Raw genomic sequence first — 56,818 nt, 5'->3', positions numbered from 1 at the left:
CCTCCAGTGGTGTCGCTTCGCGAGCTCCGAGGTTCCGGGGCGAGGAGCCCCAGGAACTTCAGCTGGAAGGCTCGACCGCATGCCCGGCATTCCCAGGCGCCGTGACCCCGCTCGTTCGGACGCAGGTCCTCGTCGCCGCAGTACGGGCAGTGGAACGGCGCGGCACGCTCGCTCATGACAACGCTTCTTCCGAGGCGCGCGCCGCCCAGGTGGCGAAGCGCTCGCCGTCCTCGCGCTGCTCCTGGAAGCGCTTGAGGACCCGCTCGACGTAGTCCGGCAGACCGGCCGCGGTGACCTTCAGGCCGCGGACCTTGCGGCCGAAGCCGGCCTCCAGGCCGAGCGCGCCGCCGAGGTGCACCTGGTAGCCCTCCACCCGGTTTCCCTCGTCGTCGATGACCAGCTGGCCCTTGAGACCGATGTCCGCCACCTGGATACGGGCGCAGGCGTTGGGGCAGCCGTTGATGTTGATGGTGATCGGCTCGTCGAACTCCGGGATGCGGCGCTCGAGTTCGTCGATGAGCGAGGCGCCGCGCGCCTTGGTCTCGACGATGGCCAGCTTGCAGAACTCGATGCCCGTGCAGGCCATCGTGCCGCGGCGGAAGGGCGAGGGCGTGACCCGCAGGTCCAGCGACTCCAGCGCGGAGACCAGCGGCTCGACCTGGGCCTCCTCGACGTCGAGGACGATCATCTTCTGCTCGGCGGTGGTGCGGAGCCGGCCCGAGCCGTGCGACTCGGCGATCTCGGCGATCTTGGTGAGCGTGGCGCCGTCGACCCGGCCGACGCGCGGCGCGAACCCGACGTAGAACCGGCCGTCCTTCTGCTTGTGGACGCCGACGTGGTCACGCCACTGGCCGGCGGGCTGGGCCGGAGCCGGGCCGTCGGTCAGCTTGCGCTTCAGGTACTCGTCCTCCAGGACCTGGCGGAACTTCTCCGGGCCCCAGTCCGCGACGAGGAACTTCAGGCGGGCGCGGTTGCGCAGCCGGCGGTAGCCATAGTCGCGGAAGATCGAGATGACGCCCTCGTAGACGTCCGGGACCTCGTCGAGCGAGACCCAGGTGCCCAGGCGGACGCCCAGCTTGGGGTTGGTGGACAGGCCGCCGCCGACCCAGACGTCGAAGCCGGGGCCGTGCTCCGGGTGGTGCACGCCGACGAAGGCGATGTCGTTGATCTCGTGCGCCACGTCGAGCAGCGGCGAGCCGGAGACTGCCGACTTGAACTTGCGGGGCAGGTTGGAGAAGTCCTTGTTGCCGACGATCCGGCGCTGGATCTCGTCGATGGCGGGGGTGCCGTCGATGATCTCGTCCTCGGCGATGCCGGCGACCGGCGAGCCGAGGATGACGCGCGGGGTGTCGCCGCAGGCCTCGGTCGTGGAGAGACCGACCGCCTCCAGGCGGTTCCAGATCTCGGGCACGTCCTCGATCCGGATCCAGTGGTACTGCACGTTCTGGCGGTCGGTGATGTCGGCGGTGCCCCGCGCGAACTCCTGCGAGATCTCGCCGATGACGCGCAGCTGCTCGGTGGTCAGCCGGCCGCCGTCGATGCGGACCCGGAGCATGAAGTACTCGTCGTCCAGCTCCTCCGGCTCGAGGACCCCGGTCTTGGTGCCGTCCAGACCCTGCTTGCGCTGGGTGTAGAGGCCCCACCAGCGCATGCGTCCGCGCAGGTCGTTGGGGTCGATGGAGTCGAATCCGCGCTTGGAGTAGATCGTCTCAATACGTGTCCGTACGTTGAGACCGTCGTCGTCCTTCTTGAACTGCTCATTGCCGTTCAGCGGGGTGAAGTGCCCCACGGCCCACTGACCCTCGCCACGGTGACGCCCGGCCTTGCGGCGGGCGGCGACGGGAGTGGGGTTTTCCGGGGTGGCGGCCATGGCGTTTTGTCCTTCGGGACTGCGGGAGGGCGGCTCTGACCTGCACACTCGCGCTCAGGTCAGAGGGTGGCGCGTCGGTGCGCAGCAGGGTCGTGCAGAAAGTCGATCGCGGCGTCGCTGGTTCTCTCAGCGCGCCGGACAGATGGCGCTGGACATGCGGCCGAGGTCGACGTGCCGCCGACTCACCAAGGCAATTCCAGTTCCAGACATGACGGAAGCGTGTCACGGGCCTTTGGACTCAGTCCAGCTTCGTCCGTTATGTGGACACCACCGTCCCGCATCGCGAGACGGTGTGCCGTGGGTCACTCCGAGAGGGTGCTGCTCAGGGTGGGAAGGGTGCGCCCTTCCGGTCAGCCGTGGGCGCCGGGCCAGGGGCCGGGGGTCGTCGCCTCCTCGGCCTCCTCCACCGTGGTGTCGAAGAGCCGGAAGCCGCGCCGCCGGTAGTTGTCCATCGCGTGCGGCCCGTCCAGCGAGCAGGTGTGCAGCCACACCCGCCGGGTCGGCTCCCGGTCCGGCCAGCGCTCGGCCAGGTCCCAGGCGCGCAGCACGCCCTCGGTCAGCAGATGGCCTCCGATGCGGCGCCCGCGGAAGGCCGGGATCAGCCCGAAGTAGATGATCTCCACGACCCCGTCGTCCTGCGGGTCCAGCTCCACGTACCCGGCCGGCGTCCCCTTCTCGTACGCCACCCAGATCTCGGCCCCCGGACGCTCGACGATCTCCTGCCACTCCTTGTACGACAGGTGCAGCCGGTCGTTCCAGCTGATGTCGCCGCCGACCGCCGTATAGAGGAAGCGGGCGAACTCGGGGGAGGGCACCTCGGCCCGCACGATCCTGACGTCGTCACCCACGGGCGGGGCGGCGGGGCGCAGGTCCGAGGCCGAGGTCTGTTCGAGGGACCAGGTGGTGAGAGTGATGCTCATACGCCCATCGCATCATGCGGAGCGCGAGATTCCCATGGGGGTCCGGCGTCGTGTGCGTTACTCCCGCGCAGGTCCGGGCTCCCCCGAGGGGCCGGGTACGCGGACCGCGCGGATCGCCGGGGCCGTGGAGTGCGGCAGCAGATCCTCCGACCGTGGCGGGCGGACGACCTCCACGTCGACCTCCTCGCCGAAGCGGTACGGACGGTGGGCGAGCACACCGGCCAGGGTGCGGCGGACCCGGGACATCTCCGCCCGTACCGTCACCGTCCGCGTCCGGTCCCCGAACACGTCCTGCGCCAGCTCCGCCGCCGTCCGCCCGCCGGGGTGCAGCGCGAGGACGAACAGCAGCTCCGCGTGGCGCGGGCTCAGCTCCCTCGACCAGCTGCCCGCCGCGCCCGACACCGTCACCGACCACCGGCGCGGCCGGCTCAGATCGAGCACCACCCGGCTCGGGGCCGCCGCCGCGTCGTCCGCCGCCGTCCGCTCCGCCTCCACCCGCAGCAGCCAGCCGCCTGGCAGCGGCTCCACCGCGCACATGCCGAGCGCCGGCAGCCACACCCGCCCGGCCCGGAACGACGTGGGCAGCGCGATCCGGTCCACCGGCACCATCCCGGTCACCGCCGCCGTCCAGCCGTGCGTGTCCACGGCGACGGCCCGGCCGCCCACCCGGCACAGGATCGGCGCCGCCACCGAGCGCAACCGCTCGATCGAGCGCAGATGGCGCTGGCGCATCTCCGCCTCGGCGAGCTGGGCCACCGAGCCGACCAGGGCCAGCGTCGCCGGATGGAAGCTCGACGCCGGCCCGCTCACGTCCACGATCCCCAGCAGCCGCTGGTCACGTGGGTCGTGCACCGGCGCGGCGGCGCAGGTCCAGGTGTGGAGGGTGTGGACGTAGTGCTCGGCCGAGTGCACCTGGACCGCCCGGCGCATGGCGAGCGCCGTCCCCACCGCGTTCGTCCCGGTGGTGTGCTCCGACCAGGCCGCGCCCTCCTCCAGGCAGATGCCGTTGGCCTGCCGCAGCACCGCCAGATTGCCCTCGCGCCACAGCACCCGTCCCTGCTCGTCGGTGACCACCATGATCTGCATCGAGGCGTCGGCGATCCCGGCCAGGCCGGTGCTCAGCGTCCGCATGACCTCGCCCAGGACCGTGGAGCGCCGCCGTTCCTCCAGCTCCTCGCGTTTCAGCAGCACACTGCTGGTGCCCTGGTCCGGGTCGAGGCCGAGCCGGAACATCCGCCGCCAGGAGGCGTCGATGACCGGGCGCGGCGCGATCGGCGGGGTCCGGCCCGCCAGGGTCTCCTCGCGGACCAGGTGCAGCAGCCGGGTGGCCTGGGCGGCGTCCATGGCGGCGAGCCGGTTCATGTCGAGCTGGGTGTTCTTCATCGGTCCCTTCCCGCCACCCGGCGCTGTATCGGTTCTGCAGAGGCGCGGATCAGCGGAGCGGCGGATCCGCGGAGAAGCGGAGACAGTGCCCATCGTGCCGCTCGCGCCCCCCGGCGGAGCGTGCTTCCCGAAAAGCTGCAACCCTTTGCAACTCTGGCAGTCGGCGGGCGCGTCCAGGAGATTGGTGTCAGCCGAGGGTGGTGCCGTGTCGGCGCAGCACCACCCTCGGCTTTCGGCTCCCCGCGGCCGGCCCCTGGGGGCCCCACGCCCCGCCCCGCTCCCTCGGCCGGAATCAGGCCTCCACCTCCACCCGGGCCCGCTCCACCACCGCACCCAGGTCCAGGGTCGGCGGCAGCGTCCCGAACGCCGACCCCCAGTCCCCGCCGAGCCGCGAGGCGCAGAACGCGTCCGCCACCTCCGCCGGTGCGCACCGCACCAGCAGCGACCCCTGGAGCACCAGCGCCATCCGCTCCACCACCCGTCGCGCCCGCCCCTCGATCCCGTCGAGGTCGGCCAGTTCGGTGAGCATGTCCCTGATCGCCCCGTCCAGCCGGTGGTCCGCGCCCCGTGCCCTGCCGACCTCCGTCAGGAAGGCGTTCAGCGCCTGCGGCTCCCTCCGCAACGCCCGCAGCACATCCAGCGCCTGGACGTTGCCCGAACCCTCCCAGATCGAGTTGAGCGGCGACTCGCGCAGCAGCCTCGGCATCCCCGACTCCTCCACGTAGCCGTTGCCGCCCAGGCACTCCAGCGCCTCCGCCACGGCCGGCGTGCACCGCTTCGTCACCCAGTACTTCGCCACCGGTACCGCGATCCGCGCGAACGCCCGCTCCGCCTCCGTGTCGGCGTCGTACGCGGCCGCGAGCCGCATCCCGAGGACCGTCGCCGCCTCCGACTCCAGCGCCAGATCCGCCAGCACGTTGCGCATCAGCGGCTTGTCGGCCAGCAGTCCGCCGAACGCCCGCCGGTGCCCGGCGTGGTGCACGGCCTGCGCCACCGCCTGGCGCATCAGACCGGCCGACCCCAGGACGCAGTCCAGCCGGGTCGCCGCCACCATCCCGATGATCGTCCGGATCCCGCTCCCCTCCTCGCCGACCCGGCGCGCCCACGTCGTCCCGTCGAACTCCACCTCGGCGGATGCGTTCGACCGGTTCCCCAGCTTGTCCTTGAGCCGCTGGATCGCGAACGCGTTGCGGGAGCCGTCGTCCAGCACCCGTGGCACCAGGAAGCAGGTCAGCCCCTCCGCCGCCTGGGCGAGGACCAGGAACGCGTCCGACATCGGGGCGGAGCAGAACCACTTGTGCCCGGTCAGGACGTACTCGCCGTCGGCTTCCAGCGGCCGGGCCCGCGTCGTGTTCTCCCGGACGTCGCTCCCGCCCTGCTTCTCCGTCATCCCCATCCCGAAGAGCACCCCGCTCTTCTCCCGGGGCGGCCGCAGCTCCTCCTCGTACACCAGGGAGGTCAGCAGCGGCTCCCAGACGGAGGCCAGCGCCGGATCGGCGCGCAGCGCCGGCACCGCGGCGTGCGTCATCGACAGCGGACAGCCGTGCCCCGCCTCGACCTGCGTCTGCACCAGGAACCCGGCGGCCCGGCGCACATGTCCACCCGGACGGCCCCAGGCCGCGGTCAACCCCGCGTTGACCGACTTCCCCAGCAGCCGGTGCCAGGAGGGATGGAAGTCGACCTGGTCGATCCGGTGGCCGTACCGGTCGTGCGTCCGCAGCCGGGGCGGGTACTCGTCGGCGAGCGCCCCCCACTCCCGTACCTGCGCCGACCCCGCCGACCGGCCGAGCGTCGTCAGTTCGTCCCGCGCGTCCGCGAGGACGTCCGGCGCCAGATGGCGCTCCACGGCCTCCGCCAGAGCCCGGTCCGACGAGAAGACGTCATATCCCACCAGGGGCGGAGCCTGGTTGGTCACTGTATGGGTGGTGGCTGCCATGCCGATACGGTAAGGAGGTGCAGGCAGCAAATGAAACACCCGAGCGGCGGCGCGGGAGCAGACTCCACCGCGCGCGCGTCCTCTACCGCAACGTGTCGAAGCGGAAGATGGTCTGGCTGCTCCTGAAGGACACCGTCAACTCGTGCATCGAGTACCGCATCCTCGGCCTCGCCGCGGAGGCCGCGTTCTTCACCCTGCTGTCGCTGCCGCCGCTGCTCCTCGGCCTCATCGCGCTCCTCGGCTACGCCGACGACTGGACCAACACCGACACGGTCGCCAGCATCGAGGAGAACATCCTCCGGGCCGCCGGGACGGTCCTGTCCGACCGGGGCGTCCGTGACATCGCCCGACCCCTCCTGGACGACGTCACCCAGGGCAAACGCCCCGACCTGATCTCGATCGGCTTCGCCATCGCCCTGTGGTCCGGCTCCCGCGCGGTGAACGTCTTCATCGACACCATCACCGTGATGTACGGCCTCGACGGGCACCGCGGCATCGTGAAGACCAGGCTCCTCGCCTTCCTGCTCTACCTCGTGGCGCTGCTCATCGGCGCGGTCGTCCTGCCGCTCGCGGTCGTCGGCCCCGACCGTGTGGTCGAACTGATCCCCTGGGGCACGGAAGTCGTCTCGGTGCTGTACTGGCCGGCCGTCATCCTGCTCTCCATCGCCTTCCTCACCACGCTCTACCACGTGTCCGTACCCGTCCGCTCACCGTGGATCGAGGACATCCCCGGCGCCCTGATGGCCCTCGGCATGTGGGTGCTCGGCAGCTTCCTGCTGCGGATCTACCTCACCAGCCAGGTCGAGGGGCCCACGATCTACGGCTCCCTCGCGGCCCCGATCGCCGTCCTGCTCTGGATCGGCATCTCCGCCTTCGCGGTCCTGGTCGGAGCGGCGGTGAACGCGGCCATCGACCGCGTCTGGCCCTCGGTCGCCACCGCCGCCGCCCGCGAGGCCAGTGAACGCGCCCGCGCCGCCCAGGCAGCCGATCTCGTCGCCCGGCTGCGCGCCGAGGCGGAGGACGTCGACGAGGACGACCCGGACATGCCGTCGGAGTTCCCCGAACGCTGGTCGCGGTTCCTGCCCCCCGACGACGTCAAGTCGCGCCTGCACTCGGGCTGGGAGAAGGAGTGACGGACGGCTGACGGCGCCGGGAGGGTGAACCTGCCGGTCCGGCCGCCTACCCTCGGAGGTGTGTACGAAGAACGTCCGGCGCGGGTCGAGGGAGCCGTCGTCTGGACCCGCGTGCTCACCGCCGGGCCCGGCGCGCCGTACCCCGTGCTGCCCGACGGGTGCATGGACCTGCTGTGGTGCGACGGCCGCCTGTTCGTGGCCGGGCCCGACACCCGGGCGTACGTCCCCGAGGCCACCGTCGCCCATTACGCCGGGATCCGCTTCGCACCCGGTGACGCGCCCGCCCTGTTCGGCGTACCGGCGAGCGAACTGCGCGACCGGCGGATCGAGCTCGGCGCGCTGTGGGGCGCGGCACGGGCGCGGCGGCTCGGCGAACGGATCGCCGCGGCGCCCGACCCCGCGGCCGCGCTTGAGACGCTGGCGGTGCGCCGGGCCGCGGACGCCCCCGCCCCGGACCCGCTGCCCCGGGAGGTCGTACGGCGGCTGGACGCCGGCCGACCGGTGGCCGAGACCTCCGAGGCGGTCGGGCTCGGCGCCCGGCAACTGCACCGGCGCTCCCTCGACGCCTTCGGCTACGGCCCCAAGACCCTGGCTCGCATCCTCCGGCTCCAGCGCGCGCTCGCCCTGGCCAGGGCGGGCCTGCCGTACGCGGAGGCGGCCCTCCGCGCCGGCTGCGCCGACCAGGCCCATCTGGCCCGTGAGACACGGGCGCTGACCGGCACGACCCTCTCCGCCCTCACGGGCGGAGCCGATACGGGTCGGCCCGCGGCCCAGACGAGACTTCACGGACACGACCTCGGGCCGGCCCTTCACACCTCGGACGGGGCGAAGAGGGAGACACCGCAGCCGTCCGGGTCGAGGACCACCGCGTAGCGCTGCCCCCAGAAGGCGTCCCAGGGCTCGAGGTGCCCGCGGTAGCCGGCCGAGGTCAGCGCCTCGTACGCCGCGTCGACCTCGCGCGGTCCGTCGCAGCGGAAGGCGAGCCCGATCCGGTCGCCGCCCTCGGGCCTGGTCCAGCCCGGGTCGAAGGAGCGGATGACGTCCTCGGTGTCCCAGGCGATCCGCAGCCCTCCGGGCAGGACGGCCTCCACATGCGGCTGCGCGTCCGCCTCGGCGGGGACGTCGAGTCCGAGACGGCGGTAGAAGGCGAGCGAGGCGGCCATGTCGGAGACCACCAGTCCGATCACGTCAAGTCGTGGTGCGTTCATGCTCGTACGGTAGGCAGCAGCGGAGGGGGCCGTCTTGTACGAATCGGACGTCGCCGTCCTCGCGCCACGCGCGGGCCCAGGACCGCGTGGCCCCGCCTGCACGGCTGGCTCCGGGGAACCCAACTCGCCTCGCCCGCAAGCGTCGTAGGGTGAGTGGTGATCGCACAGGGGAGCGGGGACATACGGCCGGCGCGGCCCCGCACCGTTCAGGACGAGCCGGACGGCGAGAGGGTGGGGGATGGAAGCCGAACTGGTGACGCTGGCGTCGTCGGCCGCGACCACGGTGGTCGGTCTGCTGGCGACGGACGGCTGGGAGCACGTCAAGAGGGCGGTCGTCGCCCTGTGGCAGCGGGCCCGCCCCGAGGAGGCCGAGACGGTCGAGGCCGAACTGGTCGAGGCCCGCACCGAGATCCTTACCGCCCGCCGGGCGGGGGACGACACGACCGAGGACGGCCTGACGACGCAGTGGCGCGTCCGGTTGCTCGGCATCCTTGCGGCCGATCCGGCACTGGAGTCCCAGCTCCGCGAGCTGCTCGGCAAGCTGGGCCCCGGGACGCCCGAGGCCGACCGGCCCGGCCGGGTGGAGATGCACGGCACCGCCTCGGACAACGCCAGGCTCTACATGTCCGGCGGCACCATGAACATCACCGGCCAGTGACCCCCGAGCCGACCGGGCGCGAGGTGCGGATGGAGGCGTACGCCTCCGGGTCCGGGACCATCTACCTGGCGGCCGGGAACCAGAACATCGCCGGCCGGGACCTGCACCTGCACTACTGGGACGGCACCCACCGGGTGGACCGCGTGCAGCCGGGGCAGGCCGCCGGCGACGAGTGCCCCTACCCGGGCATGAGCGCCTTCGGCATCGAACAGTCACGGTGGTACTTCGGCCGGGACGCCCTGCGCGCCCGGCTGACGGCCGGCCTCGACGACTGCCTCCGGGAGGGCGGCGCCCTGGCCGTGGTGGCCGATTCCGGCGCGGGCAAGTCGTCCCTCCTCCGGGCCGGCCTCGCCCCGGACCTCGCCCGCGGCGCCCTGCCCGGCTCGCGCCACTGGCCCTGCCTGATCTTCACCCCGACCGCAAACCCCGTGGCGGCGCTGACGACCCACCTCGCGGGGCTGACCGGCGTCGAGCCGGAGGCCATCGGCCGCGAACTCGCCCACGACCCCGACGCGCTGGCCGTCCGTCTGAGCGCCGCTCTCACCGAGCGAGGGGCCGGCCGCCTGGTGGTCGTGGTCGACCAGGCGGAGGAGCTGTTCACCCTCGTCACCGACGAGCGGGAGCGGACCCGGTTCACCGACGCCCTCGACCGGCTGGCCCGGGCGCAGGGGCCCGCGCTGGTCGTCTACGGGCTGCGGGCGGACTTCTACGGCCACGCTCTGGGGTACCGGCCGCTCCGCGAGGCCCTGGAGCGCCGTCAGGTCGCCGTCGGCCCGATGGACCGGACGGAGCTGCGCGAGGCGATCATCCTTCCGGCCCGCTCGGTCGGGCTCGAACTGGAGGAAGGGCTGGTCGAGCTGCTGCTGACCGACCTCGGCGCCACCACCGGCGCCCGGGAGGGCTACGAGGCCGGGCGGCTCCCGCACCTCGCCCACGCACTCCGGTTGACGTGGCAGCAGCGGCAGGGCTCCACCATGACCGTGGAGCGCTACACGGCCACCGGAGGCATCCACGAAGCCGTCGCCCGGAGTGCCGAAGCCGCCTTCCACGCCCTGGACCCCCTCGGGCGGGCAGCGGCGGAGGTGATGCTCCGCCGTCTGGTCCGGATCGGCGAGAAGGGTGACGACGACACGCGACGGACCGTCCCCACGGCTCGGCTGACGCAAGGGCTGGAGCAGCGGACGGCCGAGGCCGTGCTGGCCGGCTTCACCGAGCGGCGGCTGCTCACCCGGCTGCGGGACGTCCGTCAGCGGGACACCCGGTGGCAGGACACGGTCACCCTCACCCATGAGGCCCTCCTCCGGGCCTGGCCCCGCCTGCACGGCTGGCTGCACACCGGCCGGGCCGCCAACCTGCTGCGCCAGCAGCTCGAGGACGACGCGGCAGCCTGGGCGAGCGGGCACCGGGACCGCGCCCACCTCTACCGGGGCAGCCGGCTGGCGAAGGCCCGTGCCTGGGCGGCCGGACCCGGCCGTGACGGCCTCGGGCCCCCGGTCTCGGACTTCCTGGACGCCTCGGTCCGGCTGGCACGCCGGACCGCCGTACTCCTGCGCGGCGCCGTGGCCGTGGTGGTCGTGTCGACGCTCCTCGCCGTCGGCGGCGCGCTCGTCGCGCAGTCCCAGAGCCGGCGAGCCGACCAAGAGCGCGCGGCGGCGGAGGCGCAGCGGCTGCCGGCGGTCGCCCGGACGCTCAGGGCGCAGGCGGAGAGTCTTCGCGACAGCGACCCCCGCCGGTCCCTGCGGCTCGGCCTCGCCGCCCAGCGGGTCGCCCCGACGGCGGAGGGCCGGCAGGGACTCGTCACCACACTTCAGCAGACCCGCTTCGACGGGGCGTCGGCGGACGCGGCGCTCGGACCCGTGGACGGCGTCGCCACCTTCTTCCAGAGCGGCACGCTCCTGGTCGTCGGCGACGACCGTGCCGGTTCCGTCACCCTGTGGGACACCGTGGACCCGCTGCGCCCGCGGCGGCTCGCCACCCTGACCGGCTTCCGCGACAAGGTGTCGGGCGTCTCGCTGAGCCCCGACGGGCGGCGTCTCGCGGTGGTCACCGTCGGCGACGGCGCAGCGCCCGTCCACGAGCTGTCCCTGTGGGACCTGGCGGACCGCGCGCACCCCCTCCGACTGCCCTTCCGGGCGGGCGTGGAACAGGTGACGGACTGCGCCTTCAGCCCGGACGGCAGGACGCTGGCGGTCGTGGCCGGCGGCGGGGACGGCACCCTGACCCTGTGGGACATCGGCGACCCGGCCTCGCCGCGCAGGATCTCCGCGCCGACCGCCGCCACCGATGCCGGCACCGTCCGCTTCAGCGCCGACGGACGCACCCTGGTCACCGCCGCCGGCCTGGCGACGGCGGACCACTCCTTCGGACCGGACTCCATCGCCCACTTCTCCGGCTGGCAGCTCTGGGACATCAGGGACGCGCGCCGCCCCCGTGCGGTCTTCCACGAACGCGGCTTCACGGAGGGGACGCTGGCCGTCAGCCCGACGGCCCCGGTCCTGGCGGTGGGAAGCGGGCACAAGCTCGCGTTGTGGGACTTCAGAGACCCGGCCTCACCCAGGAGAACCGCCGTCCTGGAACACCCGACCAGGGTCGCCAAGGCCGCCTTCCGGCCCGACGGACGCCGCGTCGTCACGCTGTCCGACGGGCAGCGGACGCAACTGTGGGACGTCACGGATCCGGCGCGGCCCGTCGGACCGTCCCGGCTCTCCGGTCCGGGTGAGCCCGTGGCGTTCGCGTTCAGCGGCGACCACGTCGTCATGGCCGACGAATCCGGTTCGCTCTCCCGCTGGCGCGTCGCCCTCCGTTCCGGACTCCGCCGCGGAGCCGCCCTTCCCTCCCGGGACGTGAGCCTCTCCAGCGTCGCGTTCAGCCCCGACGGACGCAGGCTGGCGGCGGGCGGCTTCGGAGGTGACGTCCACCTCTGGGACACCACCGATCCGGCCCGTCCCCGCGCACTGCCGCCCCTGCGGAGCCCGTCCGGTCAGCCGGTGAAGACGGTGGCCTTCAACCGGGACGGAACCGCCCTGGCGGCGGGCACGATCGCGGACACCGTCTCCGCCCGCGGCGAGATCGTGCTCTGGGACGTGTCGGACCCCGACCGGCCGCGACGGCGGGCCGTGCTGGCCACGCCCACGGGTGTGACCTCGCTGGCCTTCAACCCCCGCACCGCCACGCTGGCCGCCTCGGGCAAGACGAACCTGTTCAGCAGCACCTGGGTCGCCCTGTGGGACACGAGCACCACGGTGCCCAGCCGCTCGTACCTGCAGGAGTCGCTCAACCGGCTGCTCGACGAGACCGACGATCCGGCGCCCGTCATGCCACGGCACGTCATCGCCGCCACCCCCACCGTCTTCAGCCCGGACGGCCGACTGCTGGCTCTCTCGGGGTCCCTCTGGGACGTGACGGATCCGGCGGCACCCGTCCGGGTGCGCCATGCCGCGCGCCCGCCCGGTGACCGCCGCTCGCCGATCCCTTCGCTGCTGGGGATGGACCAGGCGGACTTCAGCCCCGACGGACGTCGGCTGGCGGCGGAGAACTTCCGCGAGGACGGGGTCGAGCTGTGGCCGGTCGGCCCGGTCATCGGCTCGGACCCGGTCGGTTCCGTGCCGGCGCGGAAGCCCGTACGGGTCGTCCACCACCCAGCCGGCCACCTGCTCGCCACCGCGGAGGAGCACGGCGCCGTCCAGCTCTGGGACGTCTTCGACCCGGCCCGGCCCGCCCTCGCGGCGACGCTGGAGGAGACGGTCACGGACGCCCGGTTCCACCCCGGCGGCGGGACGTTGGCCCTGCTCCCCGAGGCGGGCGGCACCGTCCGGCTGTGGCACCTCGGCGATCTGCCCGGAACCCTCTCCGACGTCAGCGGCCTCGCCTGCCGGATCGTCGGTTCCGGGCTCTCCGAGGACGCCTGGAAGAGGGACGTGCCCGGTGTGCCCTATGAGGACACCTGCGCCGGGTGACCCGGCCCTTGTCGGGTGGTGCGCGGGCGAAGGCGCGCTCGGAGGCCCGCCGGGGCGGGGGCGGGCGGGCTCGGAAGGCCCGCCGGGGCGCGGGCTCCACCGTGCCGTCCCCGCCCCGTTCGGCGGGGCGATAAATGCGTGGCGGGGCGGACGGGGGCCGCGTTAAGGTCTGCTCGTTCCTTCGGACCGGCTCGGTGAGCCGTCCGTGGCCGAGACCCGGTGTGAATCAGGAGGTGTGTCCGATGGCCGTCATGACGACGGGTGTTGCCCGCATCCAGCAGTTGTCCCACTCCACCTCCGTGGTCTCCGGCTGACCTCTTCTCACCTCGCGTCCTGTGCGGCGCGTGCCGGGGCCACCCTTGTGAAGGGTCCCCCCTTGTCTTTCGCCTCTTTCCAGGCATCGCTCTGCTCTTCCGCGCACCCGCTCTCCGCCTACGGCTGGGACGAGGGCTGGGAAGCCGCCTCCGCCCCGTACGTCGCCCAGGGCCTGCTGCCCGGCCGCGTCGTCCGCGTCGACCGGGGTCAGTGCGACCTGGTCACCGCCGACGGGGTCGTCCGCGCCGACACGGCGTTCGTGACCCCGCACGATCCGCTGCGGGTCGTCTGCACCGGTGACTGGGCCGTCGTCGACCCCGAGGGCGGCCACCCCCGTTACGTACGGGCGTTGCTGCCGCGCCGGACGGCGTTCGCGCGGTCCACCTCCTCCAAGCGGTCCGAGGGCCAGATCCTCGCGGCCAACGTCGACCACGCGATCATCACCGTCTCGCTCGCCGTCGAGCTGGACCTCGGGCGCGTCGAGCGCTTCCTCGCCCTCGCGTGGGAGTCGGGCGCCCAGCCCCTCGTCGTGCTCAGCAAGGCCGACCTGGTGCCCGACCCGGTCGGGCTCTCCTATCTCGTCCAGGACGTCGAGACCTCCGCACCGGGCGTACAGGTGCTGCCGGTCAGCGCCACGACCGGAGAGGGCGTGGACGTGCTCGCCTCGGTCGTGGCGGGCGGGACGAGCGTGCTCCTCGGCACCTCCGGCGCCGGCAAGTCGACGCTCGCCAACACCCTGCTCGGCGAGGACGTCATGTCCGTCCAGGCCGCCCGTGACGTGGACGGCAAGGGCCGCCACACCACGACCACCCGCAATCTGCTCCGGTTGCCCGCGGGAGGCGTCCTGATCGACACCCCGGGGCTGCGCGGAGTCGGCCTCTGGGACGCCGAGAGCGGTGTCGGCCAGGTCTTCTCCGAGATCGAGAGCCTCGCGGAGGACTGCCGCTTCCACGACTGCGCCCACGAGTCCGAACCGGGCTGCGCGGTGACGGCGGCCGTCGACGACGGCACGCTGCCGGTCCGTCGTCTGGAGAGCTACCGCAAGCTCCTGCGCGAGAACCAGCGCATCGTCGCCAAGACCGACGCCCGTCTGCGGGCCGAGATGCTCAAGGACTGGAAGCGCAAGGGCGCCGCGGGCCGCGCGGCGCTGGTCCTGAAGCGCGGCCACGCGCGGTAGCCGCCGCCGGTCAGCCCGGTCAGCCCGGTCAGCCCGGTCCGCCCCGTGCGGTCCGCCCCGTACGGGGCGGACCGCACGGGGCGCCGGGCGACCCCGGAACGCCATGTCCGAAAACCGCCGGAACCGCCTCGCGCGGTCCCGCACACTGGACCCTGTGAAGGACGAGGACACCAGGTACGAAGCGGTCAGCAGCCGCGACGCGCGATTCGACGGGGAGTTCTTCTTCGCCGTGGCGACCACCGGCATCTACTGCCGGCCCAGCTGCCCCGCCGTCACCCCCCGACGCAAGAACGTCACGTTCTTCCCCACCGCGGCCGCCGCCCAGGGCCACGGCTTCCGCGCCTGCCGGCGCTGCCGGCCGGACGCCGTGCCCGGATCCGCCGAGTGGAACGTACGCGCCGATGTCGTGGGGCGCGCCATGCGGATGATCGGCGACGGCGTCGTCGACCGCGAGGGCGTGCCCGGCCTCGCCGGGCGGCTCGGCTACAGCGCCCGCCAGGTCCAGCGCCAGCTCACCGCGGAGCTGGGCGCCGGCCCGGTCGCGCTCGCCCGCGCCCAGCGGGCGCACACGGCGCGTCTCCTCCTGCAGACCACCGACCTGCCGATCACCGAGATCGCCTTCGCGTCCGGCTTCGCCAGCGTGCGCCAGTTCAACGACACCATCCGCCGCATCTACGCCCGTACCCCCTCCGGACTCCGCGCCGAGGCCGGCACCGAAACCGCCTCCCGCGCGGCCGGCACCGGGGCCCGCCGCCAGGGCCCGCGGCCGGGCGACGCCGACGGCAACGGCCCCGGCGGCGCCCCAGCCCGGACCGCCGGCATCCCGCTCAGGCTCGCCCACCGCGGGCCCTACGCCGCCCGCGAGGTCTTCGACCTGCTCGCCCAGGAAGCCCTGCCCCGGGTCGAGGAGGTCCTCGGCGATCCCGGCCGCCGCACGTACCGCCGCACGCTCCGCCTCCCGCACGGCACGGGCATCGTCTCCGTCGACGAGCGGTCCGCCGGCCCCTGGCTGGACGCCCGGATCCACCTCACCGACCTGCGCGACCTGACCACCGCCGTGCAGCGGCTGCGCCGGCTCCTCGACCTGGACGCCGATCCGCACGCCGTCGCCGAGCGCCTCGGCGCCGACCCACGGCTGGCCGCGCGGGTGGCCGCCCGCCCCGGCGTCCGCTCCCCGGGCGCGGCCGACCCCGAGGAGTTCGCCCTGCGGACCCTCGTCGGCCCGGAGGAGGCCGCGCGGCTGGCCGCGACGCGCGGCACGGCCCTGGACCAGCCCTGCGGCGGCCTGACCCGCCTCTTCCCCGAACCCGCCGAACTCACCGGCCACCCCGTCGCCGGGCCGCTCGCGGCCGCCCTCGCCACCGGGGCCGTACGCCTCGACCCGGGCGCCGACCGCGACGAGTCCGAGCGGGCCCTGCTCGCCGTCCCGGGCGTCACGGCCGCCGTCGCGGGCCTCATCCGGATGCGGGCCCTCGGCGACCCGGACGTGGCACCGGACGGCGCCCCCGACGCGGAGGGCTGGCGGCCCTGGAGGTCCTACGCCCTGCGCTACCTCGAAGACCGCCGGGCATGATCACCATCGACCGGCCGGAGACCGCCGCCCGTGCGACCGGGAGCGGACCCTGAGCCGCTGAGGGGCCGGCCGGGCTCAGCCCCAGAGGACCGCACCCACCCACGCCCCGACGATCAGCAGGCAGGCGAACAGCTCGACCAGCACGCTCGTCCCGGCCGCCCGCATCACCCTGCGGGTGGCCGCCTTCGCCTGCCCGTGGCCGCCCAGGCGCAGCCGCTCGGAGAGGTAGATCCCGCCGACGAAGCCGGGGACCGCGCCGAGCACGGGCACGAGGACGAAGCCGAGCAACGCGCCGGTCCCCGCGTACGCCACCATCCGCTGGGAGATGCCCACCCCCCGCAGCCGGCGTTGCGGCAGCTGCCATACGACCACCTGGGTGAGCAGCAGCAGCGCCGTCGAGGAGACGAGCAGGATCCAGGCGAGGCCGGTCTTCTCGTGCAGGGACCACCAGAGCATGGCCGCCCAGATCAGCCAGGGCCCGGGCACGCCGGGGGCCAGGACCCCGAACAGGCCCAGCAGCATCACCATCGCCACCAGCAACAGCTGCCACACACCCATTGGACAAGCGTGCAGGACGCGGGGGCCCCGCGCAGGTCGCGGCACCGCGGGGCGCTGCCCGTCCGGGGACTCCGGCACTTCCGGGAGCGCCGCTCTCCCGGGGCGCCGCTACCGGGCCACCCAGCCCTTCTCGTACGCGTGCCAGCCCAGCTGGAGCCGGGTCGTCACCCCCGTCAGCTCCATCAGCCCCTTCACCCGGCGCTGCACCGTGCGCAGCCCCAGGTCCAGCTGCTTGGCCACGCTCGCGTCCGTCATGCCCGCCAGGAGCAGCGAGAGGATCTCCAGGTCGGTCACGTCCGGCCCGGGCACCTCCGTCTCCCGCACCTGCGCGCCCGCGCCGAGCCGCAGGGGGAGCGCATCGCGCCAGACCGACTCGAAGAGCCCCATGAGGGATTCCAGGAGGCCGCTCGCGTGGACCATGAGCGCCGCCGGCTCCGCCCCCCGGCCGGTCAGCGGCACCATCGCCAGGGAGCGGTCGGCGACCACCAGCTTGGTCGGTACCCGGTCCACCACCCGGATCTGCTCCTCGCGGCCGAGCGCCGCCGTCAGCTCCACGAGCCCCGCCGGGAGCGTCAGGACCTCCCGTTCGATCACCACCCGGTAGCGCACCCCCCGCCCGGCGGCCAGCTCCTCCGCCTCGTTCTCCATGCCGCTCACCACCATCGGCTTCCCGGTCACCAGCGCGCAGACCTCGTCCGCCGCGCCGAGCTGCAGCTGCAGGAACCGGTGCGTGACGGCGCTCGCGCCGGTCACCACCTCCACCAGGTCGTGCACGGCCGGCTCCGTCGCCTCCGCCCGGTACTCCTCCGCGAGCAGCGCCGCCGCCAGCTCCGCCTGCTCCAGCTCGTGCCGCTGCTGGGTCAGCAGCGCGCCCAGCGCCACGCCCGGGGGCGCCGCCACCCACCGCCCCGTCTTCGCCGAGGACTGCGCGGCCAGGCCCTGCGACTCGAGCCGCCGCAGCGCCCGCTCGGTGTCCGTCTCCGGCAGGGCGAGCCGGAGCGCCAGGTCCGCCACCTCGGCCGCGCCCAGCGCGACCAACGCGCGATACGCGGACTCCTGCCGTTCGTCGAGACCTATCGCTCCCAGCATCGCTGCCCCACCCCTCGCCGGACGTCACCGGACGTTCCGTACCTTCACGGGACGTTCGGCGGACGCATTCGTTCCGTTGGTGCCCTGGCGGGAATCGGCCACGGCGCATTCCCGCCTCGCCCATCATCCCTGCACCACCCTCACCTCTGCCAATGTGGCGCCACTGCAGCACCAACAGCCTCGGGGCACGGCTTTTTTGCCTGCTTGTGTCCCGTCATCGGAGGAGAAGAACGATGTGCCCGATTTCGCGTACGGCGCGGGGAGCGGTGACCGCCGCCGTCCCGGCCGTCACCGCGATCGCGCCGTCGGGGGCCGTCGCCGAGGGGCCGGAGACCGGACGGCCGTTCGGTGCCCTCGAAGCCCCGTCCGAGCGCGGCACGTACCCGCTCGAACGGCGGACGACGAAGATCGGCAGCACGGTGCGGAACCGCTCCGCATCCGTCAACTCCCTCTGGAAATACACTTCCCAGGCCGACGAGACCGTCTACTCTCAAGGCATCCCGATTCTCCGTCCCCGGTACGACCTACCGGAGGACGGCCTCAGGAGCCTCGCCGCGACCGACGGCCGGAAGACCGGCCTCGCCGCCACGCGGGCCACACGCCCGCCGCCCTCATCTCGGCCGGACGCTCGTACTCCTACGACGGAGGCGCGATCCGGACGCGGGCGCGGGTCTCGTAGCAGGGCGGACGGTGGACCGCGACCGTGAACCACGCGGGAGCCGCCGGCAAGCCCGCCACGCCGAAGACCGAACCGACGGACGCCGAGGGCGCCTCCGTCACCCAGACCGTGGTCCGCGCTGACGACGTGCGCTGACCACGCCGGTCCGCCGGGCGTCCTTCCCGTGGGGGGTGGGGTCGCCCGGCGGACCCCTTTCTCATTGCTTTTCGGGATGTCCCGTCCTCACGCGGCCCCCTCGGTGGACAATAAGGGCATGACTCAGCAGGGGGACCACTGGTGGGACAAGCTGTACGACGAGTCGGTGCCGGACACCGCGCCGACGACGACGGGTGAGACGCTCGACGACCGCTTCGACTCCGCGTCACGGGCGATGCCCGCCTCCGTACGGCGGGACGCCATCGCGATCCGGCCGGAGAAGGCCCCATGGGAGCCGCTCGACGCGGACGCGCGCGTTCCGCGCACCTTCCCGTCCGCACCCGGCGTGCCCGACCCCCCGGACGCCCCGGAGGGACCCCCGGCCCCGCCGGCGAGGGCCGCGGACACCCCGACCGTCCAGGTCCCGGCCCCCCGCCCCCGGACGGAACACATCGGCAGCCGGCCGCCCACCTACGAGCCCGAACCGACCGCCCTGCCCGTCGCCCGCCCCGGCGAACTGGCCGATCTCGTGGCCGACACCGTCCTCGACGGAGCCCGGTACGGCGCCTATACCCTGCGCGCCGCCTCCGTCCGGGGCGACTCCGCCCGCTACCGCGGCGAACCCCGCCGCGACACCCTGCTCACCGCCCGCTTCGGCCAGGACGAAGCCGCCCTGGTCCTGGTCGCCGTGGCCGGCGGCCCCCGCGCCGCCGACGGCTCCCACCGCGCAGCCGCCGACGCCTGCCGCTGGATCGGCGAGGCCGTCGGCCGCAGCCACACCCGGCTCTCCGAGGACATCCGGGCCGGCCGTCGCGGCGACCTCAAGTCAGGGCTCCACCGGCTCACCGACCGCACCTACGGCCGGCTCCGCGCCCGCGCCGCCGAACTGGGCGTGGAAGCGGAGGACTACACCGCGAGCCTGCGCTGCCTGCTGCTCTCCGCCGACCCGGACTGCCGCACCCGCGTCTTCTTCGGCATCGGCCGCGGCGGGCTCTTCCGGCTCCGCGACGGCTCCTGGCAGGACATCGAGCCCCTCGTCCCCGAACCGGCCACCCTGACCGGCGCACCCGTCGTCGGCTTCGGCTCCCCGCCCGCCCCGGCCCGCGCCGCCGGCGAACGGACCCCGGCCGACGAGCCTTCCCGCGCCGACGGCCGTCCCCGCGCGACGGCCGCGTCCTCGGACCCCCTCGGCCCGGCCCCGGCCGAAACGGAGGAGGGCGACCGGCTGACCATGAACCTCGGCGTCACGGGCGTCACCGGCGTCACCGGCGTCCCCCGCCCGTTCGTCGAGGACCCCGCCGCGGCCAACGGCCGGGGGAGCGGAGCTGCCGCTTCCCCCGCGCCTGTGGCGGAGCCCTTCCGCTTCCGCGCCTCCGTGGCCCATCCGGGCGACACCCTCCTCCTCGCGTCGAGCGGCCTCGCCGACGCGATGCGCGGCGAGCCGGCCCTCGCCGAGGAACTCGCCGCGCGCTGGGCGGCCCCCGAGGCGCCCGGACTCGCCGCCTTCCTCGCCGACACCCAACTCAGGGTGAAGGGGTACGCCGATGACCGTACAGCGGCGGCCGTCTGGGAGGCGTAACGTCCGGGCCCATGTGTTGATGGATCCATGGCCAAACAGAACGTCGCCGAACAGTTCGTCGATCTGCTCGTCCGCGCGGGCGTCCAACGGCTGTACGGAGTCGTCGGCGACAGCCTGAATCCCGTCGTCGACGCCGTCCGCCGCCACTCCGGCATCGACTGGATCCACGTCCGGCACGAGGAGACCGCCGCCTTCGCCGCGGGCGCCGAGGCGCAGATCACCGGCCGCCTCGCCGCCTGCGCGGGATCCTGCGGCCCGGGCAATCTGCACCTCATCAACGGCCTGTACGACGCCCACCGCTCGATGGCCCCGGTCCTGGCGCTCGCCTCGCACATCCCGTCGAGCGAGATCGGCCTCAGCTTCTTCCAGGAGACCCACCCCGACCGGCTGTTCGGCGAGTGCAGCCACTACAGCGAGCTGATCGGCAACCCGAAGCAGATGCCCCGACTGCTCCAGACGGCCATTCAGCACGCGGTCGGCCAGGGCGGCGTCAGCGTCGTCTCACTTCCGGGCGACCTGGCCTCCGCGCCCGCCCCCGAGAAGGCGGCGGAGCACGCACTCGTCACCAGCCGGCCCACCGTCCGTCCGGGCGACGCCGAGATCGAGGCGCTGGTACGGCTCATCGACGAGGCCGACCGGGTGACGCTGTTCTGCGGCAGCGGCACCGCCGGCGCGCACGCCGAGGTCATGCAGTTCGCCGAGCGCGTCAAGTCGCCGGTCGGCCACGCCCTGCGCGGCAAGGAGTGGATCCAGTACGACAATCCGTTCGACGTGGGGATGAGCGGACTGCTGGGCTACGGCGCCGCCTACGAGGCCACCCACGAGTGCGATCTGCTCCTGCTGCTCGGCACCGACTTCCCCTACAACGCCTTCCTGCCCGACGACGTCACGATCGCCCAGGTGGACGTCCGGCCCGAACGCCTCGGCCGTCGCTCCAAGCTCGACCTCGCCGTCTGGGGTGACGTCCGCGAGACGCTGCGCTGCATCACCCCGCGCGTACGCGCCAAGACGGACCGGCGCTTCCTCGACAAGATGCTGAAGAAGCACGCCGACGCGCTCGAAGGTGTCGTCAAGGCCTATACGCGCAAGGTCGAGAAGCACGTCCCGATCCACCCGGAGTACGTCGCCTCCGTCCTGGACGACCTCGCCGACGACGACGCGGTCTTCACCGTCGACACCGGCATGTGCAACGTCTGGGCGGCCCGCTACCTCACGCCCAACGGCCGCCGGCGCATCATCGGCTCCTTCAGCCACGGCTCCATGGCCAACGCGCTGCCGCAGGCGATCGGCGCCCAGTTCGTCGACCGGAACCGCCAGGTGATCTCGATGTCCGGCGACGGCGGCTTCTCCATGCTGATGGGCGACTTCCTGACGCTCGTGCAGTACGACCTGCCGGTGAAGGTCGTCCTGTTCGACAACTCGTCGCTCGGCATGGTCGAGCTGGAGATGATGGTGGCCGGCCTCCCCTCGTACGGCACGGCCAACCACAACCCGGACTTCGCCGCCATCGCCCGCGCGGCCGGGGCCTACGGCGTGCGGGTCGAGAAGCCCAAACAGCTCGCCGGGGCGCTCAAGGAGGCCTTCAGGCACAAGGGTCCCGCCCTCGTCGACGTCGTCACCGACCCCAACGCGCTGTCCATCCCCCCGAAGATCAGCGCGGACATGGTGACCGGGTTCGCGCTCTCCGCGAGCAAGATCGTCCTGGACGGCGGTGTCGGCCGCATGCTCCAGATGGCCCGTTCCAACCTGCGCAACGTCCCGCGGCCATGAATGCGGGACGGCGGGCGGGGCATGCATCCCCGTGACTGTCCGACGACTGTGGGTGGGGGTTATGGCCGGGGAGGCGAGACAGCCGACTCAACTGCTGAGAAAGGTGGGATGCGCGGATCTCACCGCGGTGCCGGAGGTGCGCCACGCGTTGCGCGAGATGCTGCGGAGGTGGGGCGGGCCGGGGGCCTGCGACGTGGCCGAACTGCTGATGAGTGAGCTCGTCACCAACGCGTTGATCCACACGGAGCACGGCGCCGTCGTGACGGCGACCGTCGTCCCCGAGAACCTCAGGGTGGAGGTGCGGGACTTCGTGCCCGGCCTGACCGAGCCGCACGTACCGGCCGCCGACGACGGTACGCACGGCAGGGGGCTCGTCCTGGTCGACGCACTGGCCGACTCCTGGGGCGTCGAGGACCAGGAGGTGGGCAAGGTCGTGTGGTTCGAACTGCACGGTGAACGGCGGGGCGGCGAGCCGCCCGCCGTACGCCGGACGAACGGCGGGGCCGCCTGAGGGGCTGCCCCGCCGTTCGGTTCGTCCGTGCGCCGGCGCTCAGCCGAACTGCTGCTCGAGGTCCTTGAGCTTGCGCTCCAGGGAGTCGAGCCGGGGGAGCGCCTGGGTGTCGTCCTCGGCGGTGAGGTCCACCGTCCGAGGTTCAACGCCCTGCACGGCCTGGAGGGAGGGCCGGGGTCGAAGCGGCAGTTGTCCGGGGTCCGCTATGGCGGGCTCCGCGACGGCCGCCCCGGCGGATGTCGCGGAGCCCGCACCGGCGCTCAGAGCCGCGACCTCGACCTGGCGGCCGCCGCCGCGACCGAGCCCGAAGGCGCGGTGCTGACGGTTGATCGCCTTGAGTCTGGCCCGGCCGAGCTTCTCCTGCTCCCGCCTGCGCAGCCGGTTCTGCTGCTTCTCGCGCCGGTCCTCGCGGACCTCGTCGACCGCCTCGTCCAGCGTCCGTACGCCTTCGAGGAGCATCAGCGACCAGGCGCCGAAGGTCTCCCTGGGTGCCCGCAGCCACCGTACGATCCGGATCTGCGGCAGGGGGCGGGGCACCAGGCCCTGCTCCCTGAGCGCCGCCCGGCGGGTCTGCTTGAGGGCCCGGTCGAAGAGGACGGCCGCCGAGAGGGACATGCCGGCGAAGAACTGCGGGGCCCCGTCGTGCCCCAGGCCCCGTGGGGCGTGCACCCAGTTGAACCAGGCCGCGGCGCCCGCGAACGTCCACACGAGGAGGCGCGAGCCGAGGGCCGCGTCACCATGGCTGGCCTCGCGGACCGCGAGGACCGAGCAGAACATGGCCGCGCCGTCGAGGCCGAAGGGGACAAGGTACTCCCAGCCTCCGGTGAGGTTGAGGTTCTGGCGGCCGAAGCCCACAAGACCGTGGAAGGAGAGGGCGGCCGCGACCGCCGCGCAGCAGAAGAGCAGGACGTAGGAGGCGGTTCCGTAGATCGCTTCCTTGCGTCTGCGGCGTTCCTCGCTGCGTTCCCACGAGTCCTCGGCCGCGGCCTGGTCACCGGCGCGCTTGCCGCGCGCGAGCACCGCCACCGCCGTCAGGACTCCGGCCACCATCACGCCGCCCGGAAGCAGCCAGTCCAGCGATATGTCGGTCAGTCTCATGCGGTGTCCCTTGCATCGCAGTAGGGCGTTTCGGGCGCCCATACTGGCCGACCTCGCGGGGGCCTCAAGGGGTTTCGCGGCAAGAGCACGCCAATGGGGTCGCACGGCATACGAATAGGTGTGATCTGGTCGAACTGCCGATCGGTGAGGTGGAGTCGTGTTCGACGGACGCCACCCGTGAGGGTGGCGTAAGTGCCGGCCGGAGGTCAGGCGGTCGCGGCGAGCCGGCGGACCCGCTCGGCGTCGCAGGTGCGCGGACACGTCAGGCAGGTGTCCTCAGGGCGCAAGGTGTAGAAGAAGCAGCAGCTGACCCGGTCGCGGGTGGCGACGGGAGGCGTGTGGGCGGTCCCGGAGCCGGGCAGCTCGCGGAAGCCCGCCGTCCCGGCGTACGGCTTGGCGGTGCCGGGCAGGAGCAGCTCCAGCTCCTCCATCGCCCGCGCCTCCTCGCCCAGCAGGGAGGCGATGTACCAGAGCCCTTCGACGATCTCGTCGGTCGCCATGCCCCACAGGGCCCGCTTGCCGCGCCGCATCCGCGGCCCGAAGCCGGTCAGGAGTTCCTCGAAGTGCTCGGCGAGCGCGTCGCGGACCTCTGCCCGCAGAGCCTCCTCGTCCGGGACGATCCGCGCGCCGGGCAGTGCGGCCGCCGGGTCGTCGGGCAGACAGGCGAACTCCTCCACCCGGACCGCCAGCCGGCCGGCGGAGCGCTGGAAGGCGACGCTGCGGGCGGGCAGGCGCGGCACCCTGCGGTGCAGGAACCACGGAGCGGTCACCAGGAGGCAGGCGGGCCAGGCGTACCGGTGCAGTCCGAAACCGGCGACCACGTCGGGCCTGCCCCTGCGGCCGTAGTCCCGCAGCACCTGGGCGTCGTCCCAGGCGAGGAACGCGTCGAGCGCGGCGCCGCCGGCCGCGAGCTCGTCCGCGCCGACCCAGCCCTCTCCGCGCGGCATCCGGTCGTCCGGGCCCAGTTCCTCTATCCGCAGGCCGCTGAACACCTCGCGGAGGCGGGCGTAGGACGCCGCGACAGGCGAGGTGAAGGGGGCGGGGAGCAGGGCGGGGACGGCCATGGGGGACCACCGAATCGCGATCGTTAACAGGTTAGCCTTACCTTACCCGATGCGATCGGTGTTTGCCCTTCGCGTCCGAGGGGCACGTCTCCCGGACCCTGCGGGTCCGCCCGTCGCCTATCGTGCACAGGGGGCGCCGGCATCGCGAGCCGGGCCCGGCACGATCCCGCAGGAGGACCCGGGTGGAGCAGGGCAGAGCGCGCGAGCGCGCGGTGCGGGAGCCGCACGCGCCGTTCGGCGACGCCGTGGAGGGCCCGGAACGGGCGCGCGGCGAACACGCCCACGCGCACCGGCCTCCCGTGGAGCCGCCCCCCGCTCCTTCCGCGGATCCCGCGCCCGGCTCCGACCCCACGCCCGGACCCGGCTCCGACCCGATACCCGGCTCCGTGCCCGCATCCGGCTTGGTGCCCGCACCGCGCGCCGCCGTCCGGCGCCACTCCGTACGCGGCCAGATCCTCCAGGCCCTGCGCGCCGCCCTCGTCGGCGGAGAGCTGGTCCCGGGCGAGGTCTACTCCGCCCCCGTCCTCGCCGAGCGCTTCGGCGTCTCCGCGACCCCGGTCCGCGAGGCGATGCAGCGGCTCGCGACCGAGGGCGCGGTCGACGTCGTGCCGAACCGGGGCTTCCGGGTCGTCGAGCGCACCGCGCGCGAACTCGCGGAACTCGCCGAGGTCCGCGCCCTCATCGAGGTCCCCGTCATGCTGCGGCTGGCCCGTACGGTCCCCGCCGCCCGCTGGGCGGAGCTCCGGCCGCTCGCCGAGGCCACGTCCACGGCCGCCGCGCGAGGTGACCGCGCGCATTACGCGGAGGCCGACCGGGCCTTCCACCGCGCGGTCCTCGCCCTCGCCGGCAACACCCAGCTCCTCGCCGTCGCCGACGATCTGCACCGCCGCTCCCAATGGCCCCTGACGAGCGCCCCGGCCGCCCGGCACGCCGATCTCGTGGCCGACGCGGCGGAACACACCGCCCTCCTCGACGCGCTCGTCGCCCAGGACCTGACCGTCGTCCGGTCACTCGTCGAGGAGCACTTCACCGGATCCGGCGGCTGACCCCACCTCCCGGCCCCCACCGACTAAGGTCGGTGGCGTGAGGTGTCCCCTGCCGTCCCCCGTCCCGTCCCCGTCGCACGCGGGGTCGCCCCGGCCGGAGGCCCGGGGAGGACGCCCGTGACCGGTCCCGTACGGGCGGAGCGTCCCGCACCCGGCCGGGAGGCCGAGGCAGCGGCCCTGCTCGGCTGGCTCACCGACCCGGACGCGCCCCGCCTCTGCCTGGTCACCGGAGGCCCGGGCCGGGGCAAGAGCGCGCTGCTCTCCTGGCTCGCCGCACACGGCACCCGCTCCGGTTCCGCACGTCGCCGGCGCGCGGCACGCGAACTGGTCCCCCTGGACGGTCAGAGCGCGCTCGGCGCCGCCTGGACGATCGCCAACCGCCTGGGCGTGGTCGCCCGCACGCCCGGCGAACTCGTCCAGGTCCTCGCCACCACCGACGTACGCCGCGCCGCCCTGGTCCTCCCGAACCTGTCCACGGCGGCCGAACCGGACGCCCTGGCCGAACTCTTCGCGGAGATGGCCGCGTTGGGGCGCGTCCGCCTCCTCGTCGAGACCGAGGCGGGAACCGCCGCGCACCTGCTCCTGGCGGCCACCGGCCGCGCGACGGTCGTGGACCTCGGGGAGGACGCCCCCGCCGGTGCGGACGGCGTGCGGACGGCGAGCGCGCCGGCGGAGAGCGCGGCCCGCGTCCCGGGCGGACGGGCCGGACAGGGGGGCACCGCTGACGCCGCCGCCGAGCGGGGGGACGCCGAGCCGACCGCGCCTTCCGCCACGGGGCCGGGGCACTCGCTCCTCGGCGGGGCGGCGGACGGGCGGCCCGGGCCGGAGGAGACCGACCGGGGCGGGGGCGCAGCGCCCACCGGTGCCGGGCCCTCCGCCGGACGCACTGACGGTTCTGGTGCCGGAGTCTCCGTCGGAGCCGGTGCCGGAACGTCCGCCGGTCGCACCGCCGGAGCCGGTGCGGCCGGTCGGTGGGGGTTCGACCCCGCCGACCCCGAGGCCGTCTGCGCGGCCGACCCGTGCCGGGTCACCCGGGCGTATCTGGCGGAGCCCGACGACGACCGGGGCGGCCTGCGCTCCGCCTGGCTGCGCGCGGGGCAGTCCCTCAGCCGCGACCAGGACCCGGCCGGCCGCGCCCTCGTGCTGCTCGCCACGCTCGGGGACGCGGCGGACCCCCGGCTGCGGCCCGCCCTCGCGGAGCTCGCCGAGCGTTCCGCGTGGAAGGTGTGCTGGACGCGGGTGCGCGGCGACGTCACCCCGCCGTGGCCCGGCCCCGTCACCGCGCTCGGAGCCGTGGGAGTGCGGCTCCTTGTCGCGGGTCCGGCCGGCGCCGTGCGGCTGCTCGACGCCCGGGACGCCCGTCCCGGCGGGCGGCTGGAGGCGGGACCCGCGGGCCGGGTCAAGGCGCTCGCCCCCGCGGCGGACGGGACCGTCCTCCTGCTCGACGAGCGCGGCCGGCTGCACACCGTACGGGGGACGGCGCCCCGCCCTCCGTACCTGGAGCGGCTCACCCAGGCCGTCACCGCCACCCTCACCCGGCACCCGGGCACCGCGCTCGCCGTGATCGGCGGCTCGGTGGTGGTCGGCGACCGGCTCGGCTCCGTGCACGCCTTCGGGCTGACCGGCATCCACCAGGCGGCTCTGCACAGCGGTCGCGTCGCGGCCGTCACCGCCGTGGAGACGGCCACGCCGTTCGTGTGCAGCGGCGGCACCGACGGCGCGGTCCGCCTCTGGACGCCGGGCAAGGACGCGACCCCGCACCCCGCCCCGCTCGTGGAGCGCCCCGCTCCGGTCGTCACCCTCCACGCCGCCGAGACGCCCCGGGGCCCGGCCCTGGCGGTCGCCTGGGCCGACGGCCTCGTCGAACTCCGCCACCTCGACACCGGCGCCCTCCACCGCTTCCGCCCCGGCCCGCCCGTCCGTGCCGTCGCGGTCACCACGGACGGCGGCCTCGTCGTGGGCACGGACGAGACGCTGGTGCGTCTCGAACCCACTGGGGGCGCTCACTAGGGCACTTGTGCGCCCCCGCACGCGCTGAGCGCCCCAAAACCCGCCCGCGCACACTCTGCCCCTGCGCCTCCTTACCTGCTCTTCTGTAGCAGGTGAGGCGAGCGGTCGCCGACGGACCGGAGTGGGGCCGGGGGATAGGGGGATGTCTGTGACACCGCAATCCGAACATCAGGACCGGGAAGGGTGGCCGACCGGGAGTTTCCTCGGCGCCCTGCCGGAGGCCGTGCGCGCCGATCTGCTGAGGATCGGCGCCCGCTGCCGCTACGTCCCGGAGGAGATCCTGATGCACGAGGGCGAGCGCTCGCGTCATGTGGTCCTTCTGCGCTCCGGTTTCGTCAAGGTGACGGCCCGCCTCGCCAACGGCCACGAGGCGCTGCTCGCCATCCGCGTCGGCGGGGACATCGTCGGCGAGATGGCCGCCATGGACGACGCCCCGAGGTCCGCCACGATCACGGCGTGCGGAGACATCGCGGCCAGCATCGTCCGCGAGTCCGACCTCCGCCTCTTCCTCAACTCCCGCCCCGAGGCGGCCCTGGCCATCGCGGGGATCGTCACCCAGCGACTGCGCTGGGCGAACCGCCGCCGGGTCGAGTTCGGCGGCTTCCCGGTCAAGGTGCGCCTCGCCCGCGTCCTGGCCGAGCTCGCCGCCTCGTACGGGCACCGCGTCCCCCGAGGTCTGGTCATCGGGGTCGACCTCACCCAGCCGGAGCTGGCCGCGCTGACCGGCTCGGCGGAGGTCACGATCCACAAGGCGCTCGCCGAACTGCGCAGGGACGACCTGATCACGACGGGCTACCGGCGCACCACCGTGCTCGACCTGGACAGGCTCCGGCAGGTCGCGCGGATGGACGAGGACCTCACGTAACGGGGGAACCGGAAGCACCGTCACGGAGGCACCGAGAACCACGGCCGCGCAGGGCACCGAGAACCACCGCCCCGCGCAGGGCCGCGAGCACGACCGTCGCGGAGGGACCGGAATCTCCGTTCCGAAGGGCCCGGACCGACCGTCGCGAGGGGCGTGAGTGCCCGGCGTACGCGGGCGTTCCGGCGGTCCCGCCGCCGAATTCCGTATTTCTACGACCCACTCCGGGTTTCGCTCCCCCCGGTGCAGAGTTGACGCCCGAGCCCGCCCCACTACGTCAGTCAGGTGGCCGATCCATGAACAAGCAGCCCTCATTCCCCCTGCCCGCACACGAGATCGTCCCCCGCCGTCTCTGCCTCGCGGCGGACGTGGAGAAGTACAGCCTGCTCGACACCCCCGGTCAGGAGACGGTCCAGTCCGACCTCGTACGCGTGCTGGAGGAGGCCGCCGCGCTCAGCGGCCTCGACCGCACCGCGTGGGAACGACAACCGCAGGGCGACCAGGAGTTCGCCGTCCTGCCCGTGGACACGCCCGAGCCGGTCGTCCTCGGCGACTTCGTCCGGCACCTGACCGAGCGGCTCGCGGTGCGCAACGCCAACCGGGCGGTACCGGAGCGGATGCGGCTGCGCCTGGCGATGGACACCGGGGTGGCCCGCACCGCCGCCCTCGGATACGCCGGACCCGCCCCGGTCGCCCTCGCGCGCTATCTCGACGCCGGCCAGCTGAAGCGGGTGCTCGCAGGCGTCGACTCCACGGACCTCGCGCTGATCGTCTCCGACCGGCTCTACCAGGACGTCGTGAGGCTCCGGGGGCAGGGCCTCGACCCCCGGGCCTACGTCAAGGCGCACATCCGGCAGAAGGAGTTCACCGGATACGGCTGGATCCACGTACCGGAGCACGCCCCGGAGGAGCTGGCGGAACTGGTCGCCGAGCCGGAGGAAGGGCCGCGGACCGGACCCACCCACGTCGTGGAGCGGATCACGGGCGGATTCAACCACTTCGGCAGCGGCGACCTGGCCCGGACCATCAACAAGTACAACCGGTGACGAGGTGGAGACATGGAAGACCTGATGCGGTCCACCGACCGGCCGGAGGACGCGGCCGAGGACGAACCGCGGGAGGCCGCGTGGACCGGGCAGACCGCGCGGGACGCCCAGGCCGGACCGGACGACGCCCTGGACGAGGAGCGCGAGACGGAGGAGGACGCCGACCACATCCGCGCTCTGCGCCGCCGGGGGCTCCAGCAGATCCGCGTCGGCGGGGGAGTGGTCGGCTTCGGGCCGGGTGACGCGGCCGGGACGATCAACAAGCACTACTACGCCTCCGCCCCGCACGCCGACCCGGTCGACGGCCGGATCCGCGAGGAGGACCTCGACCGCCTGCGCGAGCGGTACGTCGAGCCCGACAGCCATCGCGCGCTCATCACCCTGCTCCTCAAGGAAGGCGTCGCGGTCCTGCGCGGAGCGCCCGGCTCCGGAAGGTGCACCACGGCCCTGCTCGCCGCCCAGGAGGTGATGGACGCGAGCGTGGTGCTCCTGGACCCGGAGATGGACCTGAAGCGGCTGGTCAGCAAGGGCGGCGGGGACCTGCAGACCGGCCGTGGCCATGTCGTCGAGGGCGACGGCCGGCCCTGGGCGTCCCAGCTGCGCCCCCAACTGCTCAGCAGGCTCAAGGAGGTGACCTACCGGCGGAGCCCTCTGGTCATCGTCGTCGACGACCAGGTGCCGGTCGACGGCCTCGACGCGCACGTCGTCGAGCACCACGTCCCGGACGGCATGCGGTTCGAGGCCCTGGCGCGGCACCTGGCCGTGCGGCTCGCCGACCGCCCCGGTGCGTGCGAGAAGCTGCTGCGGCACGAGAGCGTCCGGGCGGGACTGTACGGGCGCACCACCCTGGCCGAGGTCCAGGCGATCGCACGGCAGCTGGAGCGGTGCGAGCGCGACGGCGACGACGTCGACACCATCGCCCAGGGGTTCCAGGCACAACTGCGGGCCAAGGCCAAGGACCTGCTCCGCGCCCCCGTGCCCAGCGCCGACCCTACGGCCGGCAAGGCGGAGGTCTCCCTCTGGGCCCGGGCCTTCCTCCTTGCCTGTGTCGTGCTCGACGGAGCGCCGCTGAGCCGGGTGAGCCGGGAGTCCCACCAGCTCGCCGCCCTGCTCCACGGCGTGCGCTCGCCCTCGGTGGAACCGGAGATGCGGCTCTTCGAGGAGGGCCTCACCGACTGGCTCGACCCCTCCGTCGTGGCGCTGACCGACAGCGCGGGCGGACCGGCCGGGGAGGGCGATCCCGACTGCCGGGTGCGCATCGCCCGGCCCGGCCTCGGCGAGGCGTTGCTGGAGACGCTGTGCCTGGAGCACAGCGGAGCCCGCGCCCCGCTGCTCGCCTGGCTGGACAGCCTGGTCATCAGGAGCGAGGAGGACATCCGGGTGTCCGCGGCCCAGGCCGCCGGCCTGCTCGCCACCTTCGACTGGGACTACGTCCGGGAGGAGCTGTTCGTCCCCTGGGCGACCACGAAGGGGGAGCACGCCGACCGGCGCCGGCACGCCGCCGCCTGGGCCCTGGAGCGTGTCGCGGCGGACCCCGTCCTCGTCCCGCGCGTCCAGCGGCTGCTGCGCGCCTGGTCCCAGCGGCGGGACTACCAGGCGTGCGCCCAGGTCGCGTACGGCACCGGGATCGGCGCACGCTACCCGGTGGAGGCGCTGGGCAGCCTGGAGAGGATCGCCGGGACGAGCCTGAGGGGCGTTCGCTCCGCCGTCCGGGAGATCTACGCCGCGGGGGCGCGGGAGCAGACGATCGAGCGGCTGGCCGACTGGTCGGAGTCACCGCACGCCGGGCTCCGGGGCGAGGCGGCCGCCTGCCTGCAACAGCTCAGCAGGTTCCGGGGCGGTCTCGCGGTCACCGGCTTCCTGGCCGAGCCGGTCCAGCGAGGCCATCTCCTCCGGCTGATGCGCGCCACCCTGTCCGACCCCAGGCCCGGGGTCCCGCAGCGGGCCTGGGACACCCTGCGGTCGTGGGTGGAGCGGTCCGGGGACGAGCCGGGACTGGACACGACACTCGTCGCCTTCGTGACGGAGCTGTTCCTCGACGACGGATCCGCCACCGGCCCCCGTCAGCGGTTCCTGTTCTTCCTCCGGCTGTGGAGCCACCAAGGAGTGGGCTTCGACGCGGCCGCACAGATCAACTCCCTCGTGACGGAAAGGTGGTCGACGTGACCAGCACCCCACGCCGTGGCCCGATCTCCTGGCTGCGCTCCCTGTTCGGCCGCCAGACCCTGCCCGACGCACCGGTCTTCTCGCCCGTGACGGTGGACGTGCCCGAGATCGCGGTGGTGCACCGCGAGTCCACGGTCTCCTTCGAGACACCGGCCAAGGGAGGCGGCTTCGACTTCCACGTCGAGATCCGCTGCGACTGGTGCGCCGAGGGGCGCCTGGACACGTACTCCCTGAGCCGCGCGGTCGACGGGTACCAGGCGGCGCTGCCCCAGCGTCTGGCCGAGCGCGTCCGCGAGATCACCCGGGACTACGAACCGTTCCACGCCCAGGAGGCCGAGCGGGCGGTCAACGAGGCGCTGCGCGAGGGCGAGTGCTTCGACAGCGGTCTGGTGACGTGCCGCACGAGCACCGTCGTCAGGCCGGCCCCGGAGATCGTGGAACAACAGCGCAAAGCCGCTCTGGACCTCCAGGAGATCGAGCACCAGTACGCCAAGTCCTCGCTGCGGGTGCGGCTGTTGAGCGAGGTCGCCGAGGAGTGGCGCGCGTTCCTGGCGAGCGGCCTGGTCGACGTCCGGCCCGACGACGAGTCGGCCTCGTGGCTGACCCCGTGGGCGGTGCTGCTGGCCGAGCGGCCCGAGGAGGCCGCCTCCGAGGTCGGCGCGATGTTCCGGGAGCGCCAGAAGCAGCTGGATCAGTTCGTCACGCTCGTCGGGCGGCAGCGCAAGGAGTACCAGGCACACGACCTCTTCGAGTTCGTCATCGACAACGAGCGCCAGCTCGGCCGGGCCATGCGGCTCTTCGGACTCGCCCCGGCGGGGGAGTCCGAGCCCGGCGGCGGCCCGGCCGAGCCCCTTCCCCAGCCCCGGAGTCCCCGGAGCTGAGCGAAGGGCGGCGCGCCGACGCCGGTCACGGCACCAGCGGGCCGGCCAGGAAGGAGAGCCCGGCGGCCAGGGCCATCAGACCGGTCCAGACGACACCGCGCGCGATGTACCGGTGCTTGGCCATCCCCACCTGGGCCAGGATCGGGATCAACTGCCAGATCTCGGCCCGCTCCGCGTCGTCGTCCCGTGCCGGGGGAGTGCCGTCGGCGGACGCAAGTAACGGCAGGCTGAACCGGTTGGGGGCGGGCGGCGGCGTCAGGCGGGGCCGGAGCGCCTGGACGACGCAGTACACGGCGGGCAGGAAGGCCGCCACGTGCAGCACGAGCAGCCCGGCCGCCACCCACGCCCCGGGGCCACCGTGCTCCCACGCCTCGCGCACCACCGCCCCCTGCGGTACGGCGGCGGCCACCAGACCCGCCTGGACGACGCCCAGCACGCCGACCTTGGCGTCGGCGAACTGGTTCGCCGCCTGGAGCGCGGTGTAGACGGCGAGCCCGGAGCGCAGGCCGGTGTCGGAGGGGCGGGCGGCGGAGCCGTCGTCGGTGCCGCCGGCCGCGGCGGAGGAGTGGGACATCGAGAGCCTCCCGGCATCGAGGTGGTCGAGGGCTCCCAGTAACGCCGTCGACCGCGACCGAGAACAGTCATAAATGCGTATTCGACTCACTTTGGAGAACCCCATGTCCCTTGTGCTCCGGGCGCTGCCCGGCCGGCTCCTCGTCGCGGCCCTGGCGCTCTCGGCCGCCGTCGCGGGGAGCGGCTGCGGCGCCTTCGACGCCCCTGACGTGCGCCCCTGCGCCTGGCTCGACCGGCCGTCGGGTGAGAACCCCGAAGGCGCGGCCCGCACGGCCGTGCTGGTGGACCGGAGCTCCTCCACCCGGCCCGGCGCGCGCACCGCTCCGGGGGCTCCGGTCCCCGACTGGGGCGGGACGCTGGTCCGCGAGCTCGACGTCGCCGCTCTGGAGGGCGGGACCCTCTCCATAGCCGGCTTCGACGGCACCCGCGCGACCGTCGACTGGGAGGCCGACCGGGCCTCCGTGTCCCGGGTGGAGGGCACCGACACCACGAAGGGGGACCGCCGCCGCGCCCGGCGCGGATGTCTGGAGGAACGGATCCGCACGGCGTCGGCCGGGGCGCCGAGGGCCGGCCGGACGGACGTCCTGGGCGCGCTGGCGGCGGCGGTCGACCAGCTCGGCACCCAGGCGGGCCGCCGCCGTGTCGTCGTGGCGACCGACGGGCTCGTCAACACCGGCTGCGCGGACCTTCGTTCGCTGGGCTTCGACGGAACGGCCGAGATCGACGCGACCGTCGCACGGTGCCGCACGGCGGGCGAGCTGCCCGGCCTGAGGGGCGTCGAGGTCGCGCTCGTCGGCATCGGCATGACGGCGGGCGGCCCCGTGCCGACGTCACCGCAGACCGCCTGGCTGACCACCCTGTGGACCCGCCTGTGCCGGGCGGCGGGCGCCGCCGACTGCCGGGTGGAGGCCACGGCGCGTACCCGCGAGACGGGCGGGAGCGACGTCGTGAAGCGCCTGACCGTGGAGCCGGCGGTCACCTTCCCCGCCGTCTCGGAGCGCCCCGCCGGGCGGGTCACGACGATCACGCTCCCCGGCTCCGTCCTGTTCGCGACCGACACCGCCGAGCTGTCGCCGCAGGCGCGCGGCACGCTGGACGACGCCGCGAAGAGGGTCCGCGAACTGGAGCCCCTCTCCGTCGCGGTCTCCGGGCACACCGACTCCCGCGGCAGCGAGGAGCGGGGCAGGCGGCTCTCGCTGGACCGTGCCGAGGCCGTCCGGGCCGCCCTCGCCGCGCGCGGCATCACGGTGCTGACGGCTCGTGGCCACTCCGACGACCGGCCCCGCTGCGCTCCCGAGTACCGCGACGGCGAGCCGGACCACGCGGCGATGGCCTGCAACCGGCGGGTCGAGATCGCCGTCACCGTACGCCGCTGACCCTCCACCGGCCGGCCCCCGGCCACGGTCCCGACGGGGGACAAGGCCCCGCCCCGACGGGGGACACCACCTCACCCCCACGGGGGCGAGACCTCCTAGAAGAAGGACGTCCATGCCCGAGAACCACCGAGGCATCCCCTGCCACCACGGCTGCGGATGCGACATCCGGCATCTGGTGAAGAGCGCCGAGCAGGGTCCGGAACGCCACCCCGAGAACCTCGACAACGGCGAGATGCGAATGCTGCTGCGTGCGGCCCGCGAGGTCGCCGAGATCGTCGGCCACAACCGCGAACAGCTCGCCGCGGCCCGCGCCCGCACGATCGGGACCCACGCCCGGGCAGAGGAGACCCTTCACGCCCTGGCCCGCTTCGAGGCCGCCGCGCCCCTCCGGGCGGCGCGCGGGGCGCACGACGGTGTCGAGGCCCGTCACGCGGAGGACGGGGCGGCCGACCGGCGCCGCCGCGACCTGTGGATCCGCGTGCTGCGCTGGCCGGTCATCGGCGCCATGGCGGTCTTCGACGCCTGGTACTTCATGCAGGTGTTCCAGGACCTCACCAGCAGTACGGAGAACGTCTCGGCCCTGGAGCGGATGGTCTCCTTCCTGCCCGGTGTGGTGCTCGCCCTGGCCCTGATGCTGTCCGGGCACGTGATCGCCGCGCCCTTGCACGGGATACGCGAGCGGCTGCACGCGCTCCGCGAGCGCCGGCCCGTGGCGGCGCTGTGCGCCTCCCTCGCCCTGCCCCTGCTCTACCTCCTGTCCGTGCTGTTCGTCGTCACCGTGTGGGCGCTGATGCGGGCGCGGGACGCCGGGACCGCCGACAGCGAGATCGAGGGGGCAAGGTACGCGCCGGGCTGGGTGGCCGCGCTGATGCTGGTCCTCGCCCTGACCGCCGTGGCGATGAAGATCGTCGCCCACAACCCGTACGCGGACAGCGCGGCGGAGGCGCGGCGGGGTCTCTTCAGGGCGCGCGCGACCTACGGACTGCTGGTGCGCCGGGCCGGCGAGGCCCTGCGCGACCACGAGCGGGCGTGGAGCGATCTGTGCGCGATCCGCGACGAACTGGCCTCGCAGGTAAGGCTGGAGAGCATGCGGGTGTGGGAGGCGGCCATCCTGTCCGCCCGGATGCTGCACGGCCAGGCGGGACACCTGCCGCCCACCCCGGCCGCGCTTCCCGCCGGGCCGCAGGCGGAGGCGTCGGCCACCGCGCTGACGGAGCCCCTCTTCTCCGGGGTGGTGGAGCCGCCGCCCGAGCTGGGGCCGCTGATCGAGGCGCACCGCATCACGCTCTCGTGTGCTCCCACCGAACTGCGGGCACGCCGGAACGAGTTGATCGTACGGATCGACCGCCAGCTCGCCGGGGTGTGACGGGGCCCCTTCGCCCCCGCCGCAGCGGGACACGACGACCGGGGCGCCCTCACGGACGCCCCGGTTCACCTCCGTCGTCAATGACGGCCCGTCACGCGGCGGTCTGGGGCGTCAGTTGGGAGGCAAGCCAGGTCGGTACGCCGCCCAGGAGCCGGAAGAGGCGGGTGGCCTCCGCCCGGAGGCGGCGGGCCTCCGGCTCCGTCTCGGTGTCCGCCAGGGCCGTCAGGGCAGGGGCCGTACCGACGAGGAAGCCGAGCTCCTCGCGGATCCGGAGCGACTCGGCGAAACCGTGCCGGGCCTCCGCCAACTCCCCTTCCCGCAAGGCGAGTCCGGCGAGATGGCGCCAGGTGGAGGAGAGCAGCAGGGTGTCACCCCGGTCCGTGGCGCCCGCGTGGGCGCGGCGGTAGGCGGCGCGGGCCGCCTGCGGGGAGTCGCCGAGGTTCTGGGCGACCAGCCCGCGCCGGAAGTCGAGCAGCGGGCGCCCGTCGGTGGTCGGGCCGATCAGCGCCGCCGCCCGGCCGAGCGCCGCGCGGGCCTCGTCGGCCCGGTCCCGGACCCCGAGGAGCGTCGACGCGTAGGCGAGGTACCCGCGTTCGCACGCCGCGGCCCCTCGTTCCTCGTCGCTCTGGGCGACTGCCTCGGCCGCCCGCAGGGCCTCTTCCGCCTCGGCCCAGCCCTGCTCGGTGTAGAGGCACCGCTCGATCAGCAGCGCCGCCCTTTCGAGCGCCGCCGCCGGTTCGGCGGCGTGGGGGGTGAGCAGAGCGGCCGCGTCCGTCCAGCAGCCGCGTGACCGCAGTCGCCATATGGCGGTCTCCGTCGGGGTCTCCCTGCCGTAGGCAGGGGACGGATCGACGCCTTCCGTTGTTTCGGAACCAGACATGGCGGTGTCCGCCACATTGCCCTCCCCGAGCGCGCCATTGAGCTGTTGAGTCGCCTCGCATCTCAGCACGAACCGGCGCGCCTGGCCAAGAGGTCGAGTGAATCATTTCACAAGAGCCTTGCGCGCACCGGTATACGGACACTCCCGATGCCCAAGATTCGCGCCCGGCCCGGCCTGCCTGCGCCCTGCCGCCGGGCGCCGTGGGGAGGGGGCGGGAGCCGCCGGCCGGCGGGGGCGGAGCGCCGACCGCGGGCCGGATCGGCGCTCCCCCGAAAAGATGAATCTCGCCGTGCCCGTATCGGGTGACGGCGCCGGCCCGGCGAGGCGCGGCGGTCCGCTCACCAGGGCCCCGCATCCCCCGCCGCTCCTCGGCCGATCGGGTGGACCGGGCACTGCGAGGCGCCTGGGGCGGGTGGTCCTGCCTCGCCCCACGGGAGCCTGCCATGGCCCTCTCGGGCGGGGTGGACCCGCCTCCCCGGTGCCCTCTGGCGAGTGAGCCGAAGGGCGCCGCGGGTGTCGAGAGGAAGAACGCGCGCAGGCCGCGAGGAACGAGCGGGCGAGCACGATCGACCGTCGACACCCGCATGAAGGCGCCCGGAGGCGAACCGAGCCCGCAAGAAAGCGGCTCAGCTCATGCGGAGGGCCAGGAAGAAGTCGAGCTTGTCCTCCAGGCGCGACAGGTCCCGGCCCGTCAGTTGCTCGATCCTGCCGACTCGGTAGCGCAGGGTGTTCACATGCAGGTGAAGCCGGGTCGCGCAGCGTGTCCAGGAGCCGTCGCAGTCGAGGAAGGCCTCCAGGGTGGGGATGAGCTCCGCGCGGTGGCGGCGGTCGTAGTCGCGCAGCGGGTCCAGGAGACGGGCCGTGAAGGCGCGGCGGACGTCGTCCGGGACGAACGGGAGCAGCAGGACGTGGGAGGCCAGCTCGTGGTGTCCGGCGGCGCAGACGCGGCCCGGGCGGGCGGCGGCGACGCGGCGGGCGTGGCGGGCTTCCTCCAGGGCGCCGCGCAGGCCTTCGGCGGAGTGGACGGCCGCGCTGACGCCGAGGGTGAGCCGGCCGTCGTCGGCGAGCCCGGACGAGAGCGGGTCGCGGACGGCGGCGAGGAGCGTGTCGGCGTGCAGGCCGAGGCCGGGGGAGGTGCCCTCGTCCTCGCTGTCCGGGAGGGGGCCGGCGGGCAGTGGGACGAGGGCGATGGCCTCGTCGCCGTGGTGGGCGACGGCGATCCGGTCGGCCGAGTCGGTGCCGACGGTGGCGGGGTCGACCAGGATCTCCTCCAGGAGGGCCTGGGCGACCGGGCCGCTGTCGACGGCCGTTCCCGTGGTGCCTTCCTGGTCCCATTCCACGCGGGCGACGACGACCTGCCAGTGCGGCGCGGTGCCGAGGCCGGGGAGCAGCACCGGGGCGGCGACGCGCAGGCGGGCCGCGATCTCGGCGGGCGCTGCGCCGGTCTGGACGAGTTCGAGGACCTCCTGGGCGAGCCGGCGCCGTACGGTGCGGGCGGCGTCGCGCCGGTCGCGTTCGACGGCGATCAGCTGGGTGACGCCCTGGAGCAGGTCGAGCCGGGCGGCCGGCCACTCTCCGGCGTCGGCCTCGACGGCGAGCAGCCAGTCGGACAGCACGGTCTCGCGCACGTCCCGGGAGGCGGGCGCGGCGCCGCGCCCGGTGTTGCGGATCGGGAACAGCGAGTAGGTGGTTCCGCCGAGGGCGAGCCGGTGCGGGCCGCGTCGGCCGGTGCGGGTCGCGGCGAGGTGTTCTCCGGCGAGGGTGGCGGCGAGGCCGGCTCCCAGGGGCTCGCCCGCGCCGGCGATCTGGCGGCCGGTGGGGGAGAGGACCCAGGCGCGAAGGTCCAGGTCGGAGCCGAGGAGGTCCAGGACGACGTCGGGGCCGCCGCCGGCGGGGCCGGAGGTCATCAGCCGCCGGTGGCGGTCGACGACCGCCGCCAGGTCGCCCGCCCGCTCGCCGGAGACCTGTCGAACAACGTGTTCCGTGATCGTCGCGAAAGCAACCGTCTCGTTGACCGCGAACAGGGGCAGGCGGTGGCGCAAACATGCCTGCACCAGATCGTCCGGGATGTCGCCAAGCTCGGCCTCGCCCGCCGCCAGGGCCGCCACTCCGGTGGAGGCGAGGATCCGGACGAACGGTTCGGCGTCCTCGGGCTCCCGCAGCCACGCCAGGCCGGTGAGGACCAGCTCGCCACCGGACAGATACCTGCTGGGATCCTTGAGGTCCGTCGTCATCACGCCACGGACCGTGCGGTCCAGCTCTTCCTCACCACCGAGCAGGCGCAGCCCCAGCGCGTCGGTTTCCAGCAGTGCGCGCAGCCGCATCTCGTCTCCGCCGTTCCTTCTCGTCCGTCGCGAAAACTGTCGCGTTGTCGTCGGTGGCGTGGTGCCACCGTTTCCAGGGGGAAACGGCGAGGTTGCCGAGCCCCGCCTTTCGTTCGAATCTACAAGACGAACAAGGTCACCAGCCAACTCCTTCATGGTTTCGGTGACTGCACCCCAGCCTGCCGGGCTTGTGTACTAGGCCACACATCGCGTGAACAGCACATGAACACGAAATCGAAGTCGAGGGCCGGCCGTCCCCCCGGGCCCGTACGACGGACCCCCGACCACTAGAAGCACTAGAAGAGAGCCACCATGGACTTCCTTCGCCCCGCCAGCTGGGAGGAGGCGCTCGCCGCCAAGGCCGAGCACCCCACGGCCGTGCCCATCGCGGGTGGCACCGACGTCATGGTCGAGATCAACTTCGACCACCGGCGTCCCGAGTACCTCCTGGACCTGAACCGTATCGAGCTGCTGCGCGAGTGGGAGGTCGGCGAGGAGAACGTCCGCCTCGGAGCCTCCGTTCCGTACACGCAGATCATGGAGAACCTGCGGGCCGAGCTGCCCGGTCTGGCGCTCGCCTCGCACACGGTCGCCTCCCCCCAGATCCGTAACCGCGGTGGTGTCGGTGGCAACCTCGGCACCGCGTCCCCGGCCGGTGACGCGCACCCGGCGCTGCTCGCCGCGGGTGCCGAGGTCGAGGTGGAGTCGGTGCGCGGCAACCGGTTCATCCCGATCGACGCGTTCTACACGGGTGTGAAGCGCAACGCGCTGGAGCCCGACGAGCTCATCAAGACCGTCCACATCAAGAAGGCGGACGGACCTCAGCAGTACTCGAAGGTCGGTACGCGCAACGCGATGGTCATCGCCGTCTGCGCCTTCGGCCTGGCGCTCCACCCGGAGACCCGGACCGTGCGCACCGGCATCGGTTCGGCCGCGCCCACCCCGATCCGCGCCAAGGAGGCCGAGGCCTTCCTGAACGCGGCTCTGGAGGAGGGCGGCTTCTGGGAGAGCGGCAAGATCATCACGCCGTCGATCGCCAAGCAGTTCGCCGACCTGTGCTCGGGCGCCGCCAATCCGATCGACGACGTCCGTGGCACCGCCAAGTACCGGCGCCACGCCGTCGGCATCATGGCCCGCCGTCAGCTCGGCTGGACCTGGGAGCAGTACCGCGGCACCGGCCGCACGCTTGAGGGAGCTGCATAACCATGCGCGTCAATTTCACGGTCAACGGTCGTCCGCAGGAAGCCGACGACGTCTGGGAGGGTGAGTCCCTCCTCTACGTCCTGCGTGAGCGGATGGGTCTGCCCGGCTCCAAGAACGCCTGCGAGCAGGGCGAGTGCGGTTCCTGCACGGTCCGTCTCGACGGGGTGCCGGTCTGTTCCTGCCTGGTCGCCGCCGGTCAGGTCGAGGGGCGCGAGGTCGTCACGGTCGAGGGTCTCGCGGACTACTCCCAGCACCGCGAGGACGCCCACCCGGGCGGAGCCTGCGGCACCGGCGGCTGCGGCACGAGCCTCGACTCGGCGAAGAAGTGGCAGGCCAAGCCGGCCGACTCGCAGACCGGTGAGGGCGTCGAACTGAGTCCGATCCAGCAGGCGTTCATCGACGCCGGCGCCGTCCAGTGCGGCTTCTGCACCCCCGGTCTGCTGATCGCCGCCGACGAACTCCTGGAGCGTCAGAGCGACCCGTCCGACCAGGACATCCGTGAGGCCCTCTCCGGCAACCTCTGCCGGTGCACGGGGTACGAGAAGATCCTCGACGCGGTCCGCCTGGCGGCCGCCCGTCAGGGAGAGGCGGTCTGACCATGGCGCAGAACACCCGTACCACTCCGGCCGGTACGCCGACGAAGGTCACCCAGAACCACAACAAGGGCGGCATCGGCGAGTCCACCCTCCGCCCGGACGGCACCCTGAAGGTCACCGGCGAGTTCGCGTACTCCTCGGACATGTGGCACGAGGACATGCTGTGGGGCCACACGCTCCGCTCCACGGTGGCGCACGCCGAGATCGTCTCCATCGACATCTCCGAGGCCCTCGCGATGGGCGGCGTCTACGCCGTCCTGACCTACGACGACCTGCCGACCGAGATGAAGAACTACGGCCTGGAGATCCAGGACACCCCCGTCCTCGCCCACGGCCGGGTACGGCACCACGGCGAGCCGGTGGCCCTGATCGCCGCCGACCACCCGGAGACCGCCCGCCGCGCGGCCGCCAAGATCAAGATCGACTACAAGGAGCTGCCCGTCGTCACCGACGAGGCCTCCGCCCTCGCCGAGGACGCGCCGCTGCTCCACCCGGGCCGCGACGACCACCACGCCGGTCACGTCCCGCACCCGAACATCGTGCACCGCCAGCCGATCATCCGCGGCAACGTGGAGGAGGCCCGCAAGCGGGCCGACGTGATCGTCGAGGGCGAGTACGTCTTCGGCATGCAGGACCAGGCCTTCCTCGGCCCGGAGTCCGGTCTCGCCGTGCCCGCCGAGGACGGAGGCGTCGACCTGTACGTCGCCACCCAGTGGCTGCACTCCGACCTCCGCCAGATCGCCCCGGTCCTCGGCCTGCCCGAGGAGAAGGTCCGGATGACGCTCTCCGGCGTCGGCGGCGCCTTCGGCGGCCGCGAGGACCTGTCGATGCAGATCCACGCCTGCCTCCTGGCGCTGCGCACCGGCAAGCCCGTCAAGATCGTCTACAACCGCTTCGAGTCCTTCTTCGGGCACGTGCACCGCCATCCGGCGAAGCTCTGGTACGAGCACGGCGCCACCAAGGACGGCAAGATCACGCACATGAAGGCGCGGATCGTGCTCGACGGCGGCGCGTACGCCTCCGCCTCCCCGGCGGTCGTCGGCAACGCGTCCTCCCTCGGCGCCGGTCCGTACGTGATCGACGACGTCGAGATCGAGGCCGTCGCGCTCTACACCAACAACCCGCCCTGCGGCGCGATGCGCGGCTTCGGCGCGGTCCAGGCGTGCTTCGCGTACGAGGCGCAGATGGACAAGCTCGCGGCCAAGCTGGGCATGGACCCGGTGGAGCTGCGCCGGCTCAACGCCATGGAGCAGGGCACGATCATGCCGACCGGCCAGGTCGTGGACTCGCCGGCCCCGGTCGCCGAGCTGCTGCGCCGGGTCAAGGCCCGCCCGATGCCCCCGGAGCAGCAGTGGCTCGCCGCCGGTGAGCAGGCGGACGTCCGCGCGCTGCCCGGTGGTCTGTCCAACACCACGCACGGCGAGGGCGTCGTCCGGGGTGTCGGCTACGCCGTCGGCATCAAGAACGTCGGCTTCTCCGAGGGCTTCGACGACTACTCCACCGCCCGTGTGACCCTGGAGGTCATCAACGGCGAGCCCGTCGCGATGGTCCACACGGCCATGGCGGAGGTCGGTCAGGGCGGTGTCACCGTGCACGCCCAGATCGCCCGTACGGAGCTGGGCGTCACGCAGGTGACGATCCACCCGGCCGACACCCAGGTCGGCTCCGCCGGTTCGACGTCCGCCTCCCGGCAGACGTACATGACCGGTGGCGCGGTGAAGAACACCTGTGAGGCCGTCCGCGAGGCGGTCCTGGAGATCGGCCGCCGCAAGAACGGGTCCTACCACCCGGCGTGGGCGACCGCCGAGCTGCTCCTGGAGGGCGGCAAGGTCGTCACCGACGGCGGCGAGGTCCTGGCTACCATCGCGGACATCCTGGAGGGCGAGGAGCCGATCGACATCGAGCTCGAGTTCCGCCACCGTCCGACCCAGGCGTTCGACCTCGTCACCGGCCAGGGCGACGGCCACGTCCAGTACACCTTCGCCGCGCACCGCGCGGTGGTGGAGGTGGACACCGAGCTCGGCCTGGTCAAGGTCATCGAGCTGGCCACCGCCCAGGACGTCGGCAAGGCGCTCAACATGCTCTCCGTCGTCGGCCAGATCCAGGGTGGCACCACCCAGGGCCTGGGCGTCGCGGTGATGGAAGAGATCATCGTGGACCCGAAGACCGCGAAGGTGCGCAACCCCTCCTTCACGGACTACCTGATCCCGACGATCCTCGACACGCCGACCATCCCGGTCGACGTCCTCGAACTCGCCGACCCCAACGCGCCGTACGGCCTGCGGGGACTCGGTGAGGCCCCGACCCTGTCGTCCACCCCGGCCGTCCTCGCGGCGATCCGGAACGCGACGGGTCTGGAGCTCAACAAGACGCCGGTCCGCCCCGAGGCGCTCACCGGCACCCTCTGAGACTCTCCGGGCGGTGCGTGCCTCCAGGAACGTCACACTTCCCGCCCGCACCGCCCGGAGCGACCCCGCAGTACCCGGCACCACCCCGCAGTACCCAGCACCACCCGTAGTACCCGGCACCACCCCGCAGTACCGAGCAGCACCAGATCGACCTGAACCATCACAGTTCGTCTCGGGCCGTCCCCCGGGTCGTGCAGCCCACGCAGCATCCCAAATCCCGCAGCGTCTCTGACTTCCCCAGTCTTATGCGGGTGCCCCTTTGAACCTTGGGAGTAGGCCCCATGACCCAGTCGTCAGTGGAGCCCAAGACCGCCTCGGAGGACGCGGGCTCCGGCTCCAACGTCCCCGCCGGCCGTTCTTGGCTCGACCGGTACTTTCACATCTCGGAGAGAGGATCCACCGTCGCGACGGAGATCCGCGGCGGCGTCACCACCTTCATGGCGATGGCGTACATTCTCCTGCTCAACCCCCTGATCCTCGGCGGCAAGGATGTGGACGGCAACGTCCTCAGCCAGCCCGCACTCATCACGGCGACCGCTCTCGCCGCCGCCGTGACCACCCTCCTGATGGGCTTCTGGGGCAAGGTCCCGCTCGCCCTGGCCGCCGGCCTCAGCGTGTCCGGTGTCCTGTCCTCGCAGGTCATCGCCGTCATGACCTGGCCGCAGGCCATGGCCATGTGTGTGGCCTACGGTGTGGTGATCTGTCTCCTGGTGGTCACCGGCCTCCGCGAGATGATCATGAACGCGATACCGCTGGCGATCAAGCACGCGATCACCATCGGCATCGGCCTCTTCATCGCGATCATCGGCTTCGTCAAGGCCGGCTTCGTGCACGAGAACCCCGCCCCCGGCGGTGGCCCCGTCACGCTCGGCCCCCTGGGTGAACTCCAGGGCTGGCCGGTCCTGATCTTCGCCGTCACCCTGCTGCTGATCTTCGCCCTGCAGGCCCGCAACATCCCCGGTGCCATCCTCATCGGCATCGTCGCGGGCACGGTCATCGCCATGATCGTCAACGCCGTCGGCGACGTCCCGGAGAAGGGTGCGGGAGCCTGGTTCTCCGGCGCGCCCGAGCTGCACGGCAGCGCCGTCTCCGCACCGGACTTCTCGCTCATCGGCGACGTGTCCTTCAGCGGCTGGGGCGACGTCGGCTACATCACGATCACCATGATCGTCTTCACCCTGGTGCTCGCGGGCTTCTTCGACGCCATGGCGACCATCATCGGCGTCGGCTCCGAGGCCAACCTGGCCGACGACAAGGGCCGCATGCCGGGTCTGTCCAAGGCCCTGTTCATCGACGGTGCCGGCGGTGTCATCGGCGGCGGCGTCGGCGGCTCCGGCCAGACCGTCTTCGTCGAGTCCGCCACCGGCGTCGGCGAAGGCGCCCGCACGGGCCTGTCCTCCGTCATCACCGGCGCGTTCTTCGCAGCCTGCCTCTTCTTCACCCCGGTCACCGCGATCGTGCCCGCCGAGGTCGCCTCCGCGGCCCTGGTCGTCATCGGCGCGATGATGATGCAGAACGCCAAGCACGTCGACTGGAGCGACCGCTCCGTCGCGATCCCGGTGTTCCTCACCGTGGTCCTGATGCCGTTCACGTACACCATCACCACGGGTGTCGCGGCCGGTGTCATCTCCTACGCCGTCATCAAGGTGGCGCAGGGCAAGGCACGCGAAGTGGGCGCCTTCATGTGGGGCCTGACCGCGATCTTCGTCGTGTACTTCGCGATCCATCCGATCGAGAGCTGGCTGGGCGTCAGCTGACGCCCGTACCGCCGCCCTCCACACGTATCGAGGAGTTCGAGATGCTGGACATCGCCGAAGAGCTGCACCGGTGGGTCGAGCAGGGCCGCGAGTTCGCCGTCGCCACCGTGGTGGCCGTCGGCGGCAGCGCGCCCCGGCAGCCCGGCGCCGCGCTCGCCGTCGACCAGGACGGCACGGCGATCGGCTCGGTCTCCGGCGGATGTGTGGAGGGCGCGGTCTACGACCTGTGCCAACAGGCCCTCGAGGACGGCAGAACCGTCGTCGAGCGCTTCGGATACAGCGACGAGGACGCCTTCGCGGTCGGCCTGACCTGCGGCGGCATCATCGACATCCTCGTCACCCCGGTACGCGGTGGGGTCTACCCCGCCGCGCTCCGGGCCGCCGTCTCCGGCGAGGCGGCGGCCCTGGCCCGGATCGTCGGCGGCCCCGCCGACCTGATGGGCCGGGCCCTCCTCGTCCGCCCCGACGGGTCCTACGAAGGCGCCCTCGGAGGCCACCCCGAGCTGGACCGCACCGCGGCCGGCGAGGCCTTCGCCATGCTCGACGCCGGCCGGACCGGCACCGTCGAGATCGGCGAGGACGGCAGCCGCTGCGGTCAGCCGCTGACCCTCCTGGTCGAGTCCTCGGTCCCCGCACCCCGCATGATCGTCTTCGGCGCGATCGACTTCGCCTCCGCGCTGGTGAAGGTCGGCAAGTTCCTCGGGTACCACGTCACCGTCTGCGACGCCCGCCCCGTCTTCGCGACGCCGGCCCGCTTCCCCGACGCCGACGAGATCGTCGTCGAGTGGCCCCACCGCTACCTCCGGACCGCCGCCGACGAGGGCGGGATCGACGGCCGCACGGTCCTCTGCGTCCTCACCCACGACGCCAAGTTCGACGTCCCGCTGCTCGAAGCGGCCCTGAAGCTTCCCGTCGCCTACGTCGGCGCGATGGGCTCCCGCCGTACCCACGAGGACCGCAACAAGCGGCTGCGCGAGGTCGGCGTCACCGAACTCGAACTCGCCCGGCTGCGTTCGCCGATCGGCCTCGACCTCGGCGCCCGCACCCCGGAGGAGACGGCGATCTCCATCGCCGCCGAGATCGTCGCCAACCGGCGCGGCGGCAGCGGCGTCTCCCTCACCGGCGCCCACACGCCCATCCACCACGACGGGCCGCGCGCACCCGACGGCCGCATAGGCTCCGTCGCGTAGGCGGGTCAGCCGGGCCGTACGGGACGCCCCGTACGGCCCCCACCCGGTTTCCGGCCGAGGTGTCGCGATCTCGACGCGTACCGACGGCGGCGGGACGCCCGCCGGTTAGGGTCCGGTTCATGGAGATTCGTGACGTGCCCGAAGCCCATCTCGACCGCGCCCTCGACCTCGTCTACCTCGTCTTCCACGAGCGCCCGGACGAACAGAAGCGCAAGCACCACCGCGAGCTGATGCTGCCCTGTGAACGTGTCGGGGCGTACGAGGGGGAGACCCTGGTCGGCTTCGTCGCCGCCCACCGCTTCACCCTCTCCGTTCCCGGGGGCGACCTGCCCTGCCCCGGCCTGACCTTCGTCTCCGTCGCCCCCACCCACCGCCGGCGCGGTGTGCTCTCGGCCATGCTCGGAGAGCTATACCGCCGGTGCGCCGCACGCCGGGAGCCGATCGCCGCGCTGTGGGCCTCCGAGGACGCCATCTACGGCCGCTTCGGCTTCGGGCCCGCCACTCAGGGCGCCCTCGTCGAGATCGACTCCCGGCGGCCTCTCGCGCTGCGCGTCGCCCCCGACGAGCGCCCGCTGCGGCTCGTGGACTCCGCCGACGCGCCCGCCGTCCTCGGGCCGTACTACGAGGCCACCCGCGCGCGGCGGGCGGGGCGGGTCGCCCGTGACGAGGAACGCTGGAGCGGCGAATGGCTCGTCGACGAGGACGAGGAGGACGACGAGCTGTCCCCGCCCCGGATCGTCGCCCTCGGCGAGCCCCTCGCGGGATACGCCGTCTACCGCACCAAGGGGGAGAACGACGGCACCCGGACCCCGGGTCTGGTCCGCGTCGACGAACTCGAGGCCGACACCCCCGCGGTCGCCGCCGCCCTGTGGACCTACCTCGCCTCCGTCGACCTCACCGGCACCGTCCGCGCCTGGGGCCGCCCGCTCGACGACCCCCTCCTGCTCTTCGCGGCCGACCGCGACCAGGTGCGGGTCACGGGCCAGTTCCCCGCCCTGTGGGTGCGGCTCGTCGACGTGGGGGCGGCGCTGACCGCGCGGCGCTGGAGCGCCGCCGCGGATCTCGTCGTCGAGGTGCACGACAGCCGGATCCCGGCCAACTCCGGCCGCTTCCGGCTCCGTACGGGGACGGCGGCGGGCCCCGGCGAGACGCGGTACGAGCCGACAGGCGACCCGGTCGACCTCGCCTTCGACGTACGCGACCTCGGCGCCTGTTACCTCGGCGGGACCCGCGTCACCGACCTGGTCGCCGCGGGCCTGGTGGAGGAGCACACGCCGGGCGCGGCCGGCACGCTCGACGCGGCCCTGCGCACCGACCGCCTCCCGCACACCGACGACGAGTTCTAGCCGGTGCGCGGAAGGCGGTCGTACCGCGTCACTTCCAGATCTCGGCGACCCACTCGGGGTGATCGATGAAGGGGTTCCGGTTCTTCTGGATGCCGAAGATCCTGTCGTTGCGGGACTTCTCGAACGCGTCCGGCGGGTCCTGGTCGTTCCACTGCCGCAGGACCGAGAGCCGGCCCATCGCCGGTGCGGAGCCGTTCCCCACCTGATCGTTGGGTTCGAGGTCGGGGAAGCCGTCACCGCCCTCGTAACGGACGGCCATGTAGAGGATCATGCGGGCGACATCGCCCTTGACCGCGTCCCGGGGCTCGAACGAATCACCGTCGGAGAGGCTGCCGGGGGCCTCGTCGACCGGGTCGCCGCCCGCGTCGAAGTCGAGGTTCCCCCGGGTCGCGTTGACGGAGACGTCCTCGGGGCGCAGGTGGTGGATGTCGGTGCCCGGGCCCGTGGCGGTGCCGAAGTCGCCGTGCGACTTGGCCCATACGTGCTCGCGGTTCCAGTCGTTCGCCTCGCCGCCGTTGGTGTCTTTGGCCTGGGAGCGCCCGGAGTAGAGCAGGACGACGTTGCCCGGGGCGGCGGGATCCTCGTCGGTGGTCTTCAGCGCGTCCCAGACCTGGTCGTACGAGAGCCTGGTCTGCTCGCTGATGATCGCGTGGAGGGCGCCTTTCAGCTCGGTGCCGGTCTTGCCGAGGGCGCCGTCGTAGTACGCGTCGTCCAGCGGCACGGCGACCGGGGCGGGCGCGGTGCCTCCCGCCGGTGCGGGCGGGGAGCCGGAGGCGTAGGCCGCCGTGGACACGGCGACCGCGGCCGTCGCGACGAAGGTCAGGACGGGGCGTCGCCAGGGACGCTGCCTGCGGTGAGCGGACATGATGTGGGGGGTGTCCTCTCGCTCGGCGGGCACGTCGTCTCGTTCCGGCGATCGGCAGGCCCGGACGTGGTGCCCGACAGACGGATCACGGTGGGGGGTTCAGGCCAGGAGCTTGGCATGTCACGGCCATGGGTGTGTGCACGCCGTGCACCCGTCCTGTGGCGACCCCATGGAGGAGACCGGCGCCGGGACGCGGCGGAACGGCCGCGCGGGCTTCGGTTCCGGGCACGCCGGAGCGCCCGGCCGATCATGTCGGCCGGGCGCCGCGTCGAGGCCCCTGGCTAGGGAGCGTCCACCAGGATCCGGCCGTCGGCCGGGGCGCGGGAGGCGAGGCCGCCGGCGTAGGCGGATTCCACCCGAGCCTGCTCGGTCGCGTTGGGGACGGCGTTCCTGCAGCTCGTACCGGCGCTCGAACCCGACATGAGCTGTGAGCACGGGCCGGGCTTGGTGTCGGGCAGGCCCAGGCTGTGGCCCAGCTCGTGGGCGGCGATGCGGGTCTTGTCGTAGCCCTGGGCCACCGCCTGGCTGCCGAGCTCGACGCGGACCTGCCTGCCCGGCCGGACGGGTCCGAGGGTGGCCTGGGGCCAGCCGGTCGTCGCCACGATCACGATCTCGGCCGGGGAGCCCGGCGCCGCCTCGACCAGCCGGACGTTGTCGACGTTCGCGTTCCAGGAGGCGACTCCGGCGGCGACCGCCGCCTCCCAGCCGACGGCCCTGCTGTCGTCGTACCGGAGGGTTACCACCGCCGAGGCGCTCACCGCCGACGGCTGCGATGCGGGCGCGGGGGCGGGTGCGTACGCGGGGGCGGCGTGGGCGGCGGACGCCGTGGCCAGGACGACCGCCGCGGCGGTGATCCCTGTCTTCAGCCATGTGGAGAGCGGCATTGCTGTCCCTTCACTCATGGGGGGACTCGGAACCGTGCGGAACCGAGAGAGCGGGAGGAGCTGCGCTGGTGCCCGGTCGGCCGGGACGGTCGGTCGCCGATCCTCCCCGGGTCCTATGACGGTATGCCCCCACAGGCCCTCCTGTCATGGGCCTGTCATGGCTGATGGATCGTCAGTTCGGTTTGTTACGCGCTTGGTTGGGCGGAGGGGCCGAGCCCATGAGCAGCGTACGGAGATGGGCGCAGGCCTCCGCCTCGGTGGCGTGCGCGGCGACCGGCTCGTACGCGCCGCGCTCGTACACGCCCGTCTCCCACCCGTCGCCGCCGGGCCTCGCGCGCAGATACGCGAAGTCCGGCGGGGTGGGGACCGGTTCGTGGACGCCCTCGATCCGGTAGTGGCCCCCGGGCACTCCGGCCTCGCGCAGTGCCCGGGCCAAGGCGGACCGGTTCACGCGGTGACGCGTACCAGATAGCCGTTGTCGAGGAGCCACTTGACGTTCAGGCGCTGACCCGTGCCCGGGTCGAGGAAGGCCGGGTCCAGCTTGATCTGACGGCCGCCGCCGGGCTGTTCGAACCAGGGGGCGATTCCGCCCTCCCAGACCGTGAACGGCCGCGTCACGACGTACACGTGGTAGTCGCAGGGGAAGGCGGCGTCGCGGGTGTTGAGGTTCTGCGGCGGCAGGGCGCGCTTGGCGTAGGCGTCCCCGGCGGGGGCGAGGTAGGAGCCGTACTCCGAGCCGAAGCGGTCCAGGCGCTCCCCCTCCTCCAGGACCTCCGGGGCCTTGTCCACCTCGCCGTTGACCTCGGCGAAGCCGTCGTTCGGCGGGTACTTCCAGCCGCCCGTGTCGGCCGGGCCCTCCCAGTACTTCTTGAGGAAGTCCGCGGGGGAGAGGGTGCCGGTGCGGTGGTACCGGTGCAGCAGCGGACCCACCGGCTGCTGCCGCTTCCTCGGCAGGAACTTCGGGCCCAGCCGCTTGTCGCCCGCGAACTCGCCGGTGCAGGGCGCGTGCGGCCTGGAGCCGGCTCCGGCATCCGTGGCGTGCGGCGCGGCCCCGGTCAGGGCGGCGCCGGCGTCGGGGGTCCCGGGGTGCGGGGTGCCGGTGGTGACGGTGCCGGGCGTCTCGTCCGGGGCGGGGGCGGCCTGGGCCGCCGGGGCGCCGGTCAGCGCGGCGGTGACGCCCATGGCGACGAGTACGGCACGGATCCTCAGGTCGGTACGACTGCGCTCCACGCGAAGGTCTCCCTGTGTGATGGCATGGCCTGTCGATGCGCCGCACACAGTAGTGGATCACAAGCGGAGCGTGAGGGATCCTCTCGGGACCTCGTGAGGAGGGAGCCGCTCAGGACCTCGTCAGGCCGTTCAGGAGGAGCTCCGCCAGCTGTTCGTACGCCTCGGCGTCGGCGAGCCCCGTCGCTGCCGCCACCTGGCGCCGCTGGATGCGGACCATCACCGAGGAGATGACGTCGGCCGCGAAGGTCACGTGGACGTCGCGGAAGACGCCCGCGCGCACGCCCTCCTCGATCAGCTGCTGGACCCGTCCCGCCGCCGCGCGCGTGTTGCGCTCGTACACCTCGGCGGCCGGTTCGAAGGCGGCCACGTCATCGAAGAAGCGGGGCGAGACCGGGGCCAGCTCGGCCGCCACCGCCCGCAGATAGGCGGCGAGCCGCTCGGCCGGCTCGGTCTCGGCGGCCAGCACCGACTCCACCCGCGTCGTCGCGCGGCGGAAGAAGTGGACCACGGCCGCCCGGACGAGCTGTTCCTTGCTGCCCGCCAGGCCGTAGAGCGTCCGCTTCGAGCAGTGCAGCCGGGAGGCAAGCTCGTCGAGCGTCAGCTGGGCGAAGCCCTCGCCCACCAGAAGGGCCACCAGGTCCTCGAACAGGGCGGACCGGCGGGCCGCGCCGCGGCCCGTCAGCTTGGGTGCGTCGGCGGCTGAGGTCTCGATCACCCGAACAGTATGCCGGGCGACCTCTTCGGGGGGTTACGGCGGAACCCTTCTGCGCTACGCTAACCGGTACTGCCGTACCGCCCCCAGTACCGCTTTATCCGTGGTGCTGAGTGTCCCTGGAGTCGCCATGGATGTCGACCGCCTGCTTCCCACCCCCGAGGCAGCGGACCTCATCGCCCTCACGCGGGAGATCGCCGACAAGGAGCTCTCTCCCCGCGTGGACGAGCACGAGGCCGCCGAGACGTACCCGGAAGGTCTGTTCACCACCCTCGGCGAGGCCGGGCTGCTCGGCCTCGCCTATCCCGAGGAGTTCGGCGGCGGAGGCCAGCCGTACGAGGTCTACCTCCAGGTCCTGGAGGAGCTCGCCGCGCGCTGGGCGGCCGTGGCCGTCGCCACCAGCGTGCACACCCTCGCCTGCCACCCGCTGCACTCCTTCGGCACCCCCGAGCAGAAGGAGCGCTGGCTGCCCGCGATGCTCGCGGGCGAGGTGGTCGGCGGGTACAGCCTCTCCGAGCCCCAGGCCGGCTCCGACGCGGCCGCCCTGTCGTGCAAGGCGGAGCGCACCACCGACGGCGGGGGCGCGGACGCGTACCGCGTCACCGGCAACAAGGCGTGGATCACGCACGGCGGGAAGGCCGGCTTCTACGCCCTCTTCGCCCGCACGGCGCCGGGCAGCCACGGCATCTCCTGCTTCCTCGCGCCGGGGGCCACCGACGGGCTGACCTTCGGCAAGCCGGAACGCAAGATGGGTCTCCAGGCCGTGCCCACCACCTCCGCTCACTGGGACGGCGCCCTCATCGGCGCCGACCGCCGGATCGGAGAGGAGGGCCAGGGGCTCCAGATCGCGTTCAGCGCCCTCGACTGCGGCCGGCTCGGCATCGCCGCCTGCGCCACGGGCCTCGCCCAGGCCGCCCTCGACGCCGCCGTCGCGTACGCCAACGAGCGCACCACCTTCGGCCGTAAGATCGTCGACCACCAGGGGCTCGGCTTCCTCCTCGCGGACATGGCCGCCGCCGTGGACTCCGCCCGTGCGACCTACCTGGACGCCGCCCGCCGCCGCGACCTCGGCCGCCCGTTCAGCCGCCAGGCCAGCGCGGCGAAGCTGGTCGCGACCGACGCCGCCATGAAGGTGACCACGGACGCCGTACAGGTCCTCGGCGGGTACGGCTACACGCGTGACTTCCCGGTCGAGCGCTACATGCGCGAGGCGAAGATCATGCAGATCTTCGAAGGCACGAACCAGATCCAGCGGCTCGTCATCAGCCGCTCCCTCGTCCGCTGACCCCGCTCGCCGCCACCCCTCCGTCCGTCTCGCACGCTGCCGCCACCCCCGCAAGGAGCATCATGGACATCGCCGGATCCGCCGCGCTCGTCACCGGCGCGGCCTCGGGCCTCGGTGCCGCCACCGCCGCCGCGCTCGCGGCCCGCGGCGCTACCGTCTACGGCCTGGACCTGGACAAGGCCGTCGCCGCCGCGGGCCCCCTGCCCGACGGGGTCACTCTGCTCGCCGCCGACGTCACCGAGGAGGGCCCGGTCCGCGAGGCCCTCGCCCGGATCGAGGCCGACGGCGCCGAACTGCGGCTCGCCGTCAACTGCGCGGGCATCGCCCCCTCGGCCCGCGTCCTGGGCCGCAAGGGGCCGCACGACCTCGATCTGTTCCGCACGGTGCTCAACGTCAACCTGCTCGGCACCTTCAACGTGATGCGCCTCGCCGCCGAGGTCATCGCCCGGCAGGAGGCGGACGAGCACGGCCAGCGCGGGCTCGTCGTCAACACCGCCTCCATCGCCGCCTTCGAGGGGCAGGTCGGCCAGATCGCCTACGCGGCCTCCAAGGCCGGGGTCGCCGGGATGACCGTCACCGCCGCCCGGGACCTCGCACAGTTCGGCATCCGGGTCGTCACCATCGCCCCCGGCATCGTCGACACCCCGATGATGGCCGGCTTCAGCGACGAGATCCGGGCCGGGCTCGGCGCGAGCGTCACCTTCCCGCAGCGCCTGGCCCGGCCGGAGGAGTACGCCCGGCTCGTCACGATGATCACCGAGCACGACTACCTCAACGGTGAGACGATCCGGATGGACGGCGCTCTGCGTATGGCGGCCCGCTGAATCCACCCCTCGCGCACCCTCCCCAGCAGGGCAATAGCACTTGGTGCCGCCATTCGGTGGCACCAAGTGCCGCTTCGGCGCGCCCGGGGTGTTAGGTTCGGGCCATGGGAACGGGAACAGCGTCGACCAACTCCGCGAAGCCCGGCATGCGGGACTCCCTCATCGCCGCGGCCTTCCAGCTCTTCCTGGAGCGGGGGTACGAACAGACGACCGTCGACGACATCGTCCGCACGGCCGGGGTCGGCCGCCGGTCCTTCTTCCGGTACTTCCCGTCCAAGGAGGACGTGGTCTTCCCCGACCACGAGCAGTGCCTCGCCGACATGACCGCCTTCCTGGCCGCGAGCGAGGACGGCGACGACCCGCTGGTCCGGGTCTGCGACGCCGCCCGGCTCGTCATGCGGATGTACGCCGAGAACCCCACGTTCTCCGTCCAGCGCTACCGTCTCACCCGCGAGGTGACGGGCCTTCGCACGTACGAACTCTCGGTGGTCTGGCGGTACGAGAAGACCCTCGGCGACTACCTGCGCACCCGCTTCGCCGGGCGGCGTGACGGCACCCTGCGCGCCAACGTGGTCGCCGCGGCCGTGGTCGCCGCGCACAACCACGCCCTGCGCCACTGGCTGCGCTCGGGCGGCGAGGGCGACCCGCTGGCCGAGGTCGACCGGGCCCTGGAGTTCGTCCGGGACACCTGGAGCCCGGAGGGCGGCGCCCCGGGCGCCCCGGCCGAGGAGGCCGAGGACGTCGTCGTGGTGATCACCAAGCGCTCCACGCCGATGTGGCGGGTGGTGCGTGAGGTGGAGTCGAGCATCGGCGAGAGCTGAGCCGGACGCGTTCCGGGGCCACGGGGTTCCGGGTATCTCCAAATAAGGGAACTCAGGTCTTTATTCTGTGGCACTCAGTGCCATATCTTTGCACTGCACGGTCGAGCCGCCGAGTGCAAGGAGAAGCATCGTGTTCCACACGGGACTGAGGAGCGGGTACGCCGTCCGGACCGAGGAATCGGGCGCAGGCGCCGAGCTCTACTTCCAGCGCTGCCGCTGGTGCCACACCACCACGTACCAGCGCCTGCTCTGTCCGACCTGCGGGTCGACCGACCTGGCGCCCGAACGCAGCGAGGGCGAGGGCGTGATCACGGTACGCCGCGGTTTCACCGCCGCGCAGGCGGACCTCTGGCCCGTCCACATGACCGAGGGCTTCGTCGTGCGCTGCCGGGTGGACGGACCGCTGCACGCGGTGCGCCCCGGGGTGCGGGTCAGGCTCTCCTCCGCCGGGACGGAGGCGGCGTACCCGGTCGTCCGGCTGTGCGAAGAGGTGCCACTCGACGGCTGGATCTGACGGCGGCGGGAGCGGCGCGGCACGGACGACGAAGGGCCGGATGGTGGCACCCAGTGCCACCATCCGGCCCTTCGTCGTGTCCGGCCTGTCTTCGGGGCCGGTCCGTCGTCGTGACCGGACCGGCCCCCGGGACGGGTCGCCTCAGCGGGCGCCGATCTCGTCCGTCAGCTGCGGCAGCACGGCGAACAGGTCGCCCACCACGCCGTAGTCGACCAGGTCGAAGATCGGGGCCTCCGGGTCCTTGTTGACGGCCACGATCGTCTTCGAGGTCTGCATACCGGCCCGGTGCTGGATCGCGCCGGAGATGCCCGCCGCGACGTACAGCTGCGGGGACACCTGCTTGCCGGTCTGGCCGACCTGGTTGGAGTGCGGGTACCAGCCGGCGTCGACCGCGGCGCGCGAGGCGCCGACCGCCGCGCCGAGCGAGTCGGCCAGCTTCTCGACCACCTCGAAGCCCTCGGCCGCGCCGACCCCGCGCCCGCCGGAGACGACGATCGCGGACTCGGTCAGCTCGGGGCGGCCGGTGGAGACGCGCGGGGTGCGCGAGACGACCGTGGCGGCGTTGCCGGTGAAGGCGACGGTCACGTTCTCGACCGTGCCGGCGGCCGGGGCGGCTTCCGGAGCGGCGGAGTTCGGCTTGACGGTGATGACCGGCACGCCGTGCGAGACGGTCGACTTCACCTGGTACGAGGCGGCGAAGACCGACTGGGTCGCGACCGGGCCGTTCTCGCCGGCCTCCAGCTCGACGGCGTCGGTGATCAGGCCCGAGCCGAGGCGCAGGGCGACACGCGCGGCGATCTCCTTGCCCTCGCCGGAGGAGGTCACCAGGACGGCGGCGACGCCCTTGTCCTGGGCGATCTGGGTGAGCGCGTCGACCTTCGGCACGACGAGCTGCTCGGTGAACTCGGCGCCGTCCGCGACGTACACGGTGGCCGCGCCGTACTCGCCGGCCGTGGCGGCGATCGACGCCGCGGCCTCGCCGGCGCCGAGCACGACGGCCGTCGGCTCGCCGATCCGGCGGGCCAGCGTGAGGAGTTCGAGGGCCGGCTTGCGGACCGCACCGTCGGCGTGGTCCACGAGAACCAGGATCTCAGCCATGATTCATTGCTCCTGAAACGGGAACGGTGAGCGGTCAGATGAACTTCTGGGCGGAGAGGAACGCCGCGAGCTGCTTGCCGCCGTCGCCCTCGTCCGTGACGATCGTGCCCGCGGTACGGGCCGGGCGGGCCGCGACCGACTCGACGAGCGTCCACGAGCCGGCCAGGCCGACCTCGTCGGCGTCGATGCCCAGGTCGTCCAGGTCCAGCTCCTCGACCGGCTTCTTCTTGGCGGCCATGATCCCCTTGAAGGAGGGGTAACGGGCCTCGCCGGACTGGTCGGTGACCGAGACGACGGCCGGCAGCGGGGCCTCCAGCAGCTCGGTGGCGGCGTCGCCGTCGCGGCGGCCCTTCACCGTCGCGTCCTCCACCGAGACCTCGGAGAGCAGGGTGATCTGGGGCAGGCCCAGGCGCTCGGCGAGCAGCGCGGGCAGCACGCCCATCGTGCCGTCGGTCGAGGCCATGCCGCAGATGACCAGGTCGAAGCCGGTCTTCTCCAGCGCCTTGGCGACGATCGCGGAGGTGCCCATGACGTCCGTGCCGTGGATGTCGTCGTCGTTGACGTGGACGGCCTTGTCGGCGCCCATGGACAGCGCCTTGCGCAGGGCGTCCTTGGCGTCGTCGGGTCCCACGGTGACGACGGTGACCTCGGCGTCGTCGGACTCCTCGGAGATCCGCAGCGCCTGCTCGACCGCGTACTCGTCGAGCTCCGACAGCAGGCCGTCGACCTCGTCGCGGTCGACGGTCAGATCGTCGGCGAAGCCCCGGTCGCCGGTCGCGTCGGGTACGTACTTCACACAGACAGCGATCCTCAGGGTCACGGCCTGGCTCCTTTCGGGTGACTGCGGATTACGGGAGGTTGCGGGCCATGACGATGCGCTGGACCTGGTTGGTGCCTTCGTAGATCTGGGTGATCTTGGCGTCGCGCATCATGCGCTCGACGG

General features: G+C 73.2%; 49 protein-coding genes (1 of these 49 cut by a window edge). 27 read left to right on the top strand and 22 right to left on the bottom strand.

Annotated elements, in window-relative coordinates; translation table 11 throughout:
• The 6 genes from ACZ68P_RS31960 to ACZ68P_RS31935 form a co-directional block, all read right to left on the bottom strand.
• On the bottom strand, window positions 1-176 hold the 5' portion of the coding sequence (locus tag ACZ68P_RS31960; RefSeq protein WP_471012399.1) for a hypothetical protein. The gene continues 13 nt to the left of window position 1, outside the view; 176 of the gene's 189 nt are visible here — the first part of the coding sequence; it begins with the start codon at window positions 174-176; its stop codon lies off the left edge, out of view.
• Complete coding sequence (locus ACZ68P_RS31955) at window positions 173-1,870, bottom strand: nitrite/sulfite reductase (RefSeq protein ID WP_471012397.1); 1,698 nt, start codon at window positions 1,868-1,870, stop codon at window positions 173-175. The genes ACZ68P_RS31960 and ACZ68P_RS31955 overlap by 4 nt, the downstream gene beginning before the upstream one ends.
• Before the next feature lie 126 nt (window positions 1,871-1,996).
• Window positions 1,997-2,080 (bottom strand): putative leader peptide, encoded by an 84-nt coding sequence (locus ACZ68P_RS31950; protein ID WP_310591794.1) that lies wholly within the window; start codon window positions 2,078-2,080, stop codon window positions 1,997-1,999.
• Between the two features lie 140 nt (window positions 2,081-2,220).
• Complete coding sequence (locus ACZ68P_RS31945) at window positions 2,221-2,790, bottom strand: GNAT family N-acetyltransferase (protein ID WP_471012395.1); 570 nt, start codon at window positions 2,788-2,790, stop codon at window positions 2,221-2,223.
• Window positions 2,791-2,847: 57 nt separating this feature from the next.
• Window positions 2,848-4,173, bottom strand: coding sequence for a helix-turn-helix domain-containing protein (locus ACZ68P_RS31940; RefSeq protein WP_471012393.1), 1,326 nt, complete (start codon window positions 4,171-4,173; stop codon window positions 2,848-2,850).
• Window positions 4,174-4,465: 292 nt separating this feature from the next.
• Window positions 4,466-6,109, bottom strand: coding sequence for an acyl-CoA dehydrogenase family protein (locus ACZ68P_RS31935; RefSeq protein WP_471012392.1), 1,644 nt, complete (start codon window positions 6,107-6,109; stop codon window positions 4,466-4,468).
• A gap of 17 nt (window positions 6,110-6,126) precedes the next feature.
• Here ACZ68P_RS31935 and ACZ68P_RS31930 point away from each other — a divergent pair, with 17 nt between their 5' ends.
• A complete protein-coding gene (locus tag ACZ68P_RS31930; protein WP_471012391.1) occupies window positions 6,127-7,242 on the top strand; it encodes a YihY/virulence factor BrkB family protein in 1,116 nt (371 codons plus the stop codon).
• 60 nt (window positions 7,243-7,302) lie between these two features.
• On the top strand, window positions 7,303-8,115 hold the full coding sequence (locus ACZ68P_RS31925) for a helix-turn-helix domain-containing protein (RefSeq protein ID WP_471012389.1): 813 nt from the start codon (window positions 7,303-7,305) through the stop codon (window positions 8,113-8,115).
• On the opposite strand, the gene ACZ68P_RS31920 is transcribed toward ACZ68P_RS31925, so the two are convergent.
• Window positions 8,052-8,450 carry a VOC family protein gene (locus tag ACZ68P_RS31920; protein WP_471012388.1) on the bottom strand — a complete coding sequence of 133 codons (399 nt, stop codon included), beginning with the start codon at window positions 8,448-8,450 and terminating at the stop codon, window positions 8,052-8,054. The genes ACZ68P_RS31925 and ACZ68P_RS31920 overlap by 64 nt on opposite strands.
• A gap of 238 nt (window positions 8,451-8,688) precedes the next feature.
• Between ACZ68P_RS31920 and ACZ68P_RS31915 the strand changes: the two genes are divergently transcribed.
• The 4 genes from ACZ68P_RS31915 to ACZ68P_RS31900 all read left to right on the top strand — a co-directional run bounded on the left by ACZ68P_RS31915 (window position 8,689) and on the right by ACZ68P_RS31900 (window position 16,129).
• Complete coding sequence (locus ACZ68P_RS31915) at window positions 8,689-9,108, top strand: hypothetical protein (RefSeq protein WP_471012387.1); 420 nt, start codon at window positions 8,689-8,691, stop codon at window positions 9,106-9,108.
• A complete protein-coding gene (locus ACZ68P_RS31910) occupies window positions 9,105-13,064 on the top strand; it encodes an nSTAND1 domain-containing NTPase (RefSeq protein ID WP_471012386.1) in 3,960 nt (1,319 codons plus the stop codon). Before ACZ68P_RS31915 ends, ACZ68P_RS31910 begins: the two co-directional genes overlap by 4 nt.
• A 376-nt stretch (window positions 13,065-13,440) precedes the next feature.
• Entirely contained in the window at window positions 13,441-14,556 is a 1,116-nt protein-coding gene (gene rsgA, locus ACZ68P_RS31905) for a ribosome small subunit-dependent GTPase A (protein ID WP_471012385.1), read from the top strand.
• Window positions 14,557-14,659: 103 nt separating this feature from the next.
• Complete coding sequence (locus ACZ68P_RS31900) at window positions 14,660-16,129, top strand: bifunctional transcriptional activator/DNA repair enzyme AdaA (RefSeq protein ID WP_471012383.1); 1,470 nt, start codon at window positions 14,660-14,662, stop codon at window positions 16,127-16,129.
• Window positions 16,130-16,204: 75 nt separating this feature from the next.
• Here ACZ68P_RS31900 and ACZ68P_RS31895 read toward each other — a convergent pair whose 3' ends face one another.
• Both ACZ68P_RS31895 and ACZ68P_RS31890 read right to left on the bottom strand, forming a co-directional pair.
• Window positions 16,205-16,687, bottom strand: coding sequence for a DUF456 domain-containing protein (locus ACZ68P_RS31895; protein ID WP_471012381.1), 483 nt, complete (start codon window positions 16,685-16,687; stop codon window positions 16,205-16,207).
• A 108-nt stretch (window positions 16,688-16,795) separates the two neighbouring features.
• Window positions 16,796-17,776, bottom strand: coding sequence for a helix-turn-helix domain-containing protein (locus ACZ68P_RS31890; RefSeq protein ID WP_471012379.1), 981 nt, complete (start codon window positions 17,774-17,776; stop codon window positions 16,796-16,798).
• 932 nt (window positions 17,777-18,708) lie between these two features.
• On the opposite strand from ACZ68P_RS31890, the gene ACZ68P_RS31885 reads away from it, so the two are divergent.
• The 3 genes from ACZ68P_RS31885 to ACZ68P_RS31875 all read left to right on the top strand — a co-directional run bounded on the left by ACZ68P_RS31885 (window position 18,709) and on the right by ACZ68P_RS31875 (window position 22,450).
• Complete coding sequence (locus ACZ68P_RS31885; protein ID WP_471012378.1) at window positions 18,709-20,169, top strand: protein phosphatase 2C domain-containing protein; 1,461 nt, start codon at window positions 18,709-18,711, stop codon at window positions 20,167-20,169.
• Window positions 20,170-20,196: 27 nt separating this feature from the next.
• Entirely contained in the window at window positions 20,197-21,939 is a 1,743-nt protein-coding gene (locus ACZ68P_RS31880; RefSeq protein WP_471012376.1) for a pyruvate dehydrogenase, read from the top strand.
• Between the two features lie 103 nt (window positions 21,940-22,042).
• Window positions 22,043-22,450, top strand: coding sequence for an ATP-binding protein (locus ACZ68P_RS31875; protein WP_471012374.1), 408 nt, complete (start codon window positions 22,043-22,045; stop codon window positions 22,448-22,450).
• Window positions 22,451-22,489: 39 nt separating this feature from the next.
• Here the strand turns inward: ACZ68P_RS31875 and ACZ68P_RS31870 are convergent, their stop codons facing one another.
• Both ACZ68P_RS31870 and ACZ68P_RS31865 read right to left on the bottom strand, forming a co-directional pair.
• Entirely contained in the window at window positions 22,490-23,548 is a 1,059-nt protein-coding gene (locus ACZ68P_RS31870; protein ID WP_365719699.1) for a DUF2637 domain-containing protein, read from the bottom strand.
• A 206-nt stretch (window positions 23,549-23,754) separates the two neighbouring features.
• Complete coding sequence (locus ACZ68P_RS31865; RefSeq protein ID WP_471012373.1) at window positions 23,755-24,612, bottom strand: (2Fe-2S)-binding protein; 858 nt, start codon at window positions 24,610-24,612, stop codon at window positions 23,755-23,757.
• Between the two features lie 182 nt (window positions 24,613-24,794).
• Between ACZ68P_RS31865 and ACZ68P_RS31860 the strand changes: the two genes are divergently transcribed.
• The 6 genes from ACZ68P_RS31860 to ACZ68P_RS31835 all read left to right on the top strand — a co-directional run bounded on the left by ACZ68P_RS31860 (window position 24,795) and on the right by ACZ68P_RS31835 (window position 32,623).
• Window positions 24,795-25,658, top strand: a complete 864-nt coding sequence (locus tag ACZ68P_RS31860; protein ID WP_471012371.1) for a GntR family transcriptional regulator — start codon at window positions 24,795-24,797, stop codon at window positions 25,656-25,658.
• Window positions 25,659-25,775: 117 nt separating this feature from the next.
• Entirely contained in the window at window positions 25,776-27,668 is a 1,893-nt protein-coding gene (locus ACZ68P_RS31855; protein WP_471012369.1) for a hypothetical protein, read from the top strand.
• Window positions 27,669-27,816: 148 nt separating this feature from the next.
• A complete protein-coding gene (locus ACZ68P_RS31850) occupies window positions 27,817-28,533 on the top strand; it encodes a Crp/Fnr family transcriptional regulator (protein ID WP_471012368.1) in 717 nt (238 codons plus the stop codon).
• Window positions 28,534-28,826: 293 nt separating this feature from the next.
• Complete coding sequence (locus ACZ68P_RS31845; protein WP_471012366.1) at window positions 28,827-29,576, top strand: hypothetical protein; 750 nt, start codon at window positions 28,827-28,829, stop codon at window positions 29,574-29,576.
• Between the two features lie 12 nt (window positions 29,577-29,588).
• Window positions 29,589-31,742 carry a hypothetical protein gene (locus ACZ68P_RS31840; protein WP_471012365.1) on the top strand — a complete coding sequence of 718 codons (2,154 nt, stop codon included), beginning with the start codon at window positions 29,589-29,591 and terminating at the stop codon, window positions 31,740-31,742.
• The gene (locus ACZ68P_RS31835; protein WP_471012364.1) at window positions 31,739-32,623 is read left to right on the top strand and encodes a hypothetical protein; all 885 of its coding nucleotides are present in this window, start codon (window positions 31,739-31,741) and stop codon (window positions 32,621-32,623) included. The genes ACZ68P_RS31840 and ACZ68P_RS31835 overlap by 4 nt, the downstream gene beginning before the upstream one ends.
• A 25-nt stretch (window positions 32,624-32,648) precedes the next feature.
• Here ACZ68P_RS31835 and ACZ68P_RS31830 read toward each other — a convergent pair whose 3' ends face one another.
• Window positions 32,649-33,197: a Pycsar system effector family protein gene (locus ACZ68P_RS31830; protein ID WP_471012362.1), complete on the bottom strand. Its 549-nt coding sequence runs from the start codon at window positions 33,195-33,197 to the stop codon at window positions 32,649-32,651.
• Window positions 33,198-33,300: 103 nt separating this feature from the next.
• Here ACZ68P_RS31830 and ACZ68P_RS31825 point away from each other — a divergent pair, with 103 nt between their 5' ends.
• Together ACZ68P_RS31825 and ACZ68P_RS31820 are read left to right on the top strand one after the other, a co-directional pair.
• The gene (locus ACZ68P_RS31825) at window positions 33,301-34,572 is read left to right on the top strand and encodes an OmpA family protein (protein ID WP_471012360.1); all 1,272 of its coding nucleotides are present in this window, start codon (window positions 33,301-33,303) and stop codon (window positions 34,570-34,572) included.
• A gap of 112 nt (window positions 34,573-34,684) precedes the next feature.
• Window positions 34,685-35,938, top strand: coding sequence for a hypothetical protein (locus ACZ68P_RS31820; RefSeq protein ID WP_471012358.1), 1,254 nt, complete (start codon window positions 34,685-34,687; stop codon window positions 35,936-35,938).
• Between the two features lie 91 nt (window positions 35,939-36,029).
• On the opposite strand, the gene ACZ68P_RS31815 is transcribed toward ACZ68P_RS31820, so the two are convergent.
• Both ACZ68P_RS31815 and ACZ68P_RS31810 read right to left on the bottom strand, forming a co-directional pair.
• Window positions 36,030-36,818, bottom strand: a complete 789-nt coding sequence (locus ACZ68P_RS31815; RefSeq protein ID WP_471012356.1) for a hypothetical protein — start codon at window positions 36,816-36,818, stop codon at window positions 36,030-36,032.
• Between the two features lie 626 nt (window positions 36,819-37,444).
• Window positions 37,445-39,142: a PucR family transcriptional regulator gene (locus ACZ68P_RS31810; protein ID WP_471012355.1), complete on the bottom strand. Its 1,698-nt coding sequence runs from the start codon at window positions 39,140-39,142 to the stop codon at window positions 37,445-37,447.
• Between the two features lie 312 nt (window positions 39,143-39,454).
• On the opposite strand from ACZ68P_RS31810, the gene ACZ68P_RS31805 reads away from it, so the two are divergent.
• From ACZ68P_RS31805 to ACZ68P_RS31780, 6 genes are all read left to right on the top strand, one after another.
• A complete protein-coding gene (locus ACZ68P_RS31805; protein WP_365719679.1) occupies window positions 39,455-40,345 on the top strand; it encodes an FAD binding domain-containing protein in 891 nt (296 codons plus the stop codon).
• Window positions 40,346-40,347: 2 nt separating this feature from the next.
• Window positions 40,348-40,941, top strand: coding sequence for a (2Fe-2S)-binding protein (locus tag ACZ68P_RS31800; protein WP_362017412.1), 594 nt, complete (start codon window positions 40,348-40,350; stop codon window positions 40,939-40,941).
• A 2-nt stretch (window positions 40,942-40,943) separates the two neighbouring features.
• Window positions 40,944-43,349 (top strand): xanthine dehydrogenase subunit D, encoded by a 2,406-nt coding sequence (gene pucD, locus ACZ68P_RS31795; RefSeq protein ID WP_471012354.1) that lies wholly within the window; start codon window positions 40,944-40,946, stop codon window positions 43,347-43,349.
• 281 nt (window positions 43,350-43,630) lie between these two features.
• Entirely contained in the window at window positions 43,631-45,106 is a 1,476-nt protein-coding gene (locus ACZ68P_RS31790) for an NCS2 family permease (protein WP_471012352.1), read from the top strand.
• 41 nt (window positions 45,107-45,147) lie between these two features.
• Window positions 45,148-46,296, top strand: coding sequence for an XdhC family protein (locus tag ACZ68P_RS31785; RefSeq protein ID WP_471012350.1), 1,149 nt, complete (start codon window positions 45,148-45,150; stop codon window positions 46,294-46,296).
• Window positions 46,297-46,415: 119 nt separating this feature from the next.
• Window positions 46,416-47,642, top strand: coding sequence for a GNAT family N-acetyltransferase (locus ACZ68P_RS31780; RefSeq protein WP_471012349.1), 1,227 nt, complete (start codon window positions 46,416-46,418; stop codon window positions 47,640-47,642).
• A gap of 28 nt (window positions 47,643-47,670) precedes the next feature.
• On the opposite strand, the gene ACZ68P_RS31775 is transcribed toward ACZ68P_RS31780, so the two are convergent.
• The 5 genes from ACZ68P_RS31775 to ACZ68P_RS31755 all read right to left on the bottom strand — a co-directional run bounded on the left by ACZ68P_RS31775 (window position 47,671) and on the right by ACZ68P_RS31755 (window position 51,336).
• Window positions 47,671-48,507, bottom strand: coding sequence for an endonuclease I family protein (locus tag ACZ68P_RS31775; protein ID WP_471012447.1), 837 nt, complete (start codon window positions 48,505-48,507; stop codon window positions 47,671-47,673).
• Between the two features lie 281 nt (window positions 48,508-48,788).
• Window positions 48,789-49,391: a snapalysin family zinc-dependent metalloprotease gene (locus ACZ68P_RS31770; protein ID WP_471012347.1), complete on the bottom strand. Its 603-nt coding sequence runs from the start codon at window positions 49,389-49,391 to the stop codon at window positions 48,789-48,791.
• Window positions 49,392-49,563: 172 nt separating this feature from the next.
• A complete protein-coding gene (locus tag ACZ68P_RS31765; RefSeq protein WP_471012345.1) occupies window positions 49,564-49,842 on the bottom strand; it encodes a hypothetical protein in 279 nt (92 codons plus the stop codon).
• Window positions 49,839-50,573: a TNT domain-containing protein gene (locus ACZ68P_RS31760; RefSeq protein ID WP_471012445.1), complete on the bottom strand. Its 735-nt coding sequence runs from the start codon at window positions 50,571-50,573 to the stop codon at window positions 49,839-49,841. The genes ACZ68P_RS31765 and ACZ68P_RS31760 overlap by 4 nt, the downstream gene beginning before the upstream one ends.
• Before the next feature lie 157 nt (window positions 50,574-50,730).
• Entirely contained in the window at window positions 50,731-51,336 is a 606-nt protein-coding gene (locus tag ACZ68P_RS31755; protein WP_471012344.1) for a TetR/AcrR family transcriptional regulator, read from the bottom strand.
• 127 nt (window positions 51,337-51,463) lie between these two features.
• Here ACZ68P_RS31755 and ACZ68P_RS31750 point away from each other — a divergent pair, with 127 nt between their 5' ends.
• The 4 genes from ACZ68P_RS31750 (at window position 51,464) to ACZ68P_RS31735 (ending at window position 54,777) form a co-directional block, all read left to right on the top strand.
• Window positions 51,464-52,618, top strand: coding sequence for an acyl-CoA dehydrogenase family protein (locus ACZ68P_RS31750; protein ID WP_471012342.1), 1,155 nt, complete (start codon window positions 51,464-51,466; stop codon window positions 52,616-52,618).
• A gap of 62 nt (window positions 52,619-52,680) precedes the next feature.
• Window positions 52,681-53,442: an SDR family NAD(P)-dependent oxidoreductase gene (locus ACZ68P_RS31745; protein ID WP_471012339.1), complete on the top strand. Its 762-nt coding sequence runs from the start codon at window positions 52,681-52,683 to the stop codon at window positions 53,440-53,442.
• Between the two features lie 104 nt (window positions 53,443-53,546).
• A complete protein-coding gene (locus ACZ68P_RS31740; protein WP_471012337.1) occupies window positions 53,547-54,263 on the top strand; it encodes a TetR/AcrR family transcriptional regulator in 717 nt (238 codons plus the stop codon).
• Between the two features lie 130 nt (window positions 54,264-54,393).
• Window positions 54,394-54,777 carry a Zn-ribbon domain-containing OB-fold protein gene (locus ACZ68P_RS31735; RefSeq protein WP_471012336.1) on the top strand — a complete coding sequence of 128 codons (384 nt, stop codon included), beginning with the start codon at window positions 54,394-54,396 and terminating at the stop codon, window positions 54,775-54,777.
• A 141-nt stretch (window positions 54,778-54,918) separates the two neighbouring features.
• On the opposite strand, the gene ACZ68P_RS31730 is transcribed toward ACZ68P_RS31735, so the two are convergent.
• The 3 genes from ACZ68P_RS31730 to ACZ68P_RS31720 form a co-directional block, all read right to left on the bottom strand.
• Window positions 54,919-55,875: an electron transfer flavoprotein subunit alpha/FixB family protein gene (locus ACZ68P_RS31730; RefSeq protein WP_471012335.1), complete on the bottom strand. Its 957-nt coding sequence runs from the start codon at window positions 55,873-55,875 to the stop codon at window positions 54,919-54,921.
• Window positions 55,876-55,909: 34 nt separating this feature from the next.
• On the bottom strand, window positions 55,910-56,695 hold the full coding sequence (locus tag ACZ68P_RS31725; protein ID WP_471012333.1) for an electron transfer flavoprotein subunit beta/FixA family protein: 786 nt from the start codon (window positions 56,693-56,695) through the stop codon (window positions 55,910-55,912).
• Window positions 56,696-56,723: 28 nt separating this feature from the next.
• The coding region (locus ACZ68P_RS31720; RefSeq protein ID WP_132919430.1) for an acyl-CoA dehydrogenase family protein at window positions 56,724-56,818 on the bottom strand (95 nt) is incomplete at its 5' end.

The sequence above is a fragment of the Streptomyces sp. NPDC036822 genome (assembly GCF_055609145.1).
Note: the sequence above shows the minus strand (reverse complement) of the source record. Positions and strands in the feature narration are given on the sequence as shown.

Coding starts and splice junctions, on each gene's coding strand:
- ACZ68P_RS31955 (WP_471012397.1), bottom strand. CDS start 1,870: ATGGCCGCCACCCCGGAAAACCCCACTCCCGTCGCCGCCCGCCGCAAG.
- ACZ68P_RS31950 (WP_310591794.1), bottom strand. CDS start 2,080: ATGTCTGGAACTGGAATTGCCTTGGTGAGTCGGCGGCACGTCGACCTC.
- ACZ68P_RS31945 (WP_471012395.1), bottom strand. CDS start 2,790: ATGAGCATCACTCTCACCACCTGGTCCCTCGAACAGACCTCGGCCTCG.
- ACZ68P_RS31940 (WP_471012393.1), bottom strand. CDS start 4,173: ATGAAGAACACCCAGCTCGACATGAACCGGCTCGCCGCCATGGACGCC.
- ACZ68P_RS31935 (WP_471012392.1), bottom strand. CDS start 6,109: ATGGCAGCCACCACCCATACAGTGACCAACCAGGCTCCGCCCCTGGTG.
- ACZ68P_RS31920 (WP_471012388.1), bottom strand. CDS start 8,450: ATGAACGCACCACGACTTGACGTGATCGGACTGGTGGTCTCCGACATG.
- ACZ68P_RS31915 (WP_471012387.1), top strand. CDS start 8,689: ATGGAAGCCGAACTGGTGACGCTGGCGTCGTCGGCCGCGACCACGGTG.
- ACZ68P_RS31900 (WP_471012383.1), top strand. CDS start 14,660: ATGTCCGAAAACCGCCGGAACCGCCTCGCGCGGTCCCGCACACTGGAC.
- ACZ68P_RS31895 (WP_471012381.1), bottom strand. CDS start 16,687: ATGGGTGTGTGGCAGCTGTTGCTGGTGGCGATGGTGATGCTGCTGGGC.
- ACZ68P_RS31890 (WP_471012379.1), bottom strand. CDS start 17,776: ATGCTGGGAGCGATAGGTCTCGACGAACGGCAGGAGTCCGCGTATCGC.
- ACZ68P_RS31885 (WP_471012378.1), top strand. CDS start 18,709: ATGACTCAGCAGGGGGACCACTGGTGGGACAAGCTGTACGACGAGTCG.
- ACZ68P_RS31880 (WP_471012376.1), top strand. CDS start 20,197: ATGGCCAAACAGAACGTCGCCGAACAGTTCGTCGATCTGCTCGTCCGC.
- ACZ68P_RS31870 (WP_365719699.1), bottom strand. CDS start 23,548: ATGAGACTGACCGACATATCGCTGGACTGGCTGCTTCCGGGCGGCGTG.
- ACZ68P_RS31865 (WP_471012373.1), bottom strand. CDS start 24,612: ATGGCCGTCCCCGCCCTGCTCCCCGCCCCCTTCACCTCGCCTGTCGCG.
- ACZ68P_RS31845 (WP_471012366.1), top strand. CDS start 28,827: ATGAACAAGCAGCCCTCATTCCCCCTGCCCGCACACGAGATCGTCCCC.
- ACZ68P_RS31840 (WP_471012365.1), top strand. CDS start 29,589: ATGGAAGACCTGATGCGGTCCACCGACCGGCCGGAGGACGCGGCCGAG.
- ACZ68P_RS31830 (WP_471012362.1), bottom strand. CDS start 33,197: ATGTCCCACTCCTCCGCCGCGGCCGGCGGCACCGACGACGGCTCCGCC.
- ACZ68P_RS31825 (WP_471012360.1), top strand. CDS start 33,301: ATGTCCCTTGTGCTCCGGGCGCTGCCCGGCCGGCTCCTCGTCGCGGCC.
- ACZ68P_RS31820 (WP_471012358.1), top strand. CDS start 34,685: ATGCCCGAGAACCACCGAGGCATCCCCTGCCACCACGGCTGCGGATGC.
- ACZ68P_RS31815 (WP_471012356.1), bottom strand. CDS start 36,818: ATGTCTGGTTCCGAAACAACGGAAGGCGTCGATCCGTCCCCTGCCTAC.
- ACZ68P_RS31810 (WP_471012355.1), bottom strand. CDS start 39,142: ATGCGGCTGCGCGCACTGCTGGAAACCGACGCGCTGGGGCTGCGCCTG.
- ACZ68P_RS31805 (WP_365719679.1), top strand. CDS start 39,455: ATGGACTTCCTTCGCCCCGCCAGCTGGGAGGAGGCGCTCGCCGCCAAG.
- ACZ68P_RS31800 (WP_362017412.1), top strand. CDS start 40,348: ATGCGCGTCAATTTCACGGTCAACGGTCGTCCGCAGGAAGCCGACGAC.
- pucD (WP_471012354.1), top strand. CDS start 40,944: ATGGCGCAGAACACCCGTACCACTCCGGCCGGTACGCCGACGAAGGTC.
- ACZ68P_RS31790 (WP_471012352.1), top strand. CDS start 43,631: ATGACCCAGTCGTCAGTGGAGCCCAAGACCGCCTCGGAGGACGCGGGC.
- ACZ68P_RS31785 (WP_471012350.1), top strand. CDS start 45,148: ATGCTGGACATCGCCGAAGAGCTGCACCGGTGGGTCGAGCAGGGCCGC.
- ACZ68P_RS31780 (WP_471012349.1), top strand. CDS start 46,416: ATGGAGATTCGTGACGTGCCCGAAGCCCATCTCGACCGCGCCCTCGAC.
- ACZ68P_RS31775 (WP_471012447.1), bottom strand. CDS start 48,507: ATGTCCGCTCACCGCAGGCAGCGTCCCTGGCGACGCCCCGTCCTGACC.
- ACZ68P_RS31770 (WP_471012347.1), bottom strand. CDS start 49,391: ATGCCGCTCTCCACATGGCTGAAGACAGGGATCACCGCCGCGGCGGTC.
- ACZ68P_RS31760 (WP_471012445.1), bottom strand. CDS start 50,573: ATGGGCGTCACCGCCGCGCTGACCGGCGCCCCGGCGGCCCAGGCCGCC.
- ACZ68P_RS31750 (WP_471012342.1), top strand. CDS start 51,464: ATGGATGTCGACCGCCTGCTTCCCACCCCCGAGGCAGCGGACCTCATC.
- ACZ68P_RS31745 (WP_471012339.1), top strand. CDS start 52,681: ATGGACATCGCCGGATCCGCCGCGCTCGTCACCGGCGCGGCCTCGGGC.
- ACZ68P_RS31740 (WP_471012337.1), top strand. CDS start 53,547: ATGGGAACGGGAACAGCGTCGACCAACTCCGCGAAGCCCGGCATGCGG.
- ACZ68P_RS31730 (WP_471012335.1), bottom strand. CDS start 55,875: ATGGCTGAGATCCTGGTTCTCGTGGACCACGCCGACGGTGCGGTCCGC.